This is a genomic window from Streptomyces sp. NPDC048295, from assembly GCF_040652135.1.
Lineage (GTDB): Bacteria > Actinomycetota > Actinomycetes > Streptomycetales > Streptomycetaceae > Streptomyces.
In genome coordinates, this window is sequence record NZ_JBEZLL010000022.1 from 54,451 (window position 1) to 110,656 (window position 56,206).

Genomic DNA, 56,206 nt, shown 5'->3' on the forward strand with positions numbered 1-56,206 from the left:
ACTCCGGCTTGCCGAGGTTCCGGTCGGCGCCGGTGTGCAGCAGTACGACGTCCAGCGGCCGAGGCCGGCGCCCCACGCGCGCGAACTCGCGCTCCAGGTGCTCGACCCCGACCGTGCCCGTCCCGGCCTCCCGCAGGTCCAGCACCATGCCGGGCCGCACGAACCAGTCCAGCGGCATCCGGTCGATGGTCCGGGGGGTGCGTCCGTGCGCCGCGGGGCCGTAGTGCGCGGGCGCGTCGACGTGGGTGCCGGTGTGTGTGGTGAGTGTCAGGTAGTCGTTGGTGAGGAAGGCGCCGTCCGGGAAGACGTCCGGGTCGAGGTCCAGGCCGAAGTGCTCCTTCATCTCGTCGCGGACGTGCAGGGCCGCCTGATGCGCGTCGAGCACCCGGTGCACCACCTCGTCCGGTTCCCAGAACGATGCGTCGATGGGTGAGGACAGATCGATGATTCTCATGTTCCGGCAGCCTCCCGGCGTATCGGTTCCGCCTCGCCGAACAGGTCCGAGCGCACTGTGACCGGCCGGGCCCCGAACGCGATGGCGCGCAGGATCCTGCCGTAGAGCGGGGTGTGCGCCAGAGCACGCGCGGCCAGCGGCCGGACCGCCCCGGCGATCCGGCCTCCGCCGCCGAGCATCGCCTTGCTCTGCCTGGCCTGCAGGGTGAAGACCTTCTCGATGTCCTTGCGGCGGTCCGGCACCCAGGCCGACAGCGCCGCCTTGCCGAAGTCGCCGGTCCCCAGGGCCGACAGCAGCACCGGGTGCAGCAGAACGGCGTCCTGCACGGCCAGGTTGATGCCCTGGGCGCCGATCGGGCTGTGCGTGTGCGCGCTGTCGCCGAGCAGGACCAGTCCGTCGGCCGCCCACTCCTCGGCGTAGCCGGAGAAGACATCGAGCAGGGTCAGGTCGCCGAGCTCCTTGACCTGTTCGAGCACCTGGTCCGCGTACGCCGGAACCGCCCGCGCGATCCGCGTCCGCAGCCGTTCCACTCCTTCCTCGGCGATCTTCCGGTAGCCGTTGTGCGGCAGGGTCCAGCCGATCTGCACGCAGTCCGGGTACGAGTCGTAGATGAGCACCGGTGCGCCGTCGGTGCGGTGCACCCGCACCGTGCGGTCCCGCCGGTCCCCGGCCGGCACCCGGAACCACAGGATGTCGTGCGCGAAGGCATCCAGACGGTGCTGTTCGATCCCGGCCAGCCGCCGGGTCTTCGAGTACCGGCCGTCGGCGGCGACCGTGATAGGCGCAGTGATCCGGCGGCGCCGCTCGCCCTGTCCGCACACGATGCCGGTGACGGCGTTCCCGTCGCCGGAAAGCTCCCTGAGGCCGCAGCCGTCCAGATAGGTGAAGTCCGGATACCCGGAGCAGGCGTCGAACAGCTCCGTCAGCAGATGCCGTTGGGGCAGGCTCAGCAGGAAGCCGTAGGGCGGCGGGAGGGTCCCGTAGTCGATGTCCATCAGCAGGCGCTCGTTCTCCACGAGCTGGAACCGGCCGAGTTCGTAACCACCGCGGGCGCGTGCTCCGGCGAGCAGGCCCAGGTCGTCCAGGAGTGTCATTGCGCCGGGCTGGAGGATCTCGCCCCGGTACTCGCGGTCGAAGGACCGGGAGCGTTCCACGACGGTGACCCGGGCGCCGGACCGCAGCATCAGCAGGGCCAGTGTCAGGCCGGCCGGGCCCGCGCCGACCACACAGACATCGGTCGTGATGTCCACGTCCGCCCCCTCAGGCCCGCAGTCCGAGGCCGCCGTCGGCCACCACGACCTGCCCCTGGATCCAGGCGGCCTCCGGCGCGCACAGCAGGGCGATCACGTCGGCGACGTCCTCGGGGCGGGTGAGGCGGCCGTTGGGGGTGCGGGACGCCAGCAGCCCGGCGATGGCCTTGTTGGAGGTGTGCTCCCCTTTGTCGAGCAGATGGGTGGAGACGGCGTTGACGGTGATACCGAACGGTGCCAGGTCGACGGCGAGATAGCGCACCAGGTTCTCCAGCGCCGCCTTGGCCACTCCGGTGGCGAGGTAGTGCGGGATCACCTCGAACGCCCCGTTGCCGGAGACGGCGATGACCCGGCCGCCCTCCGGCATCAGCTTGGCGATCGTGCCCGCGCCGTGCAGCAGCGGGTTGAGGGCGAGGGCGATCTCGTCGAAGAGCGGGCCGGTCTCCGGTGCCACCGGGAGCATCGGGTGCATGGTGGCGGCGTTGTGCACGAAGATGTCCAACTGCCCGTGCTCGTCCCGGATCCGGTCGAGCAGGCCGGCCAGGAACTCGGCCGAGCCGATGTCCCCCTTGACCGGTGTGGTGCTGCCCGGGAGGTCCGCGGCCGCCTCGACGGCCTCGGCGGCGGCCGCGTCGTCGGCGGCGTAGTTCAGGTAGACGTGACAGCCGGCCTTCCGCAGCCGGTGGGCGACGGCCCGGCCGAGTCCGCGGGAGGCTCCGGTGACCAGGGCGATCCGGCCGGCCCGGAAGAGGCGCGGGGGTTCGGTACCGGGGCCGGGGGGATGGTGCGCGATGCGCTGCTCGTTCATGTGCCAAACCGCCTTCGCGTGATCAGGGCCTACCGCCGTTGACCACCTGGAGGTGGCCGTTGACGGGAGCTGACAGGTCGGAGGCGAGTGCGAGAACGCAGCCCGCCACTTCGTCGGGGGTCGTCGGGACGATGCCCGGGCCCAGGGGACCGCTGTGTGGCGTGCCGGGCTCCTGTACCGGGCCGGGGGCCACGCAGTTGACCCGCACGCCCTCGGCCGCCAGGTCGTGGGCCAGTGCCAGGGTGAGACCGGCCACCGCCGCCTTGACCGAGCACAGGTGGGCCGCGGCCGGCCGGCCGCGTACCCCGGCCAGCGAGGACAGCAGCACCACCCGGGACCGCCCGGCCGCGGCCAGCAGCGGAAGAATGGCGGTGACCAGGCGGAAGACCGCGACCAGGTCGGTGTCCAGCAGCGAGCGGAACTCCTCGGCGGTGAGCGCGGTGGCCGGCCGGGGCCGTCCGTCATAGCCGGTGACGCAGTTGACGAGGACGTCCAGCCGGTCCACGCCCGCCGCGTCGAGTCCCGCGCGCAGCATCTGCGGGCCTTCGGGCGTGGCGAGGTCGGCGGTCACCGGATGCGCGCGGACGCCGTGCTCGGCGGCGACGCGGTCGGCGAGCGCGGTGGCCGCCTTCTCGTCCCGGCCGTGCACCACTGCCTCGGCACCCGCGGCGGCGAAGGCGCGCACCACCGCGCCGCCCACCAGCCCGGTCGCCCCGGCCACCAGCACCCGGGTACCGGCCAGGCCCAGCGGGTCAGCCGCGTTCGACATGCGACACCACGGCGTGCAGCTGCGGCGTGGCCTTGGCAACGGAGGCGAGCTCCCGGATGTGGTCCTGGAAGCCCTCGGACTGCACGACCTGTATGTGTGCCGCCGCGTCCTCCCAGCGTGCGATGTTGGTGTAGACGTTCGGGTTGGTCAGCGACCGGACCAGGGTGTGGTCGATGAACCCGGGCTGTGTGCGCATGTACACCGAGCTGGCCTCGAAGACCTTCTCGAACTCCTCGGGCGCCGAGGTCAGGATGAACTCGTTGATCAGGATCACCATCGGGGAACCTCCGTCGAGCCGTGTGTGGAAGGAAGCCCGCAGCTCGCGCCGCGGGATCTTGCCGTTGGGGGTACGCGGAAGCCGTGCGACGACCTCGTGACCGCGGACCTGCTTGTAGTAGGGCAACCGGGCGTTGAGCCGGCCGATGATCCGCTCCGCCTCCTCGGGGGAGCGGGGGTCGGTGAGGACGAGCAGGGCGTGGGCGACCGCGCCGGACACCGGGTGCGGCCGGTCGAGAACGACGCTGTCGGCCACGGCCGGGTCCTCGGCGAGGGCGGCTTCGATCTCGGTGGGCGAGACGAGCCAGTTGTCGCACTTGAAGACGTCCTTGATGCGGTCGGTCAGGTGGAGCCGGCCGTCCGGGTCGATCCGGCCGACGTCCCCGGTGGCGAGCCAGCCGTCGGCATCGACGGCCGGGCCGTGCTCGCCGTCGAGGTAACCCCGCATCACCTGAGGTCCCCTGAGCTGGATCTCCCCGTTCTCACCGGGCGGCAGCACCGCTCCGTCGTCCAGGGACACCACCCGGTGCTCGGTCCCGTCGACCGGTGTGCCGACCGATCCGGGGCGGTGGTCGCCGGGCCGGTCGAAGTGCGTGAGGGGCGAGGTCTCGGCCAGCCCGTACCCCTGGACCACGGGGACGCCGAAATGCCCGGAGAGGGTATCGGCCAGGGCCGGAGCGAGCGCGGAACCGCCGGAGGCGATCATCCGGGCGTCCGGCAGCCGCAGTTCGGACAGCCGGGGATGGGCGGCCAGCCGGGCCAGCCGGGCAGGCAGCAGATATATGTGGCTCGCGGCGTGTGCGCGGGCCCGTTCGATCGCCTCCACCGGGTCCGGTCCGGGCACCAGGACCTGCGTCGCTCCGGCGGCGAGGGCCGAGTTCATGTGCATGGGGTGGTAGCTGGGGAAGTGCACGAGGGTGATGGAGGTACGGTCCAGACCGTGTGCCCGGGCGGTCTGGACCGCGTTGACCGTCACGTTGCGGTGGCTGAGCACGACGGCCTTCGGCATCCCCGTGGTGCCGCTGGTGAAGTGCAGCGCGGCCGGATCGTCCGGGGCCGCGCGGTGCTCGGGCACGCCCGGACCGGCGGTGTCGAGCAGGTCCGCGAAACGCGGCGCCTGCCCGTCGTCCCCCACGGGTCCCTCGCCGAGGACCGCGACGAGTTCCAGCCCGGGCAGCCCGCGCCGTATCCGCCGCAACCGCGCGTAGAGCTCGGCGCCGACCAGGGCGGCCCGCGCGCCGGACTTCTCCAGCACGTACTGCAGTTGCTGCTCGCGCAGCAGCGGGACCACCGGGAGTGCCAGGTTCCCGCTGCGCAAGGCACCGTGGTAGGCGATCACCACGTCGGGGTGCAGGTCCGCACCGATCGCAACGACCGCGCCCCCCGCGCCCAGCCGTTCCCGCAGCAGCGCGGCACACCGGTCCACCGCCGCGTCGAGCCCCTCGTACGTGACAGCACGGCCGCCGAGGACGAGCGCGGGGTGGTCGCCGGACCGGCGGGCACCGGACCGCAGCAGCAGATCGGCGCGGGCCGGGAGTCCGTCCAGGAGGTCAGGCACCGGTCGTCCCCTCCACGAAGGCCTTGGCCTGCCGCAGTGTCGCCGAGCTGTTGCGGCCCAGCGCGTCCCGGACGAAGGCCCGGGCCCGCTCCTCGGTCGCGTCGGGTCCCAGTACCCGGCCGATGGCGTCCGTCGCCAGTACGACGGTGTGCTCGGCGGTCGCCGTGACGCCCCCGTCCCCGTCCTCCGTCAGCAACCAGCTTCCGGTGTGCACGCGCAGCAGAGCCGGGGTGACGAGCTGCTTGTAGTGGATGCTGTGGGGCGCGGCGCAGACCCGGACCGACCGGGTGGTGTGGGACGAGCCGTCGGCGGTCCGGGTATCCATCTCCAGGATCTGCACGCCTGGCAGATCCTCGGTGAGCTTCACCCGGGCGACGTGAGGGAGCCGCTCCGCCCAGTGCTCCGCCCGGTCCAGGAAGGCGTGGACCGCGGCGGCCGTCCCGTCGATGCGCAGGCTGTCGCGGAAGGTGAAGCCGGTATCCCGGCCGGTTCCGGCGTCCCGGGCCGCCTCGGCCAGAGCGGCCAGCTCGGCGCGGCTGTTGCCGTCGACCGCCTTCTCCAGCCAGGCGAGCGTCTCGGCGTCGTCGTCGACCGCGGCGTAGACGTGGGTGAGCATCACCTCGCTGCCGCCTGCCACTGGGCGTACGATCCACTCCCCGCCCATGGCTGCGATCGGTGCCACGGGCCGGTCCTGCCCGAAGGAGATGCGCTGCCGCGCCGGATCGAGCAGCCGACGGGACGTCCAGGTGCGCACCCCGCCGTTGGCGGTGGCCCACAGCTGAAGCCGTTCCGGACCGCCACCCTCCGGCGCCCGCTCCAGGACGCGGGCGTGAACGGTGGGCGGGAAGATCAGCGGCCACCGCTCGACGGCGGCGAGCAGGGCGAAGACAACCGCCGGGGCGGCCGGGACGGTGACGGTGTGCGCGACGTCGACGCGGGTCGGGTCACCGGGCCGTTCGCCCGGTGTGCGCCGCGAGGGGCTGACGGTGAGGTCGGGAGCAGGGGGCGTGGCGGTCCGGGGCGTGGTCTGGGACACGGTGTGCACCTTCCGAAAAGGAGTGGCGGGCCGGTCAGTAGTTGCCGAGGCCGCCGCAGACGTTGAGCGCCTGCGCGGTGACGGCGTCCGCGGCCGGCGAGACGAGGTAGCCGACCATGGCGGCCACCTCCTCGGGGGTGGTGTAGCGGCCGAGCGGGATCTTCGCCTCGAAGCGTTCGCGGATCTGTTCCTCACCGGTGTTCCACGCCTCGGCGTAGGCCCGGCGCACCCGCTCCGCCATGGGGGTCTCGACGTATCCCGGGCAGACCGCGTTGACGGTGGTTCCGGAGGCGGCGAGTTCCAGTCCCAGCGCCTTGGTCATGCCGACTACGCCCGCCTTGGACGCGGAGTACGGGGCGGCGAGGACGACGCCTTGCTTTCCCCCGGTGGAGGCGATGTTGATGACGCGTCCGCGCGGCCGGCCGAGTATCCCGCCGGCCGACAGCACCTCCCGGGTCACCAGGAAGACGCTGTTGAGGTTGGTGTCGATGACGTCGTACCAGACCTCGTCGGAGAGTTCGGCGGTGATGCCGCCGCCGTTGCGGCCGGCGTTGTTGACCAGCACGTCGATAGGGCCGTACGCCGCGACGGCGGCGGCGACCAGCGCCGTCACCTCCGCGCGGGAACGCACGTCACACGTCGTGCCGTCCGCCTCGTACCCCTGGGCACGCAGTTCCTTGACGGTAGCGGCGACGTTCTCCGCGGAGCGCGCGCACAGGAAGACCCGCAGTCCGCTCTCGGCCAGGGCACGGGCGGTCGCGAGCCCGATTCCACTGGTCGCGCCCGTGATCAGGGCCGTGCGCCGGTCCGCCGGGGTGCTGGTGTCGCTGGCAGGCATCTCGCTCCTCGTTCCTGGCCGCAGTGCGGCGTTGTCGGGGCACGGGCCGGTGCGTGGGGCCGGTGCCAGGCGTCGCCAGCGAGGCTGCCGGGAGCCGGTGGAAGCCCGCTCGAGCACGGGTGGAGAGCTGCCGCGAGGGCGTGTACTGGTTTTCGAGTGCTTCTCCAGCCACCGCTCCTACGTTGTCCACGTCCTGGCGAACGCCGGGGCCTGTGGGGGACCTGATAAAGGAGTGGTGATGGAATTTCCTGCCGACCAGCCGATGCGGGTGCCGGCTACCCAGGAGGTCGTCGACTACGCGGTCGCCAGCGGCATAGCGCCGCTGCCCGCCCATCACGACCTGGTGGCACGCACCGAGAAGGAGACCGGTGACAAGGCCGGCATGCGCATCGCGCCCGAACAGGGCGCCCTGATCACCCTGTTGACCCGGATGGCGGGTGCCCGGCGGGCGATCGAGGTGGGCACCTTCACCGGGTACTCCTCGCTGTCCATCGCCCGCGCCCTGCCCGCCGACGGACATCTGCTGTGCTGCGACACCAGCGAGGAGTGGACGCGCATCGCCCGGGACGGGTGGGAATCGGCCGGACTGGCCGACCGGATCGAGCTGCGCCTCGGCCCCGCCCTGGAGACCCTGCGGTCCCTGCCGCGCGAGGAGAGCATCGACTTCTCCTTCGTGGACGCCGACAAGACCGGCTACGCCGCCTACTACGAGGAGCTGATCGTCCGGACCCGGCCGGGCGGGCTGATCGTCTTCGACAACGTCCTCTACGGCGGCCGGGTACTCGGTGACGAACCGGTGACCGGAAACGCCGCCGCGCTGCGCGAGTTCAACCCGCAGCTCGCGGCCGACCCGCGGGTCGAGGTGGTCATGCTGCCGCTCGCGGACGGCCTGACCATCGCCCGCAAGCGCTGATCCGCCCTCGACACCGCGCCCTCCGTCCGGCCGCCGGGCGTCCGGACACATCGGCTGCGGCCCGTTCCAGCACCCGTTCTTCGCTCAGTCAAGGAGTGGTATGTCAGGCAGAAGCGGGCTCTCCCGTCGCCGGTTCCTCACCGGTGTCGCGGCAGGCGCGGCGCTCGGAGCCCTTCCGCTGCGTTCCGCCGCCGCCGCGGAATCCGTCAAGATACTGATCATCGGCAGTGGTTACGCCGGCAGCGTCGCCGCGCTCCGCCTCGCGCAGGCCGGGCTGGACTCGGTGGTCCTGGAGCGCGGCAGGCGGTGGCCGATCACCGCCCAGGGCGGCACCTTCGCCACCCCCGCGGCCCCGGACGGCCGGGCTTCGTGGCTGAACTCCTGGAGCCCCTTCGTCAGCCAGCAGCTCGACGTGTACCCCGGGGTGCTCGAGGCCTTCCGGGCGAACGGGGTCATCGCCCTGGCCGGCGCGGGCGTCGGCGGGGGTTCGCTGGTCAACAACGCCGTCATGCTCAAGCCTTCCCAGAAGGCGTTCAACAGGGCGTTCGGTACGCACATCGACTTCGACGAGATGAGCGAGCAGTGGTACGCCAGGGCCCGCTCGCTGATCGGTCCGGCCCCGATGCCGGACGACGTGTACGCCTCCACGCACTACACCGCCGCCCGCTCGTTCACCGCCGAGACCGCGGCCGCGGGACTGACGCCGTTCCGGGCCGACATGTCGGTGGACTGGCAGACGGTACGGGAGGAGCAGGCAGGCACCAAGGAGGCGTCGCTGATCATCGCCCGCTCCATCTGGGGTGCCAACAGCGGTGCCAAGCGCAGCGTCGACCGGACCATCCTGGCAGCGGCCGAGGCCACCGGCCGGGTGTCGGTCGAAACGCTGACCCGGGTGGTGGACGTGATGCCCTCGGCCGGCCGCTATCTGGTGCGGTGCGAGCGCATCGATGACAGCGGTGCCGTGGTGGCCCGCCCCGAGTACAGCGCGGAGCACGTCTTCTTCGCCGCGGGCTCGCTGGGTACCAGCCGACTGCTGGTCGCCGCCAGGGGCCGCGGCAGTCTGCCCGCCCTGCGCGCCTCGGTGGGCAGGGGCTGGGGTACGAACAGCGACCGGCAGACGGTACGGGTGGGCATGCCCTGGAACAATCCCACGCAGGGCGGTCCGTCCGGCATCGTGGCCCAGGACACCGACAACCCCTACGAACCCGTCACGATGATCAATTTCCCGTGGCCGGTGCCTCCCGCGGACGGCACCGGTGCCCTCGGCGCACTCGCGATGACCACCTGCTCCGCCGACGGGTACTTCACCTACAACGCGTCCACCGACGACGTGTCCCTGACGTGGCCGAACAACAGCCCTTCGGCCCTGCGCGCCACGCAGGCGGTGACGACCACCGTGGACCGGATCAACGCCGCCAACCCCGGCACCTCCACGCTGCGGGTGAACGCCGACACCACCTCCCACACGCTCGGCGGCGTGGTGCTCGGCCAGGCGTGCACGACCGACGGGCGGCTGTACGGCTACAACAACCTCTACGTCATCGACAGCTCGCTCATACCCGGCACCATGGCGACGGTACCGCCGGCGCTGACCGTCACCGCGCTCGCCGACCGATGCGTGGAACAGGCGCTGCACCACATCCTGGGCTGACGGCACGCGGCCGGCCGGGCCCTCGACGGCTTACCGGTCGGCCGCCTCATGGAGAAACAGTCGGCACTCCATCGGCTCTAACCAGCACAACACCCTTTTCACGAGTGTTTTTCGGGCAGATTCCGGTCTTGTCCGAGTATGTTTGCTCATCGGTCCGAGATACCGGCCGCTCTTCTGGGTAGCGTTCGGGGCATCACAGCCGCTGAAGGGGAAGCGGCCAGGCGATGTCGGCACTCAGCGGGACCGCGGCACCATGCATACGGCGACGCAGGCACGGGGGGAAACGGATGGACATTTCCGTCGGCATACTAGGGATGCTGGAATTACGGTTCGGGGACGTCGTATGTGTTCCCAGCGCTCCGAAACCAAAAAAGGTGCTGGCGCTTCTTCTCATCTACTGCAACCACATCGTCCCGGTCTCGGTCCTGGTGGAGGAGTTGTGGGGGAACCGGCCGCCGGCAAGTGCCAGAACGACGCTCCAGACGTACATCCTGACGCTCCGCAAACTGCTGCAGCGCGCGGATCCCGGCGTCGGCGAGCATCTGCTGACGGCCGGGCCCGGGTACATGCTCAAGGTCCCCGAGGCGGCCTTCGACCTGTATCGCTTCGACCAACTCGCCAAACAGGGCCGGGAGACGATCGGCCGGGGCGACGACGAGACGGGCGTGATCCTGCTGCGCCGGGCGCTCGACCTGTACCGGGGGCAGGTGCTCGTCGACGTGGACGCCGGCCAGTTGGTCACCGCGCACGTGACCAGGCTGGAGGAACTGCGCCTGACCACCCTCGGGTTGTGCATCGACGCCGAGATGAGACTCGGGCGGCACCAGGAGCTCCTCGACGAACTCGGCGCACTCGCCGCCCAGCACCGCTTCCACGAGAATCTGCACGCCCAGTACATGCGGGCGCTGTGGCGGTCCGGGCGGCGTTCCTGCGCACTGGACGTGTACCAGCGGCTGCGCGGGGCCCTCGCGAAGGAACTCGGCATGGAACCCGCCTGGTTCCTCCAGCAGTTGCAGAGCGCGATACTCTCCCCCACCGCACCCCAGCACCATCCTCTGGGCCACGGTCTGTCGCACAAGTCGGCCTGCTGACCGGCACCCGTCCCCAGAACCTGTCCGTGGGGCCCCGCCGGGGCCCCACGGACAGGCGTCAGGTCAGGTCGTCCCTGCTGACCTGACGGTGTTTCACCAGCCACGGCCCGGCGCCCTCGCGCACCAGCAGGTCCTCGCAGACCGTGCTGCGGTGCACCACGGGGGTGCCGCCGAGAGCGGTGGCGACGACCAGTGCGTAGCACCGGGCCGCCACGCTGCCGTCCGGCCGGGGGTCCACCGTCAGCATGCCGAGCCAGTGCCGATGCCTGATGCCCTGCTCGGCGAGCGCGGCGCGGGCCTTGGAGCTGCTCGCGACGAGGGCCTGCCGGCCGGCCGCCCGGTCGTGTCCGCCGTGCAGGACGAAGACCCCGTCCTCGGTGAAGGTCTCCGCCCAGTCCTCGGTCCGCCCGTCGTCGAGCGCCTGCATCTGCCGTGCGTAGAAGTGTGAGACCTCGCTGTACAGCCGTTCCGTTTCGAGCGATGCGGTGCCGGTGTGCGGCATCGAACCTCCTTGGCGCGTAGGGACCTTCAGCCTGCGCCGCCCGCCTGGAGTGCGGCTCGAGTCGCGCTGGAACGGGTGGCCGACCCTGAGCCGGCGCCGGATCCGTCCGCCGGCCTGGACGTCTCGTACAGCCGCAGCAGGAGGGACATGAGCTGCTCGCGTTCCTCCACCGAGAACGGGGCGAGCAGTTCCCGCTCCAGCTCCGCGAGGGCGGCGGTCACCTGTGGCCAGGTGCGCCGGCCGGCCGGGGTCAGCCAGACCCGGCTGCGCCGGGCGTCCTGATCGTCCGGGGTGCGGCGCACCATGCCGGCGGCCTCCAGGCGCTTGACCGCCTGGGTCGCCGTGGGGGCCTCGACACGTACCTGCCGGGCGAGCTCTCCGACCGTGCTCCCGTCCGCCTCCCACAGGCAGCGCAGGAAGAACTGCTGGCCGGCGTGCAGGCCGAAATCGTTGAGCAGGCGTTCGGCACGGATCCGTGCCGAACGTCCCACCAGCGCGAAAAGGGTGCTGAAGTCCCCCAGGGACAGGGCGGGCTGAGCGGTCATGCGGCTATGACCTTCGGATCGCTGACGGCATACGGGGCATGGGCCGACGACGCGGTGGACCGGTCGCCAGCGGCCATGGTACGCGGCGTCCCGCGGCCCGGTCCGGCCCCGGCTCCACCGGCTTCCTAGTCCCGCTCCAGCGGTGCGGCCAAGGATCGTCCACGTCCCCCGGGCCATCCACGGGTGACGCGTCGCACCACCGGCCGAGCACGGGAAAGGGTCGATTCGATGGACAGCGCACAGCCTTTGACGGGGACGTCCCTGAACGAGGCGGCATCCCCTCGGAACCGGCCGGTCAGCCGGCTCCCGGAGGCCCTCCACGCAGGTGGATCCGACCATTCCACGGCCCGGGCCACGGGTGGGTCCCGGTGAGCCGCAGGGTCGCCGTCACGGGCATCGGCGTCATCGCGCCGGGCGGCAACGGGACGAAGGAGTTCTGGTCGCTGATCACCTCCGGGCGGACCGCGACCGGTCCCCTCACCTTCTTCGACGCCACGCCCTACCGTTCGCGCATCGCCGCTCAGTGCGCCTTCGATCCGCTGACCGCCGGCTTCTCACCGCGGGAGGCCCGGCGTCTGGACCGGGCCGCCCAGTTCGCGGTGGCCTGCGCACGGGAGGCGCTGGCGGACGCCGGCTTCGCCTCCGGTACGCCCTCGGTGCCCGAGCGGACCGGCGTGTCCATGGGCACCGCCGTAGGCTGCACGATGAGCCTGGAGAAGGAGTACGCCGTCGTCAGCGACGGCGGCCGGGACTGGCTCGTCGACCACCGGCGCGCCGTACCGCAGCTGGTCGACTACCTGGTACCCAGCAGCCTGGCCCGCGAGGTGGCGTGGGCGGCGGACGCGCTCGGTCCGGCCGCGGTCGTCTCGGCCGGCTGCACCTCCGGTCTCGACGCCGTCGGGCATGCCTGCGAGCTCATCCGTGAGGGTACCGCGGACGTCATGCTCACCGGCGGCAGCGATGCGCCGATCTCGCCGATCACGGTGGCCTCCTTCGACGCGATCCGCGCGACATCGCCGCGCAACGACGACCCGGCCACCGCTTCCCGGCCCTTCGACCGGACCCGGGACGGCTTCGTCCTCGGCGAGGGCGCCGCCGTGCTGGTACTGGAGGAGTGGGAGCACGCCCGGTCGCGGGGGGCCCACGTGTACGCCGAGATCGGCGGTCATGCCTCGCGCAGCAACGCGTTCCACATGACGGGCCTGCGCCCGGACGGCAAGGAGATGGCGGAGGCCATCACCCGCGCGCTGGACGAGGCCCGGCTCGACGCGACCGCCGTGGACTACGTCAACGCGCACGGCTCAGGCACCAGGCAGAACGACCGGCACGAGTCGGCCGCCTTCCTGCGAGCCCTCGGCGAGCACGCCCGGACCATCCCGGTCAGCTCGATCAAGTCCATGATCGGCCATTCGCTGGGGGCCATCGGGGCCATCGAGATCGCCGCCTGTGCCCTCGCCCTGGAGCACGGCGTCGTACCGCCCACCGCCAACCTCCACGAGGCCGACCCTGAATGCCCGCTCGACTACGTGCCGCTCACCGCCAGGCAGCAGCGCCTCGACACGGTCCTCACGGTGGGCAGCGGCTTCGGCGGTTTCCAGAGCGCCATGGTGCTCACCCGGCCCGAAGGGACCCACCGATGACCGCCCACGCCCTCCTGACCGACTCACCGGCCGACCCGGCCGGCGGCCGCAGAGACACGGTTCTCGTCACGGGCCTCGACGTACGGGCGGCCAACGGCAGCGGCACCGACGCCTTCTGGCAGAGCGCTCTGGAAGGCCGCAGCGGAATCGGCCCGATCACCCGCTTCGACGCCTCCGGCTACCCGAGCCGACTGGCCGGTGAGATCGACGCCTTCGATCCGGCCGGCCTGCCCGGCCGGCTGCTGCCGCAGACCGACCGCGTCACCCAACTCGCCCTGACGTCCGCGTCCGAGGCGCTGCGGGACGCCGGTCTGGACCCGGCCGCGCTCCCGGAGTACGGCGTCGGGGTGGTGACCGCGAACTCCGCCGGCGGGTTCGAGTTCGGCCAGCGGGAACTGGAGAGCCTGTGGGCGAAGGGACCCCGGTATGTCAGTGCGTACCAGTCCTTCGCCTGGTTCTACGCCGTCAACACCGGCCAGATCTCCATTCGGCACGGCCTGCGCGGCCCCAGCGGAGTCCTGGTGACCGGTCAGGCCGGCGGGCTGGACGCGGTCGGGCACGCGCGCAGAATGCTGCGCAAGGGGACGCATGCCGTCCTCACCGGGGCGATGGAGTCGGCGCTGTGCCCGTGGGGTTACGTGGCGGAGCTGACCGGAAACCGGCTGAGCACCGCCGACCGCCCCGAGGAGGCGTGCCTGCCCTTCGGTGAGCGTGCCGCCGGACAGGTCGTCGCCGAGGGCGGTGCGCTGCTGATCCTGGAGAGCGCGGCCTCGGCCGGCGCCCGGGGCAGCACCCGCGACTACGGCGAACTGGCCGGTTACGCGGCCTGCTTCGATCCTCCGCCCGGTTCCGGGAGGCCTGGTGGCCTGGTCAGGGCCGCCCGGGCGGCGCTGGTGGACGCGGGCGTCGAGCCGTCGGCGATCGGCGCGGTGTTCGCCGAGGGCGCGGCCGTACCGGAACTGGACGCCCAGGAGGCCGCGGCGATCACCGAGGTCTTCGGGGCACACGCGGTCCCGGTCACCGCGATCACCTCACTGACCGGCCGGCCCGGCGCCGGGGCCTCCGCACTCGACTTGGCGGCGGCGCTGCTCGCGGTCCGGGACGGGTTGATCCCCCCGACCGCGGATGTCGGCCAGATGCCGGCCTCCCACCGGATCGACCTGGTGACAGGACGGCCGCGCCTGCTCGCCGGCGACGCGGCGCTGGTGCTGGCCCGCGGACACGGGGGCTTCAACAGCGCCGTGGTCGTCCGCCGCGCCGACCGTCCGTGACCACTGTTCTCGTCGCCCACCGATCCCACCGCTCCAATCAATCCCACCGATCCCACCGATCCTGTCAATCCCACCGATCCCACCGGAAGGTGACCACCATGACCGATTTCACCCTCGACGACCTGAAGCGCGTGATGCGGGAGTGCGCCGGCGAGGACGAGAGCATCGATCTGGACGGCGACATCATGGACTCGCCGTTCGAGGGCCTCGGCTACGACTCGCTCGCTCTCCTCGAAACGGCGACCCGGATCGAGCGGGAACGCGGCGTGAGCGTGCCGGAGGAAACGCTGAGCGGTGCGAAAACTCCCCGGCTGCTGCTGAACGCTGTCAACTCCGCCCGCTGACCCGACCGGTGGCCGCCGCCGGGCGGTGGCCACCGCGCACGGTGAGCCGACTCGTAGATGAGGAACGATGACCGACCGACCTCTCGTCCTGGTCACCGGCGCCACCGGGGCCCAGGGCGGCTCCGTCGCCCGTCACCTGCTGCGGTCCGGCCGCTGGGCGGTGCGAGCCGTGACCCGCGACCCGCGGTCGGCGGCCGCCGGCGCCCTGGCCGCCCTGGGGGCCGACGTCGTCGCCTGCGACCTGACCGACAGCCGGCAGGCGCGCCGGGCGGCTGTCGGTGTCCAGGCCGCGTTCCTGGTGACCGATTACTGGTCGCTCAAGGAGCGCGAGTACGAGGTGGCCCGCACGACGGCCGACGCCGTGCTGTCCGCCGGTGCCGAAACACTGGTGCACAGCAGCCTTCCCGAGGCGCACCGGCGCAGCGGCGGCGCGCTGTCCCTGCCGCACCACGACGGCAAGGCCCGGCTGGAGGAGGAACTGCGCAGGCGCGGCGCACCGGTCGTCACGGTCCACCTGTCCACGTACTACGAGAACTGGCCCGCCCGCCGGCTGCGCAGGGAACCGGACGGCTCGCTGGCCTTCGCACTGCCGCACGGGGACACCCCGCTGCCCGCTGTCTCGGTCGCCGATCTCGGCCCGGTGGTGGCCGCGGTGATGGCTGCCGGGCACACGTTGCACGGAAAGGTGGTCAAGGTGGTCGGCGACCTGCGCCCGGCCGCCGCCTACGCCGCCGACCTCACCCGGGTACTCGGCGTCCCGGTCGCCTACCGGGACGTGCCCTACGAGACGTACCGGGAGCTGCCGGTGCCCCACGCCCATGCCATCGCGGACATGCTGGAGTTCACCCGCCGCCACCCCGACGTCACCCCCGCCGACGTGTCCCACGCACGGACCCTGCACCCCGGGATGCGGACCTACGGCGACTGGGCGGAGTCGGCGCGCGATCAGTTCGCGCACCTGCTGTGAGGCGACGGCCGGCCACGCATCCGTACGGCACGGTCGGAGATATCGGAGGTGTCGGAGAAACTGTCCTCTGCGCGTGGGCCCTTGTCCCGGGGGCGCGGTGTGCGTCTCGGTGGTCCCCGACCGCGGCAAGGGTTCCGCCCCGACCGTCGGGCCGGACGACCTCGGCGCATGGCCCGTCACCTCGACGACCGGAGTGAGGTCGGCCGTGGAACTGTCTCTCGTCCGCCGCGTGCTGCGCTCGATCTACCGCAGCCTGGTGGCGTACGGATCAATGTATACGGGCGTGGATCCGGTCGACCCGGGCGCTACCGAGCCGACCGGGAAGCTGCGTGGGCCCGGACCGGCCCACCCGGAGCGGGTGCGGCCGGATACGCCTCTCACGCCGTTGGAACGAGCACACCTGCGGGAGTTGCGCTCACGCTGAGTCCGGCGCCGAGGAGATCACCATCTCCCGCAGGGAGTCCGGCCATTGCCTCAACGGAACAGGCTCAGGATCCGGCAGGAGCCGAGCCCCCACCCGTTCTGACGGCCGTCGGCCCCCACCGCGGCCCCTGGTCCTGGACCAAGTGCTGTCCCCCAACCTGCGGCGGATCAGCGTGCGGCGTCAGATGCGGTGATGCGCTCCGTGGGGTCCGGCGCAGGAACCACGACCGCGGTGCCTATCAGGCCCTGGCTGACGATCCATCGCCCCTGGAAGTGTCCGAGCCGACGGCCTTCCATCAGCGGTCCGGGCACGAGCAGCACGGCGCGGAAGCCTCCCTGCTGCTCTTGTCCGGGGTCCGCGGTGATGTCGATGTCCGCGTCCTCGAAGCCCAGCGAACTTCCGGTCAGGGGAAACCACGCCTTGTAGACGGCTTCCTTCGCGCTGAACAGCAGCCGGTCCCAGTGGATCGCGGGCTGCCGAGTCGCCATGCGTGTCAGACGCTCTCGCTCGCCGGGCAGCGAGACGGATTCCAGGACGCCACCCGGGAGCGGGGCATGGGGTTCGGCGTCCATGCCGAGCGAGGCCACGTCGGCCGCGCGCGCCAGGGCCGCTCCGCGGTAGCCGTCGCAATGCGTCATGCTGCCCACCAGCCCTTCCGGCCAACGAGGGGCACCTCGCACACCGGGCAGAACGGGCTGCGGTGGCAGGCCGAGCTTCTCCATGGCGAGGCGGGCGCAGGCACGTACCGCGGTGAACTCCCGGCGGCGCTTGGCCACCGCTCGCGCGACGACCGCCTCCTCCTCGGGGTACAGGAACGCCTCGTCCGCCGAACCGTCATGACAAGTCTCCACGACCACCACCGAGTCGGGGAGCAGCTCATCGATCACCGGGATCGGCCTCCAACGGAAGAATACGGCGCAGTGCCCCTGGTGGGTGCGGCCGCCCGCGCCACTCACGGGGATATCCCACGGACACCTCTTCGAAGCGGACGCCCTCGTGATGGGTGGTCCGCGGGATGTGCAGATGACCGTAGACCATGGCGGCCACGCGGAACCGGCGGTGCCAGTCGGCGGTCAGCCGGGTTCCGCACCACATCGCGAACTCGGGATACCGGAGAACGTCCATGGGGTGCCGGTCGAGCGGATAGTGGTTGACGAGGACGGTCGGCATGTCGGCGGGAAGTTCGGCGAGTCGGCGCTCCGTCTCGGCCGTTCTGGCCAGGCACCACGCCTCACGGCTCGGGTAGGGGTCGGGGTACAGGAGGAACTCGTCGTTGCAGACGATGCCCGTACGGTGCGCGTAGGCCAGTCCCTCGTCCTTCGTCGTGCAGCCGGCCGGCAGAAAGCTGTAGTCGTAGAGCAGGAACAGCGGTGCCACGGTCACCGGACCGCCCGCCCCCTCCCAGACCGGGTAGGGGTCCTCGGGTGTGATCACGCCCAGTCCCCTGCACAGCTCAACCAGGTATTCGTAACGAGCCGTTCCGCGCAGGGTGACGGGGTCCCTCGGGTGGCTCCACAGCTCGTGGTTGCCCGGTACCCAGACAACCTTGCGGAAACGGCTCGCCAACGTCTTGAGGGCCCACTGGATGTCAGCCACGGTCTCGGCGACGTCCCCGGCCACGAGCAGCCAGTCGTCATCGGATCCGGGGCGCATCCTCTCCACGAGAGCGCGGTTCTCCTCGTAACCGATGTGGAGGTCGCTGACGGCCATGAGCCGCCCCGTACCTCCCGCTGTCGATGCCAACTCCCCCTCCCCTCATCGGTGAACGGCCTCACAAGAACACACCTGGACACGTGCTGACAAGGCCCGCCCGGTGGCACAGCAGGTCACTGCCCCAAGGTGAGGACAGGAGACTGCTGCAACTGGTCGGCGGCCGAGCGGTGGCCGACCCGGAGCCTGCCGAGGCACTTGAACCAGCGACATCAGGACCGGGCATCGGCTTGCCCGGAGGCCACCAACTCTCCCGTGCGCGAGAGGCATTGGCTCTGCCCGAGCCCAGGCTCCGATCGGGAGCCGTTCCACCGAACGGCTCGCATGCCCAGGCGGAGAACTGTAAATTCTCTGGTCGGGATACACAGGGGTGCGATGCGCGCATCCCCGATATTTTTGGCGCGAGTTGGAGGTGTGGCTGCGTTGATGGCGGGTAGGGCTTTGAGTTTCGATGGGATCAAGGGCCTCAGCGCAGGAAAGCACCGACAGGGGCGGACCGCGCACCGTCCGGCCCGCCGGGGCATTCCATTCCGGAACAGCGGCTGAATATCTCCAGCGTTTACCCCGCCGCCCGGAATTGGCACACCAGTCGCGTTCACACATCGGTGAAATGATCCACCACACGCCCGCAGCAGAAAAGGCGGAGGCGTGAGGAAGAATCCCGAACTGCTCGGCAACGTAAGGATCGGACACCCTTCATGAAGTCCTCGCAAGTCGCCCAGGAGTTGTGGATCAGAAGATTCCTGAGCTCACCCGGCGCAACCTCCGCGCCCGCTCGGGCTCAGACAGCTCTGCTCGTCTGCCTGCCGCACGCGGGCGGCTCGGCGTCCTTCTTCTTCCCCGTCTCACGGGCCCTTTCGCCCGCGCTGGACGTCGTGGCCGTGCAGTACCCCGGTCGCCAGGACCGGCGGCACGAGACACCCGTGGACGACATTCCGGAACTGGCCCGTCAGGTCGCCGACGCGCTCGGCCCGGTGGACGCGCGGCCTGTGGCCCTCTTCGGCCACAGTCTCGGTGCCTCTCTCGGCTTCGAGATCGCCCGGCTGCTCCAGGCACGCGGCACCGACGTGAGCCACCTCTTCGCCTCCGGCCGCCGCGCGCCATCACGCACCCGGGACGAGCGCGTGCACCTGCGCGACGACGAGGGTCTGCTCGCCGAGGTGCGCGAGCTGAGCGGCACCGACCCCCGCATCCTGGGTGACCCGGAGGTGGTGCGCATGGCGCTGCCCGCACTGCGCGCCGACTACCGGGCGGCGGAAACCTACCGTTACGTGCCGGGGCCCCCGCTCACCTGCCCCATCACCGTCTTCACCGGCGCCAACGACCCCAAGGTCAGCGCGGAAGAGGCCGGCGCCTGGTCCGCGCACACTTCTGCGGAGTTCGATCTCCGAACCTATCCCGGCGGGCACTTCTTCCTCACCGACCATCAGGCAGACATGACCCGGATCATCCGTGAGCGCCTGGCACCGGTCGCCCCGCGGGGCTCCGGTTCGGCATAGCCACCCCCGAGGCCCCCGTACCCGGTGCGGACCGGGCAGGGCGGTCCGGTGGCCGTGGCACCCCCGTTCCTGGGGTACCTCAGGAACTGACGGGTTCGAGGAACTCTGATTCCGGGACATCGAAATCTGCGATTCTTCCGCGCCGTGCGGCTCTTGGTCACCCTGCGGCCCGGCGTCGGTCCGGAATTCCTCGTGTCCCGAGTTCTGTCTCGGCTTCGGCGAGCAGTGCGTGTCGGTCCGTCTTGCGGTTGCGGTTGAGCAACAGCTCCGCCAGGTGCCAGTAGGACCGGGAAACCAGTGCTGACGGCAACACCGGTCCCCGCCTCCGCGCGACCATCGTCGACCGCCTCACCTTCAACAGCACCATCAGCGAGACCGGGACCGACTCCTGCCGCCTCGCCAGCACCCGAGCACGCGCCGAGGAAGCCGCCGAGGCTGGCCGACACCTGCCCTCCCACGCCGAGACGTGGGGTCACCTACTCACCGGAGCGGGCCACGAGCAGCGGCTGGAAAAAGCCCGTCTCCTGCGGCATCCGCCACTCCGGGTCGACAAACCCGGCCTCGGCCGCGAGGCCGGTCAGCCGGTCCTGGCCGAGTGCCCAGTAAGTAGTACGGCGGACCTGAACACGCCATTCTTCGCTTGCCGGAAGGACTTGGAAGTGCTCCAGGTCGTAGTGCTCTCCGTCGTCGTGCCAGTGCCAGAGCTGGAAGGTGACGGCTCGTTCTTCGCCGTCGGCGCAGTCGACGTTCCTGTGGACTTGTGGAGGCGTCGAAACCGGGCGGTCGCGCAGCAGGTCGTCGTAGTGGCGTGTGCTGACCAGCAGCAGGCCGTCAGGACGCAGCACGCGGTGCATCTCGGCCAGGGCCGCGTGCACGTCCTGCTCGGTCAGCAGGTGAGGCAGCGAGTTGTCGGCACAGACGACAGTGTCGAACCGGCCATCAGGAAAAGGGAGGCGTCGCATGTCGGCAGCGGCCGTGCGCAGGCTCAGGTTCCGACGGGCGGCCTCACGAGCAGCGCGGGCGGCGGCACGGGGGCTGAGGTCGGTCCCCGTGACCCGGTGCCCGCGCAGGGCCAGACCGACGGCCTGCGTGCCGATGCCGCAGGAACAGTCCAGAACCATCGCGCGATCTTGGCCGATCAGGCCGTCCAGGGCGCCCCCTTGGCGACGGACGCTCGCGTCCCAGTCCGGATAGATCAGGTGGTAGTCCTCAGCCAGTTCGTCATAGAAGCGCGCCACCGATGTCTCGGGCATGGTCCGAGATTACCGTGCCTGCTTCCCCGGAGGTGCCGATCATTTCGATGACCGGCACGAACGCCTCCACTGACGGCAGCACCGTCATTTCCCGTAAACATCTGCGAGCGCGTTGATCGTCGACTGCTGTTGAAACTCGGTTCTGGCACAGATCTTCGGGAACCGTCGCGGAGCGTGACATCGTTGTTCGATTGCGAGGGCCTGGCTCGTACGAGACGACGTACGCCTTGTCGCCTGACGGCCGGAAATGACGATCCATCAGCTGCACTCTGTTCGCTGCTTTGGTCGGCGGTGGACCGCGATGGTGCTGGTCGTGCAGACCGACGCGCTGTTCTGGGACTCGCTGGTGTTCAAGGGGATCGACGAGGTGGAGGTCCAGGCGGTTACGGCCGCGTTCGGCACAGTTGAGGTGGTGGCGAGAGGTCGCGCAGTCACGGTGGCATGTCCGGACTGCGGCCTCTTCTCGGATCGAGTCCACGATCGTTACCAGCGCAGGCTGAAGGACCTTCCGCTCGCTGATCAGGGCCTTGCGATCCGGCTGACGGTCAGGCGTTTCATCTGTGGGTCGGCAGACTGCCCGCGCCGGACGTTCGCCGAGGCGTTCTCCCGGCTGTCTGTCCCGCACGCTCGGTTCACCACACGGCTCAACCGTGCTCTGGAACGGGTGGGACTCGCCCTGGCGGGGCGGGGCGGGCCGGCGCTCGGCTGACGGCCCAGCTCGGCTTCGGTGCGGGGCGGATGACCTTGTTACGCAGGGTCATGACACTGCCCGGTCCGCGATTCAGTACTCCACGGGTGCGGGGCATGGACGACTTCGCGATCCGCCGCGGCCAGACCTACTCCGCGGTCTTGACCAGCATCGAAGACCATCGCGTGGTCGACGTGCTCCCGACCCGCGAGGGCGGACCGCTGGCCGCCTGGCTGATCCGCCACCCCGGCGTGGGGATCATCTGCCGGGACCGGGCGGGTGCCTACGCCGAGGGCGCCCGCCGCGGTACCCCTGGTGCCCTGCGGGTCGCTGACCGGTTCCATCTGTGGCAGGGCCTCGGCCGGGCCGTAGAGACCTGCGTCGCGGCCCATCGCGACTGCCTGCGCAATCCGATGCCCAGCGGCACGCTGCCGCAGAACTCCCCACCGGCTTCCGATCGGCCACAGAACGGCGTGGAGCCGGTCGGCCGGCGAGCCGAGCGGAAGAAGGCCGCACATGCCCTGGCTCACGAGATGCTCGCCCAGGGTCACTCACGTCGGACGATCGCCCGGCACCTGGGCTGGGGCCTCAACACCGTGCTCTGATACGCGAACGCCGCACGCTGGCAGGACACCATCCGCGACAACCGGCCCCGGCCCAGCAGGCTGGACCCTTACAAGCGCTACCTGGAACGACGGTTTACTGAAGGATGCACCAGCGTCACCCAACTCCACGGCGAGCTGGTCGCCTAGCAAGCTCCCGTCACCTACGGCATGGTCCGAGCCCACATCGCCACCTTGCGCGGGACTCCGCCCGCCGCACCGCCGCACCGCCGCACCGCCGCGGCCGCCAACGGTACGGCAAGTGACCGGGTGGATCACCCGCCACCCCACCGCCCTGAACGAGGAAGACCGCGTCGGCCTCAAGGACGTCCTGGCCCGCTGTCCCGAACTGGACATAGCCGCCGGGCACGTCCGCGATTTCGGTGAGATACTCACCGGCCGCCTCGGCGCCACGCTCCCTGCCTGGATCGGCGCAGTCGACGCCAGCCAGCTGCCCGGGCTCACCGGCTTCGCACTTCACCTGCGCCGGGACCTCGACGCCGTGACCGCCGGCCTCACTTTGGACTGGAGCTCCGGCAGCATCGAGGGCGCCGTGAACCGCATCAAGAAGATCAAGAGACAGCTATACGGCCGAGCCGGATTCGAACTTCTACGCAAGATGATCTTGCTTCAATAGCGCATCGCCCGGGTGCCGACTTGCCAGCTTCCCGGCCCTTTGAGATCAGAGATCGGCCGTCCAGATCCCGACAGGATGGTCACGCGAAGGGAGCCACAACTGAGGCTGTGAGTCACGATGCCTCTCATCAGCCTGCTCATCCCAGTGGAAACGGCCATTGGCATCAGGCCACACGACTTGCAGCACAGGGAGAGGCGGCCGTCGGTAGAATCCGATGGCCTGCCCGAAGAAGGTCCGGTACCAGCTGCGATCGACCTGCCTGAGCGCGACTCGATACCCGTGGACAACATCAGGATGGCTCTGGCCGTCCGCCAGCACTTCGCCTGCGGCAGACTTCTCTCCGAGTGCGTTGAGCATGCGATGCATGGCGTGGACATCGAGCCCGAACATGGCGAGTTCAGGTCCGCCGTGGGTGTGCGCGAGGCCGATCGTGTAGGCGAATCCAGGACCGATCTCGTCTTCGGGAACCATCACGACGTGCCATCCGTGCTGCTGCACGTGCTCGATGACCGTCAGATCCATGCGGTCCGCTTCGTCCCGGTCGCCGTAGTCATGGCAGAGGACGCACCGGCACTGGAACGGATCATCAGTCATGTGCGGAGGGTATGCGGTGAGTCTTCAGTTCGAGCAACCGGGGTTTGGACCCTCTCAATCGAACAGTGCCATCACTCTCCGCGACGGCTCTCCAAGATCTGTACCAGAACCTGAAACTCATCGAAAAACGCTGCTGCTGAACGTGAACGAAGCCACAAGCAGCGCAACGCGGTCGAATGGTGCACAGGCAGGCCCAAGCAGTGGCGCGGTCCGGCCATGCGGACGCACAGGCTGGCCATGCCCTACCAAGCCGCACTCCACCTGGCCGCCATCCTTGTCCGGGCACGTCAGTGACGTGACCACGGAAGCTACAGACCCAAGCTTGTGACGAAGCCCGAGAAAGCAGGTGCTACGGTCCGCCACTGGCAAAGGAGCGGGTCCGTCCGGAAATCACTTCCGACAACGCGGGGATCCGAGGGATCAGTCCGGTAGTCGAGCGCCAGGGCACCGTCATCACCGGGGTTGCGTGTGATGGCGATCAACACTGCCTGTTCAACGTCAAGCCACGGCAGTTCGTGCGGGGCCGTGTCCCTGCTTCCGCGTGCCTGGCGAAAGAAGTCCGCGTGCGGATCGTCAGCGAACATGTCCATCGGCTGGGACGCGAACGCCATCTGCTCGGGGTTCGGCACGAAGGCAAGTGGGTCCTCGAACCACGGGATGACCTTCGCCAGCACCGCATCACCCGGGTGAAGCCATAGGTCGCGATCGATGAGGGACGTCAGTGGGGCGGGCAGAACAAGTCCACGGACTGTCGAAAGCGCCATGGCGCATAGCTTCGCACGGCAGGACTACACCGGGGAGACGCGCTCTGGCCGATGCCGCTCAGACCCCTCAGACTGCAGAATCACTACGCCGCGTCGGGGCGATGAAGGGGATGTTCGGGGCCGTTCTCATCACCGCAACAGCCAAGTCCTCGAGCCCCGTCGGGGGCCGTCCCACTTGACGAAGGTCCGGCAACGGGCGTGCCAACCAGCCTGTCCACCTGCTCGAAAAAGCGAGGCGTGCGAGGAACCCCGCTCCGGACCGCGCCCAGCGGCGGGCGCATTGCGACGCCTGCATCGCGGCCGGCTTCCCGTCGGGCGCCCCCATTCCGGGCCTCTACGCCGCCGACGGAACCGCCTGATCGGTCTGACGCGCTGACACTGCGCCTCTGACCGGTCTGAGGTGCTGACGCTGCGCCTATCCCTCGGCGGCCAGCGCCCGCACCGCGCGCTCCACTGCGGCTTGGCGTCCCTCGGGAGTTCGGGCTTGGAGCAAGGGCAGAAGCACCAAGTACTTCGCGGTCTTGTCGAGTGCCGCGAAAACGCTTGCCGCCTGGGCATCCGCCGTCAGCGCCGCCGCCAGTTCGTCAGGCACCGCGGCGGTCGACTGCGGCGCGTATGCAGCGGCCCAACGTCCGTCCGCCTGCGCCTTGCGTACCTCCACCAAGCCCGGCTCCCGCATCCGGCCCGCGGCCGCCAGCGCGGCAACCTTGTCGACGTTGACCTGCGACCACAGACTCTTGGGGCGCCGTGGCACGTACTTCTGCAGGTAGTACGAAGCGTCGAGCGACCGGCGCTGACCCGAGATCCAGCCCCAGCACAGCCCCACGTCGACCAGTTCGTCGGCTGTCACGGACGCGATCCCGGAGCCTTTCTTGGCAACCTTGACCCACACGCCGTCGTGCCGTGCGTGGTGAGCCGCCAACCAGCCGTCGAACGCCTCGCTGTTCGCGAAGGCCACGACCTCAACACCGCCGATCTCGTCCATGGCCCCATGGTATGCGGCCACCGGCCCGGTGCCGGGCCATGCGTTCCGATCCACCTCGCCCCGGTGTTCAGGCTCGACGAGAAGACCGAAGTCGGTTGACCGCGCCCGGAGTTCGGCGACGATGTTGCTGCACTCCTGGAGTGTGCGGCCGTAGTGGTCGAGCGAGGGGAACGGGTTGCCACCTGATCGGGCAGACCTGCAGTGTTCCGGCGTCTCTCAAACGCATGCGCTCAACGGACCGCGAGGTTCGGTCACGGGCGTCTGACGAGTTCTACGCGGCGGCCCACCACCAAGGGGACGTGGCTCCGTGCACCACTGCGAGCCTGTCGTTCCTGTGCGGCACGACGGGTAGCACCACGGTCAAGGGGAGGATTCACGCTTCACGACTCATGCCGATGGAATCCTGATGTGCGCCATTCCCTGCCGTCCGGCAGGACCGCGAGGGCTTCGTAGCCGTCCAGTGCTTCTACCCAGCTCTGCGCGCCGTCACCCCGGGCGAAGGCGGCGGTGGCGTAGGTGTCGGTCGGCGTCAGGCGGGGCCCGACGAGGGTGAGCGAGGCGTACGCGGTGGCTGGTGTGCCCCGGTGCGGGTCGAGGATGTGGGCGCCGCGTTCGGCGGTGCCGGAGGTGGCGACGGCCAGGTCGTGGTGGGCGGTGATGACGGTGGCCAGTTCGCCGGGGCGCAGCGGGTGGGCGATGCCGATGCGCCACGGGGTGCCGGGGGCTGCCCGGCCGCGGAGTTGGAGGTCGCCGCCGCCGTTGACGCAGGTGTGGTGGGCGCCTGCGTCGTGGAGGAGTTGGGATGCGGCTTCGGTGGCCCAGCCTTTGACGAGCCCTGAGGGATCGAGGGTCCCTGCGGGGACGATGCTGAACCAGCCGTCGCTGGCATGGGTGGCTCGTGCGCACAGGGACAGGACTTCGTGGACTTCGGGCGGGCAGTCCTGAAGGCGGATCTCACCGCGGTCGAGGCGGCTGATGTGGCTGTCGGGCCGGTAGGTGGAGAACACCGCGTCGACCCGGTGGAGGTGGCGCACGGCCTCGGCGAGAGCACGGTGGATGGCGGGGGTGGGCTTGTCGCGGATGTCGAAGGAGAAGACGGTACCCATGACGTGTTCGACGTGACGCAGTCCGGGATCGGTGTCATGCACGGGCCTGGTCCAGGGCACTCTGGAGGGACTGCGTGTAGCCCTGGCTGGTGTAGCTGGCGCCGGAGACGGCATCGATGTGGGCGCTCTGGGCCCCGATGGCCTCCTGGGTGAGGCGGGGCAGTGCGTAGGAGGCGATCTGCTGGTCGCGGCCGTTCCGGTCCGGGGCCCGGAGGACCTTGACGGCGGTGAGCTTTCCTCCGGAGAGGGTGGCGGAGACCTGGACGGTTCCGTACGGGGTGTCGATGGGATCGCCGGTGAACGTGCCCGTCCCGGCGGGCGTGCCCGGCGGGGTGTCTGCGGAGGTGTGCGAGGTCGTGGGGGAACGGGGAGGGGTCACCCCGGCCAGGGCGGGGAGCTGGTGGGGCTTGAAAGCAAGCAGGGCGACGGTGAGGGCACTGATCCCCGTGGTCGCGAGGACGGCTCGGCGCATGACGTTTCTCCTCAGAACGTGAACGACTCGTGGTGGATGCGTCGGGCCGGGACACCGGCCTCGCGCAGAGCCTGGACCGCGGCCTGTGCCATGCCTGGGGGACCGCAGAGGAAGACGTCGTGCGCGGCCAGATCCGGCACCAGCGCGCTCAGGCTCCGGGCGGTGAGAGGAGAGGAGTACCCGGCCGGTTCGTCGACGACGTAGTGGACGGTGGTCCGCCGGCGGGCGGCTATCGCGTCGAGCTCACCTCGCAGGACGAGGTCGTCGGTGCGGCGTGCCCGGTGGACGAGGGTCACCTGGCCCGGGAGCGTCTCGAACAGCGAGCGCAGCGGAGTGATGCCGACGCCGCCGGCCAGGAGCAGGACCTTGGGGGCGGTGCGGCGGCCCGCGGTGAAGCCGCCGTACGGTCCCGCGGCCCACACCCGGATGCCCGGCGTCAGGCGGGCGAGTGCGGCACTGTGGCCGCCGGCGGCCTTCACCGTGATGCGCAGATGGTGCGGGTGTGCTGGTGCGGAGAGGGAGTAGGGGTTGGCGGTCCACCACAGGCCGGGGGCCAGGAAGCGCCAGCGCAGGAACTGCCCCGGCTCGCCGCCCAGCTCGTCCAGGTGGTCGCCGGTGAGGTGGACGGAGACCACGCCCGGCGCTTCGGGGCGCACCTCGGTGACGCGCAGATGGTGGCGCAGTCCGCGCCGTACGGGCACGGCGAACCGGTACCAGACCAGCATCACCGCGACGCCGAGGAAGAGTGTGTACCAGGCCACCTGGGCGAAGCGGTTGCCGACGAAGTCGGCTCCGTCGGAGAGCTGGTGGCCGAAGGCGAGGAAGACGGCCAGATAGGTGGCGAAGTGCAGATAGTGCCAGGTTTCGTAACTGAGCCTGCGCCGGGCCGCGCGGGCCGAGAGGGCTCCGACGGCCAGGAACAGCAGGAAGCCGGCCGTGCCCTTGAGGAGGTCGGGGTAGTGCAGCACGAGCATGGAGGTCTGGCTCATCATGTTCGTGTGGGACGCCAGGGAGTAGCCCCAGATGATCAGCAAGGTGTGGGCGAGTGCCAGGGAGACGGTGCAGCGGCCGCCCCAGGCGTGCCAGCGGGCGAGCCGGTCGGTGCCGATCGTGTGGTCGAGGAGCGGGATGCGGGCCATCAGGGTCAGCAGGACCGCACAGGCGTAGCCGGCCAGGAGGCCGAGGATGCGCCCCGCGCCGGTGAGCCAGCCCGCCGGGCCGACCACCGAGGTCGTATCGCTCCACCACAGGGCCAGCACTCCGGCGGCGCCCGCCCAGATGGCCAGCGGGGCCAGGACCGGCACGACGCTGCGGTGCGCGCGCCGGTGGCGGATCCCACGGCTCGCGTACGTGGTGGTGAACGTGGTGGTCATGGGCTCCTCCGGATGAGGCTCGCTCCGGTGTTGGGCGGCCAGCCTCACAGCCCGACCTCTGTGTACCTTCTGAAACAGCCCGGCAAGCCGCCCTCGGTGCCGGTTCAGAGGAAACTCAGAGACATGGCCCGCCCCGCCGCGGCCTGCTTCGAGGAATGCTGAAGGAACCATGGACGAGCCACGTACGACATCACTTCTGCATCATGCCGACGGAGAACCCGTGCGGGTCCTCGTCGTCGACGACGAACCCGACGTCACCGACGTCCTGGCCGGAGTCATGACCGGCGAGGGCTGGCAGGTCCGCACCGCTGCCGACGGTGCGACCGCGCTCGCGGCAGCCGGTGATTTCCGGCCCGACGCGGTGGTGCTGGACTGGATGCTCCCGGATCTGGACGGCTTGCAGGTCCTGCGTGCCCTGAGACGTGAGGCGCCCGGCGTGTGCGTCCTGTTCCTGACCGCGCGCGATGCCGTCGAGGACCGTATCGCCGGTATCACCGCGGGCGGCGACGACTACGTCACCAAGCCCTACAGCCTGGAGGAAGTCCTGGCCCGGCTGCGCGGGCTGCTCCGCCGGGCCGGAATGACCGCCCAGACGGGCAGGAACGGGCTCACCGTCGGGGACCTCACCATGGACGAGGAGGCCAGGGAGGTCAGACGTGGCGGGGCCATGGTCGATCTGTCCCGGACCGAGTTCGAACTGCTGCGGTTCCTGATGCGCAACCCGCGCCGGGTGCTGTCCAAGGACCAGATCCTCGACCGTGTCTGGGCCTACGACTTCGGCGGCCGCGCCCACATCGTCGAGCTCTACATCAGCTACCTGCGCAAGAAGATCGACGCCGGACACACCCCCATGATCCACACGGTGCGCGGCGTCGGCTACGTCCTCAAGCCGGAAGCGTCGTGAGAAGCCCCCTCCCCCGCACTCTGCACGGCCAGCTCACCGCCGGACTCGTGATTCTGCTCGCCCTCGCCTGCTTCACCGTCGGCGTCATCACCGCCCTCGCTCTGCGCGGCTTCCTGATGGGACGCCTGGACGAACAGCTTTCCGCCTCCGGCGGCCGGTTCGCCGCCAGCCTGGAACACGAGGCAGAGCCCGACGCCGACAACCGCCCCGACACCCGCGGGCAGGCCGAATCCACCTTCGGTGCCCGCCTCCTGAACGGTGCCGTCACCCAGGCCGCCGTCGTCGACGACGCCACCGACCACCCTCTTGCGCTCGCCTCCCGGGATCGCCGCGCCCTGGCTGACATCCCTGCGGACGGAAACGGGCACAGCATCCGCCTCTACGCTCTGGGCGAGTACCGCGTCACGGCTGCCCCGGGCGACGACCAGGACACCTTGATCACCGGACTGCCCCTCCACCCGGTGGAAGAGACCGTGCACCGCCTCGAAGCCGTCGAAGCCGTGTTGTTCGGCACCGCACTCGTGGCCACCGGCATCGCCGGCGCCCTGTGGGTCCGGATCTCACTGCGTCCCCTCCAGAGAGTCACCGCCCAGGCAACGGAGGTGGCCGGCCTGCCGCTCGCCAGCGGCGAGGTCGCCATGCCGGGCCCCCTCCCCGACACCGACCCGCGCACCGAGGTCGGCCAGGTCGGCACCGCCCTCAACCACATGCTCGGCCACATCGAGGACGCCCTCACCCGCCGCCAGGCCGGCGAGGAACGCCTCAGGCACTTCGCTGCCGACGCCAGCCACGAACTGCGTACCCCCGTCGCCAACATCCGCGGCCATGCCGAGCTCGCCCTGCGCCACCACGGCCCCGTCCCCGCCCAAGTCCGCCACGCCCTGGAACGCATCGACGGCGAATCACAGCGCATGACCCGCCTCGTCGACGACCTGCTCCTCCTGGCCCGACTCGACGCCGGACGTCCTCTGGAACACGAACCGGTCGACCTGACCCTGCTCATCCTGAACGCGACCGACGACGCCCGAGCCGCCGGCCCCACCCACCACTGGCTCCTCGACCTCCCCGAAGAACCCGTCACCGTCACCGGAGACGCCCACCGTCTTCAGCAGGCCATCGGCAACCTCCTCGCGAATGCCCGCACCCACACCCCGCCCGGCACCGAGGTGACCGTCACACTCGCCGCTGATCGGACCGGCGTCTCCGTGGACGTGAGTGACAACGGGCCGGGCATCCCCGAAGAGCTGCAGCCCGAAGTCTTCGTCCGCTTTGCCCGCGGCGACCACGCCCGCTCCCGCAGTACGGGGAGCACCGGGCTGGGCCTCGCCATCGTTCACGCCGTCATCACCGCCCACGGCGGAACCGCCACCGTCACCAGCAGCCCCGGGCGCACCGCCTTCCGCCTCGTGCTGCCCGCTGGTGTCGTCCGGCCCGGCCGGCGCACCGATGGATCAGGCTCGTGATCAGCCCCGTATCAGGGAGCGGCAGTGGCAGAAGCGGTGGGCAGGCCCAGTCCGGGCCCGGTGGCGTCCGAGGCGAGCCTGCTCGCCGGGCACCGCGGCCGCCCTGCCTGCGTCGGGGCGCGCCCGGGCAGCTGCGGCAGCAGTGCGCCATGCGCTCCCAAGGCCATCAGCGGCAAGCTCGTCGGACACCCTGCGGACTCTGCTCGGCGAGGCCGCCGACGGCCCCCGGCATGCCGGTCTCATCTCAAACTGAAGCCTTGGCTCCGCCAACGCTGAACCACCCGGGCCGCACCTCGACCAGCAGAGGGTTCAACGACTCCAGCGCGGAGCGCAGATCATGCTCCGTGAGGTCGAAAGGCTCGGGCAGACTCTGCCCGTAGAGGCGCAGCCGCCAGAGGTCGAAGATCTCCGCCCCGTCGGCCGTAAAGTCCACATCGACCTCAGAGCCGTCCTGGTTGATGAAGAGGCAGCCTGCTCCGTGGACGCTGTAGGAGCAGGTGCCGACTTCACCGCTCCGGCTGATCCGGTGCGAACGGACCAGGCCGAGCACGTCCGCCAGCCGCTCCATCGGAGGGAAGGCCACCCGCATGGCCTCGCCGGCCGAGTCGAGAGCATTGACGTAACCCATCACCAGGTCTCGCGCCGTCGTCACGTGCGCCCCTCCCCTGCTGTACCCCCGGCATACGTGTACGAGGGGATTGTTCCACGTGGGCTGCCGGCGCCTCCGCCGTCGGCATGCCGACACGATCGATGTGCCTCGCCGTCGAGATCCTTCGCTGCCCATGGTCAAGAGCAACTTTCCCATCTCCTGAGGCAGTTCTTCGGCCACCGGGGCGAGCCGGTGTGCGGACGGGAGGAGCGCCGTGCTGCTTCGAGGGCGTTCTGGCTGCTCGTGCTGCTTCGTCCGTACCTTGAGCCACGGATCCTCCACCCTTGGCGGGGCCGTTGTCGAACCCTCGGGTCTCCGCGCTGTTGCGGGCCGACCCACTGCGCGCGGTAGGTGTCCCGTCGCAATGGATCTCGCTTCGCGACCATTCCCGACCAGCAAAGATGCGAGGTCCGGGCCGCAGTATGGCGTCCAGCGGCAACGAAAGTACCCGACCAGGAACGGGACTCGGCGGCGGTTGGAACACCGGTGCAGCCGTCGGCATCGGAGCGATCATGGTGTCCAGGGCCTGTCCGTGATCAGGTGGCGGGACAGGCAGTCGCCAGGGTGGGAGTCCGCACGGGGTCGGAGAACGCCTGCGAACCGGCAGGTGTTAACTTCCTTCCCATGGTGGAGCATCAGGACGAAACCAGGGCGGCCTACGACGGGGTCGTCGAGCTGTATGCATCGATGTTCGCCGATCGGCTGGAGACACAACCGTTCGCGCGGGCCATGCTCGGCACCTTCGCCGAGCTGGTGCGCGGGACGGGGAACCTTCGGGCGGCCGACGTCGGGTGCGGGCCCGGACATCTGACGGCCATGCTGCACGACCTGGGGCTGGACGCCTTCGGGCTCGATCTCTCCCCCGCCATGGTCGACCACGCCCGGCGGGCCCATCCGGCTCTGCGGTTCGACGAGGCGCGGATGGAGGCCCTGCCGGTCGAGGACGAGGCGCTCGGCGGCGTGCTGGCCCACTACTCGATGATCCACACCCCTCCTGGTGAACTACCCGCGCTGCTCGCCGAACAGAAGCGTGTCCTGGCACCGGGGGGCCTGCTCCTGGTCTCACTCTTCGCGACCGAGGGCCCCGAGCCGGCCCGGTTCGACCACAAGGTGACGCCCGCCTACAGCTGGCCGGTGGACCGGTTCGCCGAACTGCTGGCCGGGGCCGGGCTCGTCACATTCGCCCGGCTGCTCCACGACCCGGCCTCCGAGCGGGGCTTCCTCGATGCCCACTTCCTCGCCCGCCTCCGCTAGGGCGACCTCGGGGGACATCGCTACGGTCGGCTATCGGCGAGAACGATCACGGGTTCTATCTGCGCATACACGCGCTTGAGCGGGACTGGACCCGAAGCCTCTCGCGCAGGTCGATCTCCTCGACGGCAGCGGATCCGGAGCCGGTTGAACTGGCGGAGCGGGCGGTCGGGTCGGCCGCGCAACGAGCAATCGTCTTGCGTCGTCGGTGAAGCATGAGGCGCGCTGTCGGCGTAGGCAATCGCCCACCAGGAGCGATGAGCTGAGCTCGAAGCACAACGTCACGCACAACTGCGGTGACAGGGCCTCCTGGACCGCTCTTGACCTCGACAACCCCGAGCTGCTCAGGGGGCCTTGCTGTCATGCGCCCTGCCGGCCAAAACCACCCGACCAGGCACTCTGCTCGATCGAACCTCCCCGTGATCGGCGGGGGTGCGCTTCTCAAGCCGAATGAGACGGTTTGAGACCACGCGTTCTGACGGGATGGTTCTGTTCCTGTTGCGGTTCGATGATCCAGGCCTGCTGCCGGAGCCCCGGCCTTCGCCGGATCAGGCCGGATCGTCCGACTGCGGCTGTTCCCCGGCCTTCTCCTGGCGCATCCTTTCGGCGAGGGCCAGGAAGACCGACAGATTCTTGACCATCTCTACGGGGAGCCTGGCCCACGGCTTTCCGTCGCCGCGCCGATGGATCTCCAGCCAGCCGCGCTTCACCGTGACCCGGCCGACCTCGCGCCAGTCGAGCTGGTGGTCGAGGTACCCGATGCCGGCGGGATCGAGGTGAGCCCCCAGGAAGTCGACCCGTTCGCCCGCCTTCAGCCGGTCGCTGTCCTGCGGCAGCCGTACCCGTGTGAATGCCTTGTCCAGTTCGTCGGCGAACCCGGCGGCCCCCTTGTGCGCGTCGGCCACCGTGATCTCGGCGCCCTCGCGGGGACGCACCCAGAGTTCGTGTGTGGTGGCGCTGGTGATCCCGTTCGTCACTTTGGTGCTGCGCCGCCGAATACTGTCGATCTCGCCCCATGAGTATGCCTCCGGCGCGTGCCCGGCGACCTCCCGGACGATGCCGTGCTGGTAGTGGCCCACCCAGACCTGCGCCTGTCGTCTCGTGAGCGCGAGGAAGAGGAAGTACCCGGCTGTGGAGACCATGGCGGCCCCCAGAATGAGCAGCGGCAGCCCGTAGTACCAGGCGCCATGGCTCCGCTGGCCCTCCACCGCGGCCGAAATCCCCATCTGGAGCAGCGGCAACCCGACCAGCGCCGGCAGCAACACCACGATCCACGGAAAGCGCTTGGGCTCGGTCCACACCAGCCCCTGGCGCGCCCCGAGTTCGAATTCCCGCGCGACTCTGCGCATAGAGGGCGGAACAGGAGTGGAACCACGATCCGACACAAGCCCCCCAAGGCCAGACAGTTGAGGGTCATTATCGGGGAGCGGAGCCCGTACGGGAAGAGCGCCCCGGCCCGGCGCATCGGTTACGCGGATGGCCCCGCGCCCCTCCGGGCGTTCTCACGGTCGACCTTGACCTCAAGTCGACTTGAGGTATCAGAGTGATGTGCATGGATACCGAAACCGCAGATATCAAAGCCATCGAACAGGTCGTCACCGCTGTCGAGCGCGCTCAGCGCGCCAAGGACGTCGAGGGGTTCCTCGCGCTCTTTCACCCCGACGCCCTCTGGACGACCGGCCACGGCAAGGTCCTGATCGGCTTCGACGCGATCGCCGAGTTCACCCGCGCCGTGCTGCCCGCAGCCGTCTGGGACGGTGAGGTCACCTACGAGGCAGTGCACACGCAATTCCTGCGGCCCGACGTGGCGGCCGTCAAGGTTCGGCAGGTCTACCACTCACCAGCGGGCGATACGGAAGGTGCTCCGCTCTACGTCATGACGAAGCAGGATGACGGGCGGTGGCTGCTGCACGCATGCCAGAACACCGAAGTGCGGGTCGAGTAGAACCAGAATGATCACGCGGCAGTGCCGACGCCTCCTCCGTCCGACCCGGCCCGACGCCCTGCCCCGCTGTTCGGCATGGACGCCCCGTAGGGCCCGACGCACCGTTCGATGCCGGTGGGGAAACGGCCCGGGTCGGGCCCGACACCGCACCCCGGTCCGCGCCGTCACCGTCCTCCAGGGCGTCGAAGAGCCGATCGGCAAGCGCGCGCAGGTCGCCGTGGACGGCCTCCGCCTGGGGGCGTGACGGCCACCGGGGACACAAACCCCACCTCACGGTCGGCGAACCGTCGTCTCCCTCTCGGGGCCCACCGTGCCGGATCCGACGGTACCGGCCGATGGCGTCGCCGCCCTGGCCCGGCTCCTCGCGGACCTGGGCCGGGGCGTCTTGTCGAGCAGCGCCTGAACAGGGCCGGGGACGGGAGGCGGAGCATCAGCCACCGCGTCGGCCCCGACCCTGTTCAGGCGGTCCTGGCGGGTTCCTCGGCCGGTCCCGCGTGGGCGGCGGCGGTAGGTGAGCCCCGCCGCCGCCGCCCCGGCACCGCCTCAGGCATACCGAGGGCGCGGAAGGGCGTCAGGCCCCGCGCTCGACCGGACCGATGAGGGTACCGGCGGCCACGCTCAGCCGGCCGTCGGCGAAGGACGTGCCGGGGATCTCGCCGTCCGGGGCCCGCAGTGTGAACGATGCCTCCTCCGCGGCGATGCCGCGGCCGCTGTTGGGGACCTGGATGTCGAAGTGGACCGGGTGTCCCGGACCGAAGGTCACTACGGTTGTCTGGTCGCCGTAGCGGCCGGGGGTGATCCCGACGTCCGAAGCATTGTGCGAGAACCGCACGTCGGTGGGCGAACCGGCCAGCTCACACGGCTCGTACCCGCGCGGCGCCGTCAGTGTCACGCGGTAGTGGGTGTGCCCACTGCTGGCGGGCCCCTCGGTGATCTTCGCGAGGTGATTGGCCGGTCGGCAGGCCGAGGGGGCGGAGCCGTCGGCCGTCGCGGGCGAAGCCTGTGCGGAAACCGCACCGGCGACCCCCGTCATCAGCGCGGCGGTGGCTACGGCGACGGCGATCTTTCGGGTCATGCGCATCCTGAACACTCCTTGCCTTGCTCAATGGTTCTGTGGGTGTTCTCCACCAGAACCATGGTCAGTGCCATTGATGCCCCCTATCCACCGCGGGGAATGTCTCAGGATTGCCACGGCGTGCGGCCAGGAAGCCCGGACCACGATGTACGGGCGGAAGCCTTCGGCGACGGCCGGTGCGGGAGCGGTCCGCCCCCGCTCAGGAAGGCCGACTGGTGCTCGACTGGTGTTATGAACGTAAGGCTCGCCAGGATTGAGGCTCAGCCCTGCCACGAGGGCACGGAGCACTCGTGGCAGGGAAACATCGTCACGGTGGCGTGCAGGTGTCACCGAGAGCCAGGTGGCACCTGCCGTCTGGAGAGGGTCGGCCTGCGTCGCCCTCGGTCGACGTCGGGTGCTGCTCGCCTCGCCGGGCCCGCGCACGTCCCGGCCGGCCGATCCGCCGAAAGGATGAGGCGGCCGTCGTCTCCCGCGCGGGAACCAGCCATCGGGTGGATGCCCGGTCGCGGTCCGTGGCCGACGGTGGGGCCATGGACGACGAAACACTGTTGGCTCTCCCGGCCACCGGCTCCGGCTCCGGCACTGTCGGGCGCCCGCGCCACCGGCTCTGCCGCTTTGTGCCCATGAGCGCGGGTGCACTGGGAACCGCTCTCCCCACGGTCGTGACCGTGACGTTCCCGGCACAACCGGCTCACGCCGCGACTCCCGGACCGGTGATCCGAGCGGATTCGAACCGGGACGGCCTGATCGCTCCGGACGACGACGCCGGCAAGAACACCTGGACCCGCCGCCGCGGTGCGCTGATGCTGCCCAACGTGGACGACGACCAGCGGCGTTGCCCCACTGCGGGCCCCGGACACACACGGTTGCCCGACAATCGCCTGGCGGACTGCAACAATGCCACGGACACCGTGGTCAACGGCCCTGCCGACCTCGCGGACCTCGCGCCGGTGCACATCATCGCCGCCCCGCACGTCATGGCCGGCACCACCGCCACCGTCGCTGCCGATCCGGACTCCCGGAGGCATGTCCGGATCTTCGCCGAGCGCCGTGCCCGTATGGTTCCGCTGAGGCCCGACGAGCGGCTGACCACCGACGAACTGCGCCACGGCGTCCGGCTGGGCGTCGAGGCCGAGGGTTTCGTACGCGGCCCCCAGAAGGGGGCGGGCTTCACCGACATCGTTCTCAAGGCGGAACGCGGTGGCGCCACGACCGAGGACCGGTTACGACCACGGGTCGCGCCGCTCGCGTTCCAGCACGACCTGATGCCGATACAGAACATGATGACGGCTGATCACAGCACCTCGCCGGTCGAGGTGGAGCGCGGCAAGGACTACGACATCGCCGTGCAGCCACGGCCCGTACGACCGGGGGAAGCGGCGTTCCGCCGCGATCTGCGAAGCGGTCTCGACCGGTCCGGGCCGCCCGCCCCGCTGTACAACTACCCCACCGGCGGCGACGTCTGGATGCAGGACCTGTTCAAGGCCGCCTACGCGTCCCTTCCCGCGCCGGGTGGCCGTGAACACCGCGTCACCGTCATCCTGCGGTCCGCGGACGTGATGCCCGGCACGGCCACACCCGCCTTCCCGCTCCGCGCAGGGGGAGCTCTGCGAGTGGGCGGGCAGCTGCATCCCGTAGAGCAGCCGCACCGGCGGAAACCTGCGCGGCATCCGCATCCCAGCCTCTCACCGAGACGATCTGATCAGGCATCAAATACGCCAGGCCCCATGCGGTTTGCACCTGATGGGACGGACCGCCGGGCAAGGGTCGGCCACGCGGGACTGGCAGCCGATGCGCAACCGGGTCAGCCCCAGAACTCCCGCAGGGCGGCGTTGACGACGGCGGGCTCCTGGGTGTGCGGATAGTACCCGGGCACCCGCAGGAGGCGGCCCCCGAGGGAGTCCGTGAGGGACTCGGCCACGGCCATGAGAGGGAGCCCCACGTGCTCGCGGTACGCGGCCGGCGCGCGCTCCCAGGTTCCGCAGATCACCAGAATCGGCAGGGCTGCGCCCCGGATCACCTCCAGCGGGATTTCCGCCTCCCAGATGGGCCGCTCCCTCATGGAGGTGGCAACGGCACGGAGCCGGCGCGACGTGGGCTCGGGCATAGCCATCCCCAACCCCTCGGTGGAAGCGCGCAGATACTGCTCCGGCGTGACGCCGTCCGGGATGCCCGGGGCGCCGTCGCGCACCCGGTCGAGGAGGTCGGCGACCACTGGATGGTGCGCGGCGGCGGTGAAGGCCGAGGGTTGGATGAGGGCAAGGGAGCGGACGAGGTCGGGTCGGCGCGCGGCGGCGATGAGCGCGGCGACGGCGCCGTTCCCGTGCCCCACGAGGTGGGCGCCGCCGAACTCCACGGCGGAGGCCCCGTCACCGAGAACCTCCACGACATCCTCGGCGTCGACATCGAAGTCGCTGCGCGCGGTGTCCGGGCTGTCGCCGTAGCCCCGGCGATCTACCAGGAGGAGCGGTCTGCTGTCCGCGAGGGGCCGCTGCCCGGCAAACCCGTACGTGGAGTCGCTGCCCCAGGTGAAGATGTTGTGGATGAAGAGGGCGGGGGCAGCAGCGGCCGCCGGGGTCACTGGGACAACCGAAGCTGTCGGAGCCCGGCCTCCTCCGGCCCGATCGCGGTCATCCCACACGGTCACGTGCACGGCCATGGGTCACCCTCCCGAAGCTGAGAAACATCGACTCCTGCGAGACTAGACCTCGACCCACGGCTGATGCCTGTGGATGACGTTCGGGAAAGCGAAGGAGCGCCTTGTGACCTGCGACGACGGGATTTCTTCCTGCTTCCAACACGCGTAATCAGCAGAGCACTTCCGAGATGCGGGTCTCCCACACGCCGGTGGCGGTCCCCCGCTGCGTCCAGTAACCCGAATCTGATCGCGCAGGCCGGGCTGGTCCCGGTGATGCGGCCGGCCGAGCGGTGTGGTCTGCCGCGGCCGGCGGCGAAGAAGGTCAAGCCGACCGGGGTACCGCCCGGCTGATCGTGCGCCGGGTCCGCGACCTGGCCAGACCCGCCGTCGCGGGAGAGCAGGGTGAGTTGTTTCGCCGACCCTACTCCAGAGGTAATCGCCTCGGCCCGCCTGTCCTGACACCATTGGCGATCTCTCCGCGTCGGAGGACGCGGAACAGGAAGGAGAGGTCGGTCATGTCCATAGCTGCGCCTGCCAACACACGTACTGTGGTTGAGGAGTTGCTTCGCAGAATCGGCGAGGGTGACCCCGAACGCATCGCCGAACTCTATGCCGAGCAGGCCGATTGGAAGCTCGACTGGCCGGAGACCGAGCACGGCCGAACCGCCACGCCATGGATCCGTCACCGGTCCACCCAGGCCGACGCGGCCGCCCACTATCGCGAGCTTGCCGAGCACCACATACCGGAGCACGTGGCGACTGAGGTCGAGCGCATCCTCATCGACGGAAACGACGCGGTTGTGCTCGGCGAGATCCGCCAGACCGCCCGGCCCACCGGACGTGCGTATCGCGCGCGATTCGCTCTGCATCTCACCGTCGAGGACGGCCTTGTCACCCGGCACCATGTCTACGAGGACAGCCTCGCCGTCGCCCAGGCATTCGACGCGGAGGAAGAGTGAAGGGCCACCAGGTCAATTGCGAGGACGCTGCTCACAGCCGCTCATGGGCAGCCGTTACGAGGACAGTCGCCTCGTAACGGACGACGGGCTTCTCGTAGCGGACGACTGTCGCCCGGCGCCTGTTGAGGCGATTGATGCCGCACTCCACGACGGACGGCCGCCGCGGGCGCCGAGCTTCTTGCGGTAGCGAACCCGGCCGGCCTTGGCCGGGATACTCGCCGCCTGTACCCAGCCGCGACCGGCCCGGTCGCGGGCAGCCGGCCGGCGCCGCCCGTGGGAAGAGCCCGTTCCCAGGACAAACGCACCCCCGCACGTGTCCGCCGCGACCTCCGGCACATCACCCCGCGGGCCACCTGCCCAGCCAGAGCGCCGAAACCCACCCGCCCCGGAGCCGAGCGACCTTCCGGGCGATGGAACATCCGGACCAGGCCGGGCCCGAAGACCGTCACGGAGCGCGTTTTCGTCGGCCCTCAGCAGTGCGATACGTGTACCGCCGGCACAGCGGGAAACCTGCCCGTGTCGTACTCGGCGAAGGAGTCCGGCTTCTTCCAGGAGCACGCGGGCAGGCGCCTGGCCAGGGTTTTCTCCTGTCAGGCGCCTGCCTGCCCTCTCGTCAGGTGCTTTGCCTCGGCTGACGCGATCCCGTTCCTTCATCGACTGCGCAAGGAGACGACCGGCATGCGCTTGAAGTCGGACAAGCGCCTTGGCGCAGAAACGGAACAGGAACTCGATGCTCCGGCCCGCTCGATGTGCTTACTCCGCCGGGCCCACACCGATGCGGCCGGAACGAAATCGCGTGGGATCAGTCGTCAGTCCCGTCCGCCCAGGCGTGGGCCCATGCCTGGAGTTCCGGTTCGGCCAGCGTACGCAGCCACAGATCGGCCCGGTCAGCTCCCTCTTCGGCCGGGCGAGGTCCCACGCCGAGCACGCGCATGCCTGCCCTCCGGGCCGACTCGACGCCGGTGACGGAGTCCTCCACGGCCATCGCGTCCTCCGGCCGCACGCTGCACAGGCGGACCGCGGTGGCGTAGACGTCCGGATGGGGTTTCGGCAGCAGCCCCTCACCCGCGACGACAACGTGGGCGAAGTAGCTCCGCAGTCCGACCCGGGCAAGGCAGAACTCGACCACGTCCAACGGGCAGTTGCTGGCGACCGCGAGCGGGACATGGCGGGCGGCGAGTCGGACCAGTGCCGCCGCACCCGGCATGGTCACGGGGTCCTCGGCGACGAGCGTCATGAAGTGGCTCAGGAGCGCCTGCGCCATGTCGTCCGCGAGTTGTGGCTTTCCGGTCTCTCTGGCCATGAGACTGCCGCACTCGGTGTAGTGCACGCCCTTGGCCCGCTCGGCGAAGCCCGGGCGGGGCTTCAGCCCGAACTCTCTGAAGACCCGGCTGCGCGCGTCCTGCCAGTTTCGTTCGGTATCCATCAGGGTCCCGTCACAGTCGAAGACGATGGCAGCCGGGGACCAGGTGAAGATATGACGAGGTGTCATTTGCCTGCCGTTCTCGAAGAGCGCGCCGCCCCGCTTCGTCAGTGCTCGCAGTGCGAAGCAGGGGACTGCGGAGAGGCCCGCTCGGCCGCAGAAGGTGCGCCGCCGAACGAGCCCCGCTCGACCACGCGTGAAGGCCGATGCTTCGCTTCCGGGTCCTCCAGCGGTGGACGTCGTCCGATCTTGTCCGGATGACCCCAGAAACATCGTGATGACTACGTTAATTTCCCATCAGAAAGGGCGCAATCATCATTTTGAGTGTTTGACGGAACGCCCATTTCCAAGTACTCGCGATGCGCGCGCGACAGCCGGCGACAGGCGGGCGAGACCCCGCGCCTCTCCAACTCCTCTGGCAATAAGGGAACTTGACCCCATACACCGAACCCTGGAGGGGGCGACCACGCTCGGCAGCGCCGAGGAAGCGTGATTTTCCGCCATTGGCCGTACTCACGCGCATCCCAAGAACAATAATAATCTCCACGCATTAACGGCACGGAGCGCCGTCAGTGCGCCGCGGCGCACAACTTTCTCGTATCAAGAGAATTGGCACTGGTGAACGAAGGCGGAACACTCATGCAGGACAGGGCGCGCGCGACCCGAAGGTCTCTCCTGGAATCCGCAGCACATCTTTTCGTTGAACAAGGGTACGTACGGACGAGCATCAATGAGATCAGCGACCTCTCGGGGCGCACCAGCGGAGCCGTCTACTTCCACTACTCCAGCAAGGAGAAGCTGGCGCTGGCCGTTGTACGCGAGCAGTTCGCAGCCTGGCCGTTGCTGGCCGACCGCTATGCCACCCCCGGGATCCCGCCGCTGGAGAAGCTGGTCGCCCTCAGCTTCGATATCGCCGAGGCGCTGTGCGACGACGTCATGACCCGGGCCGGCGCGCGGCTGTGGGCCGAGCGCCGCACCATCGACATCGCCATACCCACGCCCTTCGCCGTCTGGACCACTGCCGTCACGCGGCTTCTGGCCGAGGCCCGTGCCGACGGCGAACTGGCTGACGAGATCCAGCCGTCGAGCACCGCCACGACCTTGGTGTGCGCGTTCTTCGGGCTGTACGACCTCACCGAGGAGATGGCGGAGCGCGAGGACTTCTCCGACCGGCTGCACCGGTGGTGGCTGCTGATCCTGAAGGCGTTGCAGGCGCGCCCGGAGCCCGCCGCCCTGGTGGCGCGGGCCCTGGCACACCACCGGCCGGCGCCCGCCGGATGAACCTCACGTACGGACCGCCGGGCCCGGCCTCCACGCAGACGTACCGCAACCGCGACACCGCCACCGGGCTCGATCACAGGCCAACCGTCCGGCGCACGGCCGTAGCCGGTCCGGCACCGTCCTGTGCGATCGCCGCGTGATACGTAACCCGCACCGTGACACCAGCGGGTGAATGGTCCCGGAGGCCGACCACGATCACTCTGCTGGCTCGCGGGCGTACCTCGCCGATCGGGTGACATCAGCCGGTTACGGCCGTGCGTGCCACCGCGCCACCGCTCGGGACACGGGCGGATGCCGCTGCGCCGCCCCACAGCTGCGATGCGCACCGGACGCCGTCACCGCCGGCGCCCCGGTGCAGCCCCTTCCGGAGCGGGCACGCACCACTCGCCTGCAGTACATCGAGGCGCATGCGCGGCTCATCGCCGTACCGCCGGGCAAGGTCGTGGACGAGGAGTGAACCGGGGCGCCACCGCCGCACCGCTGCCACCGGGTTCGAGTGGCAGCGGTGCGGCGGTCGGCTAAGACTGAGGCAGCGGTTCGGGATCCGGACAACAGATCCCGATCTCGTGGTTTCCGGACCACTCGCTCCGGCCATCGAAAAACGCGAGTACGGGGCGCCGACCGTAATGGCGGCGACGCTCGAAAGTTCCTCAAGGAGCTCGCATGGAGGAGAAGTCCCTCGACGTCCTGACGCCCGGGCCGGATGAATCCGCAGTCGGTATACGCAAGTACACCAGGCCGGAGGACGGCATCGAAAAGGACCTCGCAGAGGTTCTGGCCGATGTCATGTGCGTCGAACGGGTGTCGGTCGACGGTCATTTCTTCGATGACCTCGGCGCCAACTCATTGGTAATGGCCCATTTCTGCGCGCGTGTCAGAAAGCGGGCGGACCTCCCCTCGGCATCGATGAAGGACATCTACCGGAATCCGACGATCCGCAGCCTGGCGACAGGGCTCGCGGCTGTCGTGCCCGTCGAGCCGTCCGTCCCGGAACCGACCGAGGTGGTGACCCCGGTCAGCACGGTGCGGTACGCGCTCTGCGGAACCCTGCAGTTTCTGCTCTTCGTGGGCTACTCGTTCCTCGCCGGGCTTGTTGCCGACCGTGGCTATTCATGGGTCTCCGCCGGGTCCGGCGTGATCGACATCTACCTGAGGTCGTTCATCTTCGGAGGCATCGGTTTCGTCGCTCTGTGCACCTTTCCCATCGCGGCCAAATGGCTCCTCGTCGGCCGTTGGAAACCATCCGAGTTCCCGGTCTGGGGTCTTGCCTATCTGCGCTTCTGGACCGTCAAGGTACTGATCCACGCCAATCCGATGATCTTCTTCGTCGGAAATCCCCTGTACGTGCTGTACCTGCGAGCGCTGGGCGCACGGATCGGCAAAGGCGTCACGATCCTCTCCCGCAACGTTCCGGTCTGCACCGACCTGCTCACGGTCGGCGCCGGCACGGTGATCCGCAAGGACTCGTTCTTCCTCTGCTACCGGGCGCACGCCGGCCGTATCCAGACCGGCCGGATCACCCTCGGCCAGGACGTGTTCATCGGGGAGAAGACCGTGCTCGACATCGACACGTCGATGGGCGACGGGGCTCAACTCGGCCACACGTCCACGCTGTACAGCGGCCAGAGGGTGCCGGGCGGTCAGCGCCGGCACGGGTCCCCGGCGCAGCTCACGCAGCACGACTACGTAAGGATCGAGTCCGCCCCGTGCGGCACGCTTCGCCGGGCCGGCTTCGGTCTCGTCACCGTGCTCCAGTTGTTCTTCCTCTACCTGCCGCTGGCTGTCGGGGGCGCGTACATGCTGGTCACCCTGGTTCCGGCGCTGCATGACCGGCTGAAGGCGGACACGGTGCAGCTCACCTCGCCGGATCTCTACCTCGACGCGCTGCTCCTTTCCGTGCTGCTGTTCTTCGGCTTCGTCGTCGTGGGACTGGCTGTGATGTTCACCGTTCCGCGCCTGCTGAACCTGGTCGTCAAACCCGACAAGGTCTATCCGCTGTACGGATTTCATTACTCGGTGCACCGGGCGATCGGGCACCTGACCAACATCAAGTTCTTCACCTGGCTGTTCGGTGACAGTTCCTACATCGTCCACTACTTGCGCGGCATCGGATACGACTTGTCCCGGATCGAACAGACCGGGTCGAACTTCGGCACGGAAGTGCAGCACGAGACCCCGTTCCACTGCTCGGTCGGGAGCGGGACGATGGTCGCCGATGGACTCTCCATCATCAACGCCGACTATTCGAGCACGTCCTTCCGGGTTTCCCGGGCCTCGATCGGGTCGTACAACTTCCTCGGGAACAACATCGCCTATCCCTCCGGGGCCAGGACGGGCGACAACTGTCTCCTCGCGACGAAGGTAGGGGTTCCGCTCGAAGGCGAGGTGCGCGAGGGGGTGGGACTGCTCGGCTCGCCGTGCTTCGAGATTCCCCGGTCGGTCGAGCGCGATTCCCGGTTCGATCATCTGCGCACCGGTGACGAGTTGCGCCGCAGCCTCGCTGCGAAGAACCGCTACAACATCCGCTCGATGCTCTTCTTCCTGCTCGTGCGGTGGCTGCACTTCTTCGTGCTCACCATGTTCGGCCTGGCGAACGCCGAGTTGTACGACTCCTACGGGCACGTGATGATCGCCGCGTTCCTGGTGTTCAGCCTCGGCTTCACCGCCGTCTATTTCGTACTGGTGGAGCGCGGCATCGCGGCATTCCGCACTCTGCAATCGCGGGTGTGCTCCATCTACGATCCCTACTTCTGGTGGCACGAGCGCCTCTGGAAGGTTCCCGACACCTACCTCGACATCTTCAACGGCACGCCCTTCAAGAACGTGATCTGGCGAATGCTGGGGGTTCGGATCGGCAGCAGGGTCTTCGATGACGGCTGCTACATGACGGAGCGGACGCTCACCACCATCGGGGACGACTGCACGCTCAACGCGGGAAGCAAGGTCCAGTGCCACTCTCAGGAGGACGGCACTTTCAAATCCGATCGCAGCACCCTCGGTGCCGGCTGCACCATCGGTGTGGGAGCCCATGTCCATTACGGCGTGACGATGGGCGAAGGCGCGGTGCTCGCGCCCGACTCCTTCCTCATGAAGGGCGAAGAGGTCCCCCAGCACGCGCATTGGGGAGGAAACCCCGCCGCGGAGCTGCGAGATGCCCCCCACCGGCCCGAGGCGCTGGCGCGGAAGGGGTAGCGGCTCCGCCCCTGTCGGCACGGAACAGCACGGTAGCGAAGGCGAATGGAAAGAGACGGCCAGATGGGAATGCAAGCGCAGGCCGACCGCGAATTCTGGCGCGATGTGCTCGTCGCCGGTGGATTCACCGAGATCCCGCGGTGGACGCTCGATCCGGTGCAGGGCGTCGGCGAACACGAGGTACCGGTCCCGGACGACGTCGTGGCGGCGTTGGAACGGCTGGCCGAGGAGCTGGCGGTGCCGCTCGGCTCGGTTCTGCTGGCAGCGCACGCCAAGGTGCTCGCCGCGCTGTCCGGCGAGCACGAGGTCGCGACCGGATATGCCGGTACGGAGGGCGGCCGGCCGCTGCCGTGCCGGCTGACGACCGAGCCCGGCTCGTGGCGGACGCTGCTGCTGGACGCCCACCGAGTCGCGTCGGACCTGCTGTCGCACAAGGACTTCCCGGTCGACGAGCTCAGGCGCGAACTGGGCCTGGCCGAGCCCTCGATCGAGGTCGTGTTCGATCCCCACGGCACGGGCGGCGAAGTCACCGGTGACACCGTGCTGCGGGTGGGATTCTCGCAACGCGACAGCCGCCTTGTGCTGCGGCTGCGGTTCCGGACCGATGCGCTCGACGAGGACTGCGCCGTCAGGATCGCCGGTTACCACCTCACCGCACTCGCGCGGATGGCTGCCGATCCGGACGCCGAGCACGGGCGGCAGAGCCTGCTCTCCGCCGGGGAACTCCACTTCCAGCTCGAAGAGCTCGCCGGTCCGCAACGGGAACTGCCGGACCACCGGTTCCACGAACTGTTCGAGCAGCGGGTGGCATCACACCCGGACGCCGTCGCCGCGGTGCACGGGGAGCTGCAACTGACGTATCGAGAACTCAACGCGCGCGCCAACCGGGTGGGACGAGCCCTGCTGGCGCGGGGACTGCACCCCGAAGGTGTCGTCGCGGTGGTGACCGAGCGCAACCTGGACTGGATGGCCGCCGTCCTCGCGGTCTTCAAGGCCGGCGGCGTGTACCTGCCCATCGAGCCGCACTTCCCGGCCGACCGCCTCGCGACCATGCTCTCCCGTGCCGCATGCGGGCTCGTGCTGACCGAACCCGGCAGCACCGCCACGCTCGACCAGGCCCTCGGCTCACTGCCCGGGGTCCGGAAGGTGTTCGTCGGCGAAGCCTGCGAAGAAGACCATCCCGACGACGATCTGGGCCTCCACGTCGCGGCGGACCAGCTCGCCTACATCTACTTCACCTCCGGGTCCACGGGTGAGCCCAAGGGTGCGATGTGCGAGCACGCGGGCATGCTGAACCACCTCTACGCCAAGATCGACGACCTGGGGATCGGCGAGGGGCAGGTGGTCGCGCAGACCGCACCCCAATGCTTCGACATCTCGCTGTGGCAGCTGGTGTCCGGGCTCCTGGTCGGGGGGCGGACCCTGCTGGTGGAGCAGGAGGTGATCCTGAACGTCCAGCGGTTCGTCGACAAGATCGTCGACGGCCGGGTCACCGTGCTCCAGCTCGTGCCCTCCTACCTGGACGTGGTCGTCTCCTGGCTCGATCAGCACCCCCGCGAGCTGCCGGACCTGCGGTACGTATCGGTCACCGGCGAGGCGCTGAAGAAGGAGCTCGTGCAGCGCTGGTTCGCCGCCCAGCCCGGCATCAAGCTGGTCAACGCCTACGGCCTGACCGAGACCTCGGACGACACCAACCACGAGGTCATGGACCGGGTGCCCGACGGAGACCGGGTCCTGCTGGGTCCCGCGGTCAACAATGTCCACGTCTACGTCGTCGACGAGCACCTGGTCCCGGTCCCGCTCGGGGCACCCGGTCTCATCGTCTTCTCCGGCGTCTGCGTCGGCCGCGGATACGTCAACGACCCCGAGCGCACCCGGCTGGCCTACCTGACCGATCCGCACCGTGGGGGCGCCCGCCTCTACCGGGGCGGCGACTACGGCCGCTGGACGCCCGGGGGAAAGCTGGAGTTCCTCGGCCGCCGCGACACCCAGGTGAAGATCCGTGGCTTCCGTATCGAGATCGGCGAGATCGAGAACACCCTGTTGCGGGTACCCGGTGTCCGCGACGGTGCGGTCGTGGTCGCCGAACGGGCCGACCAGAGCAAGTACTTGGTGGCGTTCTACTCCGGCCGGCGACCGCTCGACGTCGATGTCGTGCTGGACCGGCTCGGTGAGTCGCTGCCCGCGTACATGGTCCCGTCGGCCTTCCATTGGCGGGAGACCCTTCCGCTGACGGCCAACAGCAAGATCGACAGAAGGACCCTGGAGGCGCTCGCCGGAGAACTCGATGCCGTCCGGGACGACTTCCACGCGCCGGATACGCCCACCGAACGGCTGGTGGCGGCCGCCTGGGCGAAGGTGCTCGGCATCCCGCAGAACCGGATCGGACGGCGGGACCACTTCTTCGACCGGGGCGGCACGTCGCTGTCGGCAGTGAAGCTGGCCATCGTCCTGGACCGTGCGGTGTCCCTCAAGGACATCACCAATCACCCGGTCCTCGCCGATCTGGCCGGGCTGGTCGACGGCAGGCCGGAGCGGCGTACCGGGCTGCTCCAGCCGCTGTCGGAACCGGGCGGGGCGCAGACTGCGGCCCTGGTGTGCTTCCCCTACGCCGGCGGCAACGCGGTGAACTTCCAGCCGATGGCCGGGGCGCTGCCGGACGGCGGACCGGCGGTGTACGCCGTCGAGCTGCCCGGTCACGACGTGGCGGCCGACAGCGAGCCACTCGCGTCGATGACACAGGTGGTCGAGGAGGTCGTCGGCGAGGTCGTCGGGCGTGGTCTGACCAGGGTCCTGCTGTGGGGCCACTCCTCGGGCGCCGCGTTGGCCGTGGAGACGGCCAGAAGGCTGCGGGAGCGCGGGGTGGACGTCCAACGGGTGTTCCTCGGCGCGCAACTGCTCGGTGATGCCGAGGGCCGGCGCGCCGCCGTCGCCGGGCTGGCCGGGCGGAGCGACGCCGAGATCGCCGCGGACCTGGGCGCGGACGGCGACGGCACCGCACTCGGTGAGCTGGGTGCACGGCAGGCCGAGCACATCGGCGCCGCCTACCGGCACGACTGCGTGTCCGCTCACCGCTACTTCGCCGACGCCCTGGAGCACCCGCCCGCGCAGAAGCTGTCCGTGCCGGTCACCGTGGTGGTTGCCGCGGACGACCCGAGCACGGCGGAGTACCCGCGCCGGTTCTGCGAGTGGCGGCTACTGGCCGAAGAGGTCGACCTGCACGAGCTCGCCGACGGCGGCCACTACTTCCTGCGTACCCGTCCGGCCGAGGCGGCTAAGGCCGTGCTGCAGGCCACCGAATTGTTCGCTTCTTCCTGAGTCTCAGTCGAAAGGAAAACGAGATGTCGTCCACATCCACGGCGTCGCTGGTCGACGTGGAACTGGAATCCGGCAGACCCCCACGGCTGCGGGCCGAGGTCACCGGCGACGCGCCGGCCTGGGCGGCCGAGCACCGGGACGCGCTGCGCGCAGTCGTCGCCGAGCACGGTTCGGTCCTGGTCCGCGGCCTCGGGCTGCGTGACGCGGCCGGGACCGGGGCCGTCTTCTCGACGCTGGCCACCGGTCTGATGACCGAGCGGGAGGCCTTCGCGCCCCGGGAGACCTATCCCGACGGGGTGTACTCCTCATCGAAGTGGCCGCCGAACCAGCCCATGTGCATGCACCACGAACTGAGCTACACGCTCGAGTTCCCCGGCCTGATGATGTTCGCCTGTCTCACCGCTCCCACCGACGGCGGGGCGACCGCGGTGGCCGACTCACCGACCGTGCTCGACGCACTGCCCACCGATTTGACCGAGCGGTTCGAGCGCGAGGGCTGGCTGCTGACCCGCAGCTACAACGACGAGATCGGCGCGTCCGTCGCCGAGGCCTTCGGCACCGAGGACCGAAACGCCGTCGAGCGCTACTGCCGCGCCAACGCGATCTCGTTCGAGTGGCAGCCCGACGGCGGACTGCGCACCAGGCAGCGCCGCAGCGCCGTGGTGCGCCACCCGGTCACGGGCCGACGCTGCTGGTTCAACCAGATCGCGTTCCTCAACGAGTGGACGATGGCCCCCGAGGTGCACGAGTACCTGGTGGACGTCTACGGCACCGAGGGGCTGCCGTTCAACACCCGCTTCGGCAACGGCGACCCGATCGGCGAGGATGTCGTGCAGCTGCTCAACGGCGTCTACGAGGCGAACACCGTACGCGAACCGTGGCAGGCCGGCGACCTGATGATCGTCGACAACGTCCGCACCGCGCACAGCAGGGAGCCCTTCGAGGGACCGCGCGAGGTGCTGGTCGCCATGGCCGATCCGGTGCGCCTGGACGACTGCTCGCCGACCGTGGAGGTGACCGCGCGATGACCGCCGTCGACTCCACCACGAGAGAGCCCGCAGGGGCCGCACCGGCCGCCGTGCCACCGTTCGCGGTGATCTCCGGTGCCCAGGTCCAGCGCGCGCTGCACGGCTGCGAGAAGCGGGTCACCGAGCTGGTCGAGGCCACCTATCGGGCGCACGGCGCCGGTGATTCGGTGAACCCGCCGTCGTACTTCCTGCGTTTCCCCGACCGCCCGTCCTCCCGGATCATCGCGCTGCCCGCCTCGATCGGCGGAAAGACGCGGGTGGACGGCCTGAAGTGGATCTCCAGCTTCCCGGAGAACGTGAGGGCCGGTATCCCCAGGGCCTCGGCGGTGCTGATCCTCAACGACCACGACACCGGCTACCCGTTCGCGTGTCTGGAGAGTTCGATCATCAGCGCCACCCGGACGGCAGCGTCGGCGGCGTCGGCGGCCGACTGGCTCAGCCGCGACCGGCCGCGGCCGACGCGCGTCGGGTTCTTCGGGGTGGGGCTGATCGCCCGCTACATCCACACCTTCCTGGTCGGCACCGGCTGGTCGTTCGACGAGATCGGCGTCCACGACCTGTCCGCCGACAGTGCAGCAGGCTTCCGGTGCTATCTGGAGCAGTCGGACACCGCCGGCCGGATCACCGTGCACGACAGCGCCGAGGAGCTGATCCGGAACAGCGACCTGGTCGTCTTCGCCACGGTCGCCGGTCAGCCGCACGTCAGTGACCCGTCCTGGTTCGCACACAATCCGCTGGTGCTGCATGTGTCGCTGCGCGACCTCGCGCCGGAGATCCTGCTCGCCTCGACCAACATCGTCGATGACGTCGAGCACTGTCTCAAGGCCGACACCTCGCCGCATCTGGCCGAGCAGCTCACCGGCGGCCGTGACTTCCTGCACGGCACGTTGGACGACGTGATGGCCGGGCGGGTGACGGTGCCGGCGGACCGGCCGGTGGTGTTCTCACCCTTCGGCCTCGGGGTGCTCGACCTCGCGGTGGGCAAGTACGTGTACAGCGAAGTGGCCCGCTCCGGAGAGTTGCACGTCGTCGACGACTTCTTCCACGAACTGAGCCGGTACGGATGAGCTGCCGAGGAGCGCAGGAAACTCATCATTCGAGGCCGATCCCAGGAGAGACCACCGGTCACGTCGCAGCGGGTCCCGGCACACGGGACAGCGGCTGCTGACGCAGGGCCCCGTCCCGCCGGCCGGAGACGGGGTCCCGCCCGCACGAGCGAGGAGCCCGCCCACGGCCGGACGGCTCCGGAAGTGCTCTGCACCAGACAGAGGAGATCATGGTGCCTGTCGTATCCACTCCCTACGCCTTCAACGAAGAGAATCTCTATGTCGACCTCCGGTCGATCTTCGGGCATCCGCTCTTCCTGAAGTGTGAGGGCTTCAACTTCGCCGGCTCGATCAAGTTGAAGGCCGCGACCGAGATGGTTGAGGCCGCTGAGCGGGATGGACTCCTGACGCCGGAATCGATCCTGGTCGAGTCCTCGTCCGGAAACCTCGGCGTGGCGCTCAGCATGATCGCGGCGAGCAAGGGCTACCGGTTCCTGTGTGTGACGGACTCCCGGGGCAATCTGTCGAACAGAATGATGATGGAGGCGTTGGGCAGCCAGGTGCATGTGATCACCGAGCAGGAGGCGGACTGCGGTTTTCTCGGTGCGCGGCTCGAATACCTCCGTGCGCTGTGCGCCTCCGACGACCGGTACGTGTGGCTCAGTCAGTACACCAATCCGGGCAACTGGAAGGCGCACTACCGTACGACCGCGCCGGCGGTCGCCCGTCAGTTCCCGCGGCTGGACGTGCTGTTCGTCGGGGCCGGCACCACCGGGACCCTGATGGGCTGTGCGCGCTACTTCCGGGGATGGCACCGGCCCGTGCGGATCATCGCGGTGGACAGCGTCGGCTCGGTGTCCTTCGGCGGTGCGCCCGGCCGCCGGATGATTCCCGGCCTGGGCATGAGCATGCGCCCGCCACTGCTCGACGAGTCCTATGTCGACGAGGTCATTCGCGTCGAGGAGGCGGACACCATACGCGCCTGTCATCGGCTGGCCAGGCGAGGGTTCCTGTTCGGCGGCTCCACCGGCACGGTGATCAGCGGCGCGACGGAGTGGCTGGCCCGGCATGACGCCCACGAGCTCACCGCGGTGGCCATCGGCCCGGACCTCGGCGAGCGCTACCTCGACACCATCTACCAGACCAACTGGCTGCAGGATCTCTACGGCGAGGACGTGCTCGACTCCGGCGAGGCGGCCGCCGACTCCTGGGCTGTCGCTCCCCCGCCGGCGACACGGTAGGCCCCCGTCGGCCGGGCCCTGCGGACCGGCGGCCGCCATGGCGGCCCGCGTCGGCCGCTCGGGGCCGGGTCCGGTCGGGCGCGACGCTCGGGATCCCTGTATCACCGGCGCTTTTGAGGAGCGGCGCTGGGCCATTCGTGTTGTGATCGATGTCGAAGGAGGCGGCGCTTTCGGAACGGGAGGAAGTCATGACCGAGAAACTGCGGGCGCGAGACATCATGTCCGGCGGCGTGCAGTGCGCCGGTGCGCACCAGTCGCTTCTCGACGTGGCGAGGACGATGCGCGATCTGAACGTCGGTTGCCTGCCGATCTGCGGCGACAACAACAGGCTCACAGGCTTGATCACCGACCGTGACATCGTCGTCAAATGCTGCGCCGAGGGCATCGACCCGGCAACCGTGCAGGCCGGATCGCTCATGGGCAAGGTGCACTGGATCGATGCCGAAGCGGATGCCGGCGATGTCCTGGCGACCATGGAGGAACACCAGATCAAGCGGTTGCCGGTGATCGATGTCCAGGGCGGCCACCGACTGGTCGGCATGATCACGGAGGCGAATCTTGCGAGGAATCTGAGCGACGAGCAGATCGCCGAGTTCGCGAGCCACGTATACGCGGGCGCCGGGATGTCCGGCGGGTCCGGGGACTGAGGTCACACCGAACCCACAGGAGCCGGCCCTGGGGCGGGACATCCGTCCCCGGGTGCGTCACCCCGGCAGCCGGCCGTTCAGCCGTGGATTCTCAGGGCCTGGAGGAGCATCGGTAGCGAGGAGTGCAGTTCACGCTGCCAGTAGGGCCAGCCGTGCGTCCCCGGTCCGTAGAAGTTGGTGGTTACATGCTTCGCGCCCTTGCGTTCGAGTTCGCGCGCGAGGGCTTGGTTCTGTCTGTTGAAGTCCGCCTCGAGCTCGCTCACCGTGCCCGGCGGGTCCAAGGGTCCGGTGGTGCCGTCGCCGCAGGACAGGTAGACGGGGATCGACGTGAGGCGCTTGGCAAGGTGGAAGGGGTCGTGGGCCGCCCAGACGTCACGTTGTGCGACCGGGTCGCCCCAGACCCTCAGCGGGTCGTTGCCCTGGCCCGCGAAGAACCCCATGATGCGGTTGGCCGACTCGTCGTCGAGCAGCGGGTGCACGGAACCGGAGTACGCCGCGGCCGCCCTGAACATCCCGGGGTGCCGGGCGGCGTACAGCAGGGCGCCCTGGCCCCCCATCGAGAGTCCCGCCACGACGCGGTTCCCGCTCGCCCCCCAGCCGTGTTCCAGGAGCAGGCGCAGTTCCCGGGTGTGGAAGGTCTCCCATGCCGGGTCACCGCCCTGTCCGTAGTTCCACCAGTCGCTGTACCAGCCGTTCCAGCCGGCCTCCGGCATGACCACGAGGACGTCGCGCAGGCTGTCGGTCCGAGCGATGTCGGTCCGAGCGGTCCATGAGGTGTAGTCGCCGCAGCAGCCGTGCAGCAGCCAGAGCGTCGGCCAGTGCCGGCTGCGGTCGCCCGGGTCCCAGCCATCGGGCGTGAGCAGGCGTACGTTCACCGTCCGGCCGCCGAGGGCCGGTGAGCGCACCGACAGGTCGACCTGTCGGTCGGCGACCCGGGTGACCGCGACGACCTCGGCGCCCCGGGCCGGGGCCCCGGACCTGTCCGCCTCCCGGGCAGGTGACAACGCCGAAGCGGTGGCGAGCGCGGGCGGGGTCGATGCGATGGCGAGCAGCAGCGCGGCAAGGAGGAGCAGGAGGCGGGATCGGCGGATCGGGACGGCGGTCATGGCGGCTCCCGGCGGTCGGTGGTCGATGGCTGTGGTGTTCTCGGACCGGGCCGGGTCAGCGCCGGTCCGGCAGGATCAGCAGTGCATCCCCGACAGGGCGTTCGCCGGCCGCGTCGGACGGGTTGTTGATCACTTCTCCGTCGACCACCGTCGTGGTCGACCCGCCGCCGTCGAGGTTGACCGCGTCGCGCAGGCCGAGTGCTCGGGCGACGGCGGCGCTCTCGGGGATGCTCAGTCCGAGCGCATCCGTGCTGCGTCCGTCGGCGGTGACGAACACGGTCCTGCCGGCGGCGTCCACCCCGGCCAGCGTGCGTGGGTTGCGCTTGTGCATCCAGCCGTAGTAAAAGCTCTCGTTGCCCGGCTGCACCATTCCGTCGGTGGCAGGCGTGATGTGCAGCCGCCCGTCGCGGACCAGTTCGGGGCCGCCGTTGACGATGTCGGTCGCCGGTGACGGGGAGACCGTGCGGCCGCTGCCGTCCCGCAACGTCCCCTCGATGCGCAGGGGTCGGCCGACCTGTGCGAGGGTGGCCAGCTCGGCGGCGCGTGTGCCCGTCGCCTGCACGGAGCTGCCGCCGGCGGGCAGCGGTCCGCCGCGTGGTGAGCGGAGTTCGAGGACCCGCCCGCAGGTGTCCAGTACGGCCTCCAGGCCGTCTCCCTGCGGCGTCCGCCGCCCGTAATCCGGTGTGAAGGCCACGAGTTCGTCGTGGTCGGTGCAGGTCACATCGTGCAGGGGCAGCCGTGTCGGAGTGTCGTCGGCGGTTCCGCCGCAGTTCCTGATCAAGCCCGGTACGCGGTCGATGCCGTCCAGGGGTCGCGATGCGTCCCTGCCGACGACCCGTCCCTTCCAGGTGAGCCGGACGACCTCGCTGTGCCGGCCGGAGTCACGCATCACCAGGCCGGGGCGCCCGTTCACCGGCTCGCTCAGCAGCCGGCCGTCGTAGACACCGACGCCGGCCGGATCGCCCGGTGCTCCGGAGCTCGGGTCGAGGACGAAGAACCCGCCGTTGACCGCCGCGGTCGCGCCGGCGGCGGCTGCCAGTTCGCTGGTCCTCTCACGGTTCTCCAGGTCGGAGCCGTACGACGCCGTGAGCTCGCCGCGGAAGCGGTGCGGGTCGATGGTGAGCACGTCGATCCGCCAGGGGCCGCGGTCCGCCGGGTTCCCGTCCCAGCCGGTGTACACGACGGACCCCGTGTACCCGGCTCCGCGCAGCCGGGTGCGCTCCGCCGTCCCGGTGGACTGCGAGTCGAACTGTCCGACCCGGACCCGCCATCCGAGTGTTCCGCCGGTGTAGTCGGCGACCGCCGGAGTCGTGACCTCCTCGACCCGGGCGTCGAAGCCGTCCTCCCGCAGGTCGCCGGCCAGCTCGTCGGCGCTCGCCCGGTCCTTCAGTGCCGTCGGCGGCGCATCGGGGTCCGGCGAGGTGGCACCGCCCGGGATGGAGAGCTCGACCGTCCACGCAAGCGCCGGGGCGTCGGCACCGCGCACGATCCGGGTGAGGGTGACACCGGGCTGCAACGTGCGCGTGCTGCGGGTCTCGGTCAGGCCGACGGCGCCCAGCGGCAGGGCACGCGTCGGCGCCGACCGCGGTTCGGAGGCGGCGGGCGCCGACAAGGTGCCCGCCACGGCGAAGAGGGCCAGCCCCGTACACGCACCGAGCAACTTGCTGTTCACGTAACCCCCTTGGAAAGATCGGCCCAGCAACGGTGCGTGCGGCAGCGGCCACCCGTCAAGACGTGTGCACTTCCCTCTCCGGGGCCGTCCGGCCGCCATCATGTGGCGATCGCAGGCGCACAGCACCCCCGCGACCGCTTCCGTTCCCGTGGGGCTTCGTCGTCTCAGGACCAGGCGGACGGGCCGTGTCCCGCCGTGCGCCACATGGTGAGGGCCAGGTGGACCTGGAGGGCGTGGTCGCCATGGCGCCACAGCGGGCCGAGCAGCGCCGAGATCCGGTCGATGCGCTGATAGAGCGTGTTGACATGGACGTAGAGGGCGGTGGCGGTTCGGCTCAGGTTGCCGTCGCAGGCGAAGTAGGTGAGCGCGGTGCGCACCAGTTCGCTGCCGCGGGTCTCGTCGTGCTCCACCAGCGCACCGATCGTGCGGCGGACGAAGCGGTCCAGTTCCTCGCGGCCCGCCGGGCCCAGGAGGATGCCGTGGATGCCGAGGTCGTCGCGGCAGGCGCCCTCGCCGACACGGTCGAGCGCGACCAGTACGTCCAGGCAGCGGGCGGCGTCACGGTGTGCCTCGGCGACGGCCGCGGCGCCGGGTGGCGTGCGGCGGGGGCCGCGTGCAAGCTGGTCGTCACCCTGCACGGCTGCATGAGCGACAACAAGTTCGTGGGTGACCGCTTCGCCCGTGAGTCCCGTCTCAACGAATACGCCGACACCAACGACCTGGTGATCCTCTATCCGCAGACCGACATCAGCCTGCTGCGGGGCAATCCTCAGGGTTGCTGGGACTGGTGGGGATACACGGGCAGCGACTACGCCCAGAAGTCGGGTCCCCAGATGCGTGCCGTCCTGAATGAGGTGCATGCGCTCGGCGGCTGACATGCACACCACGCCCGCGCCCGGTCGGCCGGGAGGGAGACCGGGCGCGGGTTGCACTTTGCGGGCGGGCCACGACGATGGAACGGAAGGCGTGTGACCAGGGGCGGGTCTTCACCCGGGGGCGGATCATCAGCCGCGGCCGGTGGGCCGCAGGAACAGGGCACCCCCGTGCCCGCTCGCGACATGGAGTGAAACATGACCCAGCTACCTCCGCCGATCACCCCGTATCTCGAACCCGCCGCGAAGGAACTGGCCGAGGCGACCGATCCGCACCCACGGATCTACGAGGTCCCGCCCGAGAAGGGGCGGGAGCTTCTTCTGGGTCTGCAGAGCGACCCGAGCGTGCCGCGGCCCGATGTCGACGAGGAGTGGGTCGAGGTGGACGCGGGCCGGTGGGGCACGGTCCGCACCCGTGTCATCCGGCCCCGGGGAGCCACCGGACCGCTGCCCGTGGTCTTCTTCATCCACGGTGC

The 56,206-nt window shown here is 69.8% G+C and carries 53 protein-coding genes and 3 pseudogenes (2 of these 56 running past the window's edge); 30 read left to right on the top strand and 26 right to left on the bottom strand.

Annotation, left to right across the window (positions count from 1 at the left end; translation table 11 throughout):
• The 7 genes in view from AB0D53_RS28475 to AB0D53_RS28505 are tightly spaced (at most 34 nt apart) and all read right to left on the bottom strand, a layout consistent with a single transcriptional unit that may run on beyond the window.
• Window positions 1-454 carry the 5' portion of a cyclase family protein gene (locus AB0D53_RS28475; RefSeq protein WP_362451706.1) on the bottom strand. Its footprint begins 320 nt before the window's first position, so 454 of the gene's 774 nt are visible here — the first part of the coding sequence; the start codon lies at window positions 452-454; its stop codon lies off the left edge, out of view.
• Window positions 451-1,704 carry an FAD-dependent monooxygenase gene (locus AB0D53_RS28480; protein ID WP_362451709.1) on the bottom strand — a complete coding sequence of 418 codons (1,254 nt, stop codon included), beginning with the start codon at window positions 1,702-1,704 and terminating at the stop codon, window positions 451-453. The genes AB0D53_RS28475 and AB0D53_RS28480 overlap by 4 nt, the downstream gene beginning before the upstream one ends.
• Window positions 1,705-1,714: 10 nt before the next feature.
• Window positions 1,715-2,512, bottom strand: a complete 798-nt coding sequence (locus tag AB0D53_RS28485) for an SDR family oxidoreductase (protein WP_362451711.1) — start codon at window positions 2,510-2,512, stop codon at window positions 1,715-1,717.
• Window positions 2,513-2,534: 22 nt separating this feature from the next.
• Window positions 2,535-3,281, bottom strand: a complete 747-nt coding sequence (locus AB0D53_RS28490; protein WP_362451713.1) for an SDR family oxidoreductase — start codon at window positions 3,279-3,281, stop codon at window positions 2,535-2,537.
• On the bottom strand, window positions 3,265-5,115 hold the full coding sequence (locus tag AB0D53_RS28495; protein ID WP_362451715.1) for an AMP-binding protein: 1,851 nt from the start codon (window positions 5,113-5,115) through the stop codon (window positions 3,265-3,267). The genes AB0D53_RS28490 and AB0D53_RS28495 overlap by 17 nt, the downstream gene beginning before the upstream one ends.
• A complete protein-coding gene (locus AB0D53_RS28500) occupies window positions 5,108-6,151 on the bottom strand; it encodes an aromatase/cyclase (protein ID WP_362451718.1) in 1,044 nt (347 codons plus the stop codon). The genes AB0D53_RS28495 and AB0D53_RS28500 overlap by 8 nt, the downstream gene beginning before the upstream one ends.
• Before the next feature lie 34 nt (window positions 6,152-6,185).
• Entirely contained in the window at window positions 6,186-6,989 is an 804-nt protein-coding gene (locus AB0D53_RS28505; protein ID WP_362451720.1) for an SDR family NAD(P)-dependent oxidoreductase, read from the bottom strand.
• A 238-nt stretch (window positions 6,990-7,227) separates the two neighbouring features.
• On the opposite strand from AB0D53_RS28505, the gene AB0D53_RS28510 reads away from it, so the two are divergent.
• The 3 genes from AB0D53_RS28510 (at window position 7,228) to AB0D53_RS28520 (ending at window position 10,644) form a co-directional block, all read left to right on the top strand.
• The gene (locus AB0D53_RS28510; RefSeq protein ID WP_362451723.1) at window positions 7,228-7,902 is read left to right on the top strand and encodes a class I SAM-dependent methyltransferase; all 675 of its coding nucleotides are present in this window, start codon (window positions 7,228-7,230) and stop codon (window positions 7,900-7,902) included.
• 100 nt (window positions 7,903-8,002) lie between these two features.
• On the top strand, window positions 8,003-9,553 hold the full coding sequence (locus tag AB0D53_RS28515) for a GMC oxidoreductase (protein ID WP_362451725.1): 1,551 nt from the start codon (window positions 8,003-8,005) through the stop codon (window positions 9,551-9,553).
• Window positions 9,554-9,867: 314 nt separating this feature from the next.
• Entirely contained in the window at window positions 9,868-10,644 is a 777-nt protein-coding gene (locus tag AB0D53_RS28520; protein ID WP_362451727.1) for an AfsR/SARP family transcriptional regulator, read from the top strand.
• Window positions 10,645-10,702: 58 nt separating this feature from the next.
• Here AB0D53_RS28520 and AB0D53_RS28525 read toward each other — a convergent pair whose 3' ends face one another.
• Both AB0D53_RS28525 and AB0D53_RS28530 read right to left on the bottom strand, forming a co-directional pair.
• Complete coding sequence (locus tag AB0D53_RS28525; protein ID WP_362451729.1) at window positions 10,703-11,146, bottom strand: nuclear transport factor 2 family protein; 444 nt, start codon at window positions 11,144-11,146, stop codon at window positions 10,703-10,705.
• 26 nt (window positions 11,147-11,172) lie between these two features.
• Entirely contained in the window at window positions 11,173-11,691 is a 519-nt protein-coding gene (locus tag AB0D53_RS28530; protein WP_362451731.1) for a MarR family transcriptional regulator, read from the bottom strand.
• Window positions 11,692-12,059: 368 nt separating this feature from the next.
• Between AB0D53_RS28530 and AB0D53_RS28535 the strand changes: the two genes are divergently transcribed.
• The 5 genes from AB0D53_RS28535 (at window position 12,060) to AB0D53_RS28555 (ending at window position 16,337) form a co-directional block, all read left to right on the top strand.
• Window positions 12,060-13,331 carry a beta-ketoacyl-[acyl-carrier-protein] synthase family protein gene (locus tag AB0D53_RS28535; protein WP_362451734.1) on the top strand — a complete coding sequence of 424 codons (1,272 nt, stop codon included), beginning with the start codon at window positions 12,060-12,062 and terminating at the stop codon, window positions 13,329-13,331.
• On the top strand, window positions 13,328-14,602 hold the full coding sequence (locus AB0D53_RS28540) for a beta-ketoacyl synthase N-terminal-like domain-containing protein (RefSeq protein ID WP_362451736.1): 1,275 nt from the start codon (window positions 13,328-13,330) through the stop codon (window positions 14,600-14,602). Before AB0D53_RS28535 ends, AB0D53_RS28540 begins: the two co-directional genes overlap by 4 nt.
• Window positions 14,603-14,700: 98 nt before the next feature.
• Entirely contained in the window at window positions 14,701-14,946 is a 246-nt protein-coding gene (locus AB0D53_RS28545; RefSeq protein WP_362451738.1) for an acyl carrier protein, read from the top strand.
• A gap of 67 nt (window positions 14,947-15,013) precedes the next feature.
• On the top strand, window positions 15,014-15,913 hold the full coding sequence (locus tag AB0D53_RS28550; protein WP_362451740.1) for an NmrA/HSCARG family protein: 900 nt from the start codon (window positions 15,014-15,016) through the stop codon (window positions 15,911-15,913).
• A 229-nt stretch (window positions 15,914-16,142) separates the two neighbouring features.
• Window positions 16,143-16,337, top strand: a complete 195-nt coding sequence (locus tag AB0D53_RS28555) for a DUF6059 family protein (protein WP_362451913.1) — start codon at window positions 16,143-16,145, stop codon at window positions 16,335-16,337.
• A 167-nt stretch (window positions 16,338-16,504) separates the two neighbouring features.
• Here the strand turns inward: AB0D53_RS28555 and AB0D53_RS28560 are convergent, their stop codons facing one another.
• On the bottom strand, window positions 16,505-17,224 hold the full coding sequence (locus AB0D53_RS28560) for a 4'-phosphopantetheinyl transferase superfamily protein (protein ID WP_362451742.1): 720 nt from the start codon (window positions 17,222-17,224) through the stop codon (window positions 16,505-16,507).
• Window positions 17,214-18,080 (bottom strand): metallophosphoesterase, encoded by an 867-nt coding sequence (locus AB0D53_RS28565; RefSeq protein WP_362451744.1) that lies wholly within the window; start codon window positions 18,078-18,080, stop codon window positions 17,214-17,216. The genes AB0D53_RS28560 and AB0D53_RS28565 overlap by 11 nt, the downstream gene beginning before the upstream one ends.
• Window positions 18,081-18,745: 665 nt before the next feature.
• Between AB0D53_RS28565 and AB0D53_RS28570 the strand changes: the two genes are divergently transcribed.
• Complete coding sequence (locus tag AB0D53_RS28570) at window positions 18,746-19,546, top strand: alpha/beta fold hydrolase (RefSeq protein ID WP_362451747.1); 801 nt, start codon at window positions 18,746-18,748, stop codon at window positions 19,544-19,546.
• A gap of 311 nt (window positions 19,547-19,857) precedes the next feature.
• Window positions 19,858-19,986: pseudogene (locus AB0D53_RS28575) on the top strand (AAA family ATPase); the annotation flags it as partial.
• 36 nt (window positions 19,987-20,022) lie between these two features.
• Here the strand turns inward: AB0D53_RS28575 and AB0D53_RS28580 are convergent.
• A complete protein-coding gene (locus tag AB0D53_RS28580) occupies window positions 20,023-20,799 on the bottom strand; it encodes a class I SAM-dependent methyltransferase (RefSeq protein ID WP_362451750.1) in 777 nt (258 codons plus the stop codon).
• Between the two features lie 301 nt (window positions 20,800-21,100).
• Here AB0D53_RS28580 and AB0D53_RS28585 point away from each other — a divergent pair, with 301 nt between their 5' ends.
• The 3 genes from AB0D53_RS28585 (at window position 21,101) to AB0D53_RS28595 (ending at window position 22,726) form a co-directional block, all read left to right on the top strand.
• Window positions 21,101-21,508, top strand: coding sequence for a transposase family protein (locus AB0D53_RS28585; RefSeq protein WP_362451752.1), 408 nt, complete (start codon window positions 21,101-21,103; stop codon window positions 21,506-21,508).
• A gap of 95 nt (window positions 21,509-21,603) precedes the next feature.
• The gene (locus tag AB0D53_RS28590) at window positions 21,604-22,092 is read left to right on the top strand and encodes a transposase (RefSeq protein ID WP_362451754.1); all 489 of its coding nucleotides are present in this window, start codon (window positions 21,604-21,606) and stop codon (window positions 22,090-22,092) included.
• Between the two features lie 259 nt (window positions 22,093-22,351).
• Entirely contained in the window at window positions 22,352-22,726 is a 375-nt protein-coding gene (locus AB0D53_RS28595; RefSeq protein WP_362451756.1) for a transposase, read from the top strand.
• A gap of 45 nt (window positions 22,727-22,771) precedes the next feature.
• On the opposite strand, the gene AB0D53_RS28600 is transcribed toward AB0D53_RS28595, so the two are convergent.
• A complete protein-coding gene (locus tag AB0D53_RS28600) occupies window positions 22,772-23,320 on the bottom strand; it encodes a DUF4262 domain-containing protein (protein WP_362451758.1) in 549 nt (182 codons plus the stop codon).
• A 150-nt stretch (window positions 23,321-23,470) separates the two neighbouring features.
• Between AB0D53_RS28600 and AB0D53_RS28605 the strand changes: the two are divergent.
• A pseudogene (locus tag AB0D53_RS28605) lies at window positions 23,471-23,614 on the top strand (IS5/IS1182 family transposase); the annotation flags it as partial.
• A gap of 14 nt (window positions 23,615-23,628) precedes the next feature.
• On the opposite strand, the gene AB0D53_RS28610 reads toward AB0D53_RS28605, so the two are convergent.
• From AB0D53_RS28610 to AB0D53_RS28630, 5 genes are all read right to left on the bottom strand, one after another.
• Window positions 23,629-24,084, bottom strand: coding sequence for a hypothetical protein (locus AB0D53_RS28610; protein WP_362451761.1), 456 nt, complete (start codon window positions 24,082-24,084; stop codon window positions 23,629-23,631).
• A 415-nt stretch (window positions 24,085-24,499) separates the two neighbouring features.
• On the bottom strand, window positions 24,500-25,069 hold the full coding sequence (locus AB0D53_RS28615; protein ID WP_362451763.1) for a YdeI/OmpD-associated family protein: 570 nt from the start codon (window positions 25,067-25,069) through the stop codon (window positions 24,500-24,502).
• A 380-nt stretch (window positions 25,070-25,449) separates the two neighbouring features.
• Window positions 25,450-26,175 carry an FAD:protein FMN transferase gene (locus tag AB0D53_RS28620; protein WP_362451914.1) on the bottom strand — a complete coding sequence of 242 codons (726 nt, stop codon included), beginning with the start codon at window positions 26,173-26,175 and terminating at the stop codon, window positions 25,450-25,452.
• 34 nt (window positions 26,176-26,209) lie between these two features.
• Window positions 26,210-26,647, bottom strand: coding sequence for an FMN-binding protein (locus AB0D53_RS28625; protein ID WP_362451765.1), 438 nt, complete (start codon window positions 26,645-26,647; stop codon window positions 26,210-26,212).
• Between the two features lie 11 nt (window positions 26,648-26,658).
• Window positions 26,659-28,020: a ferredoxin reductase family protein gene (locus AB0D53_RS28630; protein WP_362451768.1), complete on the bottom strand. Its 1,362-nt coding sequence runs from the start codon at window positions 28,018-28,020 to the stop codon at window positions 26,659-26,661.
• A 169-nt stretch (window positions 28,021-28,189) separates the two neighbouring features.
• Here AB0D53_RS28630 and AB0D53_RS28635 point away from each other — a divergent pair, with 169 nt between their 5' ends.
• Both AB0D53_RS28635 and AB0D53_RS28640 read left to right on the top strand, forming a co-directional pair.
• Window positions 28,190-28,924 carry a response regulator transcription factor gene (locus tag AB0D53_RS28635; protein ID WP_362451770.1) on the top strand — a complete coding sequence of 245 codons (735 nt, stop codon included), beginning with the start codon at window positions 28,190-28,192 and terminating at the stop codon, window positions 28,922-28,924.
• Complete coding sequence (locus tag AB0D53_RS28640; protein ID WP_362451773.1) at window positions 28,921-30,387, top strand: ATP-binding protein; 1,467 nt, start codon at window positions 28,921-28,923, stop codon at window positions 30,385-30,387. The genes AB0D53_RS28635 and AB0D53_RS28640 overlap by 4 nt, the downstream gene beginning before the upstream one ends.
• Before the next feature lie 244 nt (window positions 30,388-30,631).
• Here AB0D53_RS28640 and AB0D53_RS28645 read toward each other — a convergent pair whose 3' ends face one another.
• Entirely contained in the window at window positions 30,632-31,039 is a 408-nt protein-coding gene (locus tag AB0D53_RS28645) for a hypothetical protein (protein WP_362451776.1), read from the bottom strand.
• A 621-nt stretch (window positions 31,040-31,660) separates the two neighbouring features.
• Between AB0D53_RS28645 and AB0D53_RS28650 the strand changes: the two genes are divergently transcribed.
• Window positions 31,661-32,290 carry a class I SAM-dependent methyltransferase gene (locus AB0D53_RS28650; protein ID WP_362451778.1) on the top strand — a complete coding sequence of 210 codons (630 nt, stop codon included), beginning with the start codon at window positions 31,661-31,663 and terminating at the stop codon, window positions 32,288-32,290.
• A 545-nt stretch (window positions 32,291-32,835) separates the two neighbouring features.
• On the opposite strand, the gene AB0D53_RS28655 is transcribed toward AB0D53_RS28650, so the two are convergent.
• Window positions 32,836-33,636, bottom strand: a complete 801-nt coding sequence (locus AB0D53_RS28655) for a DUF6585 family protein (protein WP_362451780.1) — start codon at window positions 33,634-33,636, stop codon at window positions 32,836-32,838.
• A 203-nt stretch (window positions 33,637-33,839) separates the two neighbouring features.
• Between AB0D53_RS28655 and AB0D53_RS28660 the strand changes: the two genes are divergently transcribed.
• Window positions 33,840-34,232: an SgcJ/EcaC family oxidoreductase gene (locus AB0D53_RS28660; RefSeq protein WP_362451782.1), complete on the top strand. Its 393-nt coding sequence runs from the start codon at window positions 33,840-33,842 to the stop codon at window positions 34,230-34,232.
• A 571-nt stretch (window positions 34,233-34,803) separates the two neighbouring features.
• On the opposite strand, the gene AB0D53_RS28665 is transcribed toward AB0D53_RS28660, so the two are convergent.
• Entirely contained in the window at window positions 34,804-35,313 is a 510-nt protein-coding gene (locus AB0D53_RS28665; RefSeq protein WP_362451784.1) for a DUF4232 domain-containing protein, read from the bottom strand.
• A 524-nt stretch (window positions 35,314-35,837) separates the two neighbouring features.
• Between AB0D53_RS28665 and AB0D53_RS28670 the strand changes: the two genes are divergently transcribed.
• Window positions 35,838-37,172, top strand: coding sequence for a protein-arginine deiminase family protein (locus AB0D53_RS28670; protein WP_362451786.1), 1,335 nt, complete (start codon window positions 35,838-35,840; stop codon window positions 37,170-37,172).
• Here the strand turns inward: AB0D53_RS28670 and AB0D53_RS28675 are convergent.
• A complete protein-coding gene (locus AB0D53_RS28675; RefSeq protein ID WP_362451788.1) occupies window positions 37,112-37,966 on the bottom strand; it encodes an alpha/beta fold hydrolase in 855 nt (284 codons plus the stop codon). The genes AB0D53_RS28670 and AB0D53_RS28675 overlap by 61 nt on opposite strands.
• A 494-nt stretch (window positions 37,967-38,460) precedes the next feature.
• Between AB0D53_RS28675 and AB0D53_RS28680 the strand changes: the two genes are divergently transcribed.
• Both AB0D53_RS28680 and AB0D53_RS28685 read left to right on the top strand, forming a co-directional pair.
• Entirely contained in the window at window positions 38,461-38,904 is a 444-nt protein-coding gene (locus tag AB0D53_RS28680) for a nuclear transport factor 2 family protein (protein ID WP_362451791.1), read from the top strand.
• A 211-nt stretch (window positions 38,905-39,115) separates the two neighbouring features.
• Window positions 39,116-39,345: pseudogene (locus tag AB0D53_RS28685) on the top strand (transposase); the annotation flags it as partial.
• 361 nt (window positions 39,346-39,706) lie between these two features.
• On the opposite strand, the gene AB0D53_RS28690 reads toward AB0D53_RS28685, so the two are convergent.
• Entirely contained in the window at window positions 39,707-40,396 is a 690-nt protein-coding gene (locus tag AB0D53_RS28690; protein WP_362451793.1) for an HAD family phosphatase, read from the bottom strand.
• 570 nt (window positions 40,397-40,966) lie between these two features.
• Between AB0D53_RS28690 and AB0D53_RS28695 the strand changes: the two genes are divergently transcribed.
• The 7 genes from AB0D53_RS28695 (at window position 40,967) to AB0D53_RS28725 (ending at window position 52,080) form a co-directional block, all read left to right on the top strand.
• The gene (locus AB0D53_RS28695) at window positions 40,967-41,608 is read left to right on the top strand and encodes a ScbR family autoregulator-binding transcription factor (RefSeq protein ID WP_362451796.1); all 642 of its coding nucleotides are present in this window, start codon (window positions 40,967-40,969) and stop codon (window positions 41,606-41,608) included.
• A 663-nt stretch (window positions 41,609-42,271) separates the two neighbouring features.
• Entirely contained in the window at window positions 42,272-44,800 is a 2,529-nt protein-coding gene (locus tag AB0D53_RS28700; RefSeq protein WP_362451799.1) for a Pls/PosA family non-ribosomal peptide synthetase, read from the top strand.
• A gap of 63 nt (window positions 44,801-44,863) precedes the next feature.
• Window positions 44,864-48,118 (top strand): amino acid adenylation domain-containing protein, encoded by a 3,255-nt coding sequence (locus AB0D53_RS28705; protein WP_362451802.1) that lies wholly within the window; start codon window positions 44,864-44,866, stop codon window positions 48,116-48,118.
• Between the two features lie 23 nt (window positions 48,119-48,141).
• A complete protein-coding gene (locus tag AB0D53_RS28710; protein WP_362451804.1) occupies window positions 48,142-49,146 on the top strand; it encodes a TauD/TfdA family dioxygenase in 1,005 nt (334 codons plus the stop codon).
• On the top strand, window positions 49,143-50,213 hold the full coding sequence (gene sbnB, locus AB0D53_RS28715; RefSeq protein ID WP_362451806.1) for a 2,3-diaminopropionate biosynthesis protein SbnB: 1,071 nt from the start codon (window positions 49,143-49,145) through the stop codon (window positions 50,211-50,213). The genes AB0D53_RS28710 and sbnB overlap by 4 nt, the downstream gene beginning before the upstream one ends.
• 212 nt (window positions 50,214-50,425) lie before the next feature.
• Window positions 50,426-51,433: a 2,3-diaminopropionate biosynthesis protein SbnA gene (gene sbnA / locus AB0D53_RS28720; RefSeq protein WP_362451915.1), complete on the top strand. Its 1,008-nt coding sequence runs from the start codon at window positions 50,426-50,428 to the stop codon at window positions 51,431-51,433.
• Between the two features lie 188 nt (window positions 51,434-51,621).
• Entirely contained in the window at window positions 51,622-52,080 is a 459-nt protein-coding gene (locus AB0D53_RS28725) for a CBS domain-containing protein (RefSeq protein WP_362451808.1), read from the top strand.
• A 77-nt stretch (window positions 52,081-52,157) separates the two neighbouring features.
• Here AB0D53_RS28725 and AB0D53_RS28730 read toward each other — a convergent pair whose 3' ends face one another.
• The 3 genes from AB0D53_RS28730 to AB0D53_RS28740 form a co-directional block, all read right to left on the bottom strand.
• Window positions 52,158-53,186: an alpha/beta hydrolase family protein gene (locus AB0D53_RS28730; RefSeq protein ID WP_362451810.1), complete on the bottom strand. Its 1,029-nt coding sequence runs from the start codon at window positions 53,184-53,186 to the stop codon at window positions 52,158-52,160.
• A gap of 55 nt (window positions 53,187-53,241) precedes the next feature.
• The gene (locus AB0D53_RS28735) at window positions 53,242-54,858 is read right to left on the bottom strand and encodes a phosphodiester glycosidase family protein (protein ID WP_362451812.1); all 1,617 of its coding nucleotides are present in this window, start codon (window positions 54,856-54,858) and stop codon (window positions 53,242-53,244) included.
• A 164-nt stretch (window positions 54,859-55,022) separates the two neighbouring features.
• Window positions 55,023-55,496 carry a helix-turn-helix domain-containing protein gene (locus AB0D53_RS28740; RefSeq protein WP_362451815.1) on the bottom strand — a complete coding sequence of 158 codons (474 nt, stop codon included), beginning with the start codon at window positions 55,494-55,496 and terminating at the stop codon, window positions 55,023-55,025.
• Between the two features lie 6 nt (window positions 55,497-55,502).
• On the opposite strand from AB0D53_RS28740, the gene AB0D53_RS28745 reads away from it, so the two are divergent.
• Both AB0D53_RS28745 and AB0D53_RS28750 read left to right on the top strand, forming a co-directional pair.
• Window positions 55,503-55,733 (top strand): hypothetical protein, encoded by a 231-nt coding sequence (locus AB0D53_RS28745; RefSeq protein ID WP_362451818.1) that lies wholly within the window; start codon window positions 55,503-55,505, stop codon window positions 55,731-55,733.
• A 195-nt stretch (window positions 55,734-55,928) separates the two neighbouring features.
• Window positions 55,929-56,206, top strand: the 5' end (the start) of a protein-coding gene (locus AB0D53_RS28750; RefSeq protein WP_362451821.1) for an alpha/beta hydrolase. It continues 697 nt past the right edge of the window; only the first 278 of its 975 coding nucleotides appear in the window; its start codon is at window positions 55,929-55,931; the stop codon falls past the right edge of the window.

Coding starts and splice junctions, on each gene's coding strand:
- AB0D53_RS28485 (WP_362451711.1), bottom strand. CDS start 2,512: ATGAACGAGCAGCGCATCGCGCACCATCCCCCCGGCCCCGGTACCGAA.
- AB0D53_RS28490 (WP_362451713.1), bottom strand. CDS start 3,281: ATGTCGAACGCGGCTGACCCGCTGGGCCTGGCCGGTACCCGGGTGCTG.
- AB0D53_RS28505 (WP_362451720.1), bottom strand. CDS start 6,989: ATGCCTGCCAGCGACACCAGCACCCCGGCGGACCGGCGCACGGCCCTG.
- AB0D53_RS28510 (WP_362451723.1), top strand. CDS start 7,228: ATGGAATTTCCTGCCGACCAGCCGATGCGGGTGCCGGCTACCCAGGAG.
- AB0D53_RS28515 (WP_362451725.1), top strand. CDS start 8,003: ATGTCAGGCAGAAGCGGGCTCTCCCGTCGCCGGTTCCTCACCGGTGTC.
- AB0D53_RS28520 (WP_362451727.1), top strand. CDS start 9,868: ATGCTGGAATTACGGTTCGGGGACGTCGTATGTGTTCCCAGCGCTCCG.
- AB0D53_RS28525 (WP_362451729.1), bottom strand. CDS start 11,146: ATGCCGCACACCGGCACCGCATCGCTCGAAACGGAACGGCTGTACAGC.
- AB0D53_RS28530 (WP_362451731.1), bottom strand. CDS start 11,691: ATGACCGCTCAGCCCGCCCTGTCCCTGGGGGACTTCAGCACCCTTTTC.
- AB0D53_RS28540 (WP_362451736.1), top strand. CDS start 13,328: ATGACCGCCCACGCCCTCCTGACCGACTCACCGGCCGACCCGGCCGGC.
- AB0D53_RS28545 (WP_362451738.1), top strand. CDS start 14,701: ATGACCGATTTCACCCTCGACGACCTGAAGCGCGTGATGCGGGAGTGC.
- AB0D53_RS28550 (WP_362451740.1), top strand. CDS start 15,014: ATGACCGACCGACCTCTCGTCCTGGTCACCGGCGCCACCGGGGCCCAG.
- AB0D53_RS28570 (WP_362451747.1), top strand. CDS start 18,746: ATGAAGTCCTCGCAAGTCGCCCAGGAGTTGTGGATCAGAAGATTCCTG.
- AB0D53_RS28580 (WP_362451750.1), bottom strand. CDS start 20,799: ATGCCCGAGACATCGGTGGCGCGCTTCTATGACGAACTGGCTGAGGAC.
- AB0D53_RS28585 (WP_362451752.1), top strand. CDS start 21,101: ATGGTGCTGGTCGTGCAGACCGACGCGCTGTTCTGGGACTCGCTGGTG.
- AB0D53_RS28590 (WP_362451754.1), top strand. CDS start 21,604: ATGGACGACTTCGCGATCCGCCGCGGCCAGACCTACTCCGCGGTCTTG.
- AB0D53_RS28600 (WP_362451758.1), bottom strand. CDS start 23,320: ATGACTGATGATCCGTTCCAGTGCCGGTGCGTCCTCTGCCATGACTAC.
- AB0D53_RS28610 (WP_362451761.1), bottom strand. CDS start 24,084: ATGGCGCTTTCGACAGTCCGTGGACTTGTTCTGCCCGCCCCACTGACG.
- AB0D53_RS28615 (WP_362451763.1), bottom strand. CDS start 25,069: ATGGACGAGATCGGCGGTGTTGAGGTCGTGGCCTTCGCGAACAGCGAG.
- AB0D53_RS28620 (WP_362451914.1), bottom strand. CDS start 26,175: ATGGGTACCGTCTTCTCCTTCGACATCCGCGACAAGCCCACCCCCGCC.
- AB0D53_RS28625 (WP_362451765.1), bottom strand. CDS start 26,647: ATGCGCCGAGCCGTCCTCGCGACCACGGGGATCAGTGCCCTCACCGTC.
- AB0D53_RS28630 (WP_362451768.1), bottom strand. CDS start 28,020: ATGACCACCACGTTCACCACCACGTACGCGAGCCGTGGGATCCGCCAC.
- AB0D53_RS28635 (WP_362451770.1), top strand. CDS start 28,190: ATGGACGAGCCACGTACGACATCACTTCTGCATCATGCCGACGGAGAA.
- AB0D53_RS28650 (WP_362451778.1), top strand. CDS start 31,661: ATGGTGGAGCATCAGGACGAAACCAGGGCGGCCTACGACGGGGTCGTC.
- AB0D53_RS28655 (WP_362451780.1), bottom strand. CDS start 33,636: ATGCGCAGAGTCGCGCGGGAATTCGAACTCGGGGCGCGCCAGGGGCTG.
- AB0D53_RS28660 (WP_362451782.1), top strand. CDS start 33,840: ATGGATACCGAAACCGCAGATATCAAAGCCATCGAACAGGTCGTCACC.
- AB0D53_RS28665 (WP_362451784.1), bottom strand. CDS start 35,313: ATGCGCATGACCCGAAAGATCGCCGTCGCCGTAGCCACCGCCGCGCTG.
- AB0D53_RS28670 (WP_362451786.1), top strand. CDS start 35,838: ATGGACGACGAAACACTGTTGGCTCTCCCGGCCACCGGCTCCGGCTCC.
- AB0D53_RS28675 (WP_362451788.1), bottom strand. CDS start 37,966: ATGGCCGTGCACGTGACCGTGTGGGATGACCGCGATCGGGCCGGAGGA.
- AB0D53_RS28680 (WP_362451791.1), top strand. CDS start 38,461: ATGTCCATAGCTGCGCCTGCCAACACACGTACTGTGGTTGAGGAGTTG.
- AB0D53_RS28690 (WP_362451793.1), bottom strand. CDS start 40,396: ATGACACCTCGTCATATCTTCACCTGGTCCCCGGCTGCCATCGTCTTC.
- AB0D53_RS28695 (WP_362451796.1), top strand. CDS start 40,967: ATGCAGGACAGGGCGCGCGCGACCCGAAGGTCTCTCCTGGAATCCGCA.
- AB0D53_RS28700 (WP_362451799.1), top strand. CDS start 42,272: ATGGAGGAGAAGTCCCTCGACGTCCTGACGCCCGGGCCGGATGAATCC.
- AB0D53_RS28705 (WP_362451802.1), top strand. CDS start 44,864: ATGGGAATGCAAGCGCAGGCCGACCGCGAATTCTGGCGCGATGTGCTC.
- AB0D53_RS28710 (WP_362451804.1), top strand. CDS start 48,142: ATGTCGTCCACATCCACGGCGTCGCTGGTCGACGTGGAACTGGAATCC.
- sbnB (WP_362451806.1), top strand. CDS start 49,143: ATGACCGCCGTCGACTCCACCACGAGAGAGCCCGCAGGGGCCGCACCG.
- AB0D53_RS28725 (WP_362451808.1), top strand. CDS start 51,622: ATGACCGAGAAACTGCGGGCGCGAGACATCATGTCCGGCGGCGTGCAG.
- AB0D53_RS28730 (WP_362451810.1), bottom strand. CDS start 53,186: ATGACCGCCGTCCCGATCCGCCGATCCCGCCTCCTGCTCCTCCTTGCC.
- AB0D53_RS28745 (WP_362451818.1), top strand. CDS start 55,503: ATGAGCGACAACAAGTTCGTGGGTGACCGCTTCGCCCGTGAGTCCCGT.